This window comes from Qipengyuania polymorpha, assembly GCF_019711435.1.
In the GTDB taxonomy this organism is placed as follows: domain Bacteria; phylum Pseudomonadota; class Alphaproteobacteria; order Sphingomonadales; family Sphingomonadaceae; genus Qipengyuania; species Qipengyuania polymorpha.
On record NZ_JAIGNK010000001.1, the window covers coordinates 504,273 to 557,779 of the forward strand.

A 53,507-nucleotide genomic window follows, 5' to 3' on the forward strand; every position below is an offset into this window, starting at 1 on the left:
CGATTACAAGCAGGCCATCTTCGGTTTCCAGGGCACCAGCCCGGAAAACTTCCGCGAGGCGCGCGACTATTTCCGCGACAAGATGGACCGCGCCGCCAGGGCCGCCGCAGAGGCGCGCGCCAATGCCAATGCCGGGCGGCTGGAGGAATACGACCTCGGCCGCAGCTACCGCACCAATCAGACCGTGCTCGCCTTCGTCGACCGCGCGATGGAGGGCATCGGCTACCAAGGCTTCGGCCTTGAGGAACCGTCCCCGCCGCACAAGGGCGCCGACGCACCCGGCCTCGTCACGCTGTGGAAGGAAATCCGCATCACCGAAGGCGGCGATGACGCGGACGAGGAGAAGGGCTGGCTCGCCCGCCACGACCGGCTGCTGGCCGACCGCATTGCAAGGCAGGCCGCGGAATGGCTCGACCCCACGGGCGACGGCTTCACACTGGTGAAGGGCGACAAGCCCCGCCGCGCCACGGCTGGCGACATCATGGTGCTGGTCCAGAAACGGCGCGAACTCGCCTCGCTCATCGTGGCGCGGCTCTATGCGCATGGCGTGCCTGTGGCGGGTGTCGACCGGCTGCGCCTCGGCAATCCGCTGGCGGTGAAGGACCTCATGGCCGCCATCCGCTTCGCAGCGCAGCCGCTGGACGACCTCACGCTGGCAAACCTGCTCGTCTCGCCGCTCATCGGCTGGAGCCAGGACGATTTGCTCGTCTTCGGCTACCGCGAGAAGGGCATCCGCCTGTGGGAGCACTTGCGCAAATCGGACCAGCCCAAGGTCGCCGCGACCGTCCACACCTTGCGCGAAATCCTGCGCCGCGCCGATTACGATAGCCCGCAGCAATTGCTCCACTGGATACTCGTCGGCCCGATGGACGGACGGCGCAAGCTGGTTGCGCGATTGGGGCGCGAAGCGAACGACCCCGTCGACGAACTGCTCAACGCCGCCAACGCCTATGCCAGCGCGCATGTGGCCAGCCTGCAGGGCTTCATCCGCTGGTTCGATGCAGGCGATGGCGAACTGAAGCGCGAAGCGGGCGAGGGCGGGGACCAGGTCCGCGTGATGACCGTGCATGGCTCGAAAGGTTTGCAGGCACCCATCGTCATCCTTGCCGATGCCGCCATCCGCCCCGATGCCTCGGGCGAACTCACGCTGGAGGAAACGCCGCTCGGCGCGGAGGAAAGCAATATCGTGCCGCTGCCCGCGCTGACCAAGGACGAGAAGGTCGGCCCGGTCCGCGCGGTGGAAGACATCAACGCCGTCCGCTCGATGCAGGAGCATTGGCGGCTGCTCTATGTCGCCATGACCCGCGCGGAAGAGGCGCTGTTCGTCGGCGGCTCGCTGGGTCCGCGCGATGCCAAGAACGGCCCGCACGAGGATAGCTGGTATGCGCGGCTCGCGGCGCTGTTCGATGCGGACGAGGCGCTCGAAGACCCCATCTGGGGCGCGCGCTGGGAGGTGGGCGAGTGCGCCCCTGCCGTGCCCTTCTCGGGCAAGTCCGAACTCGCGCCCGCCATCGACCTACCCGATTGGGCGAAGCAGCCCGTCGGCCCCGAGCCGCGCCCGCCGCGTCCGCTCGCGCCCTCGGGGCTGGGCGAGGTCGAGGGCAGCGACCCGCCTCTGCCGCCCGAAGTCGCCGCAGGCGCTTCGCGTCGCGGTGTCCTGATCCATGCGCTGCTCGAACGCCTGCCCGATGTGGTGGAGGGTGCCCGGGAGGAGCGCGCAAAGGCCTGGCTCGCGCAGCAGGCCCCGGACCTGCCGCAGGAAGACCGTGACGAAATGCTCGCCCGCGCGCTGGCGGTTCTCGCCGAGCCGGGTTTCGCCGACATATTCGGTGCGCAAGCGCTCGCCGAAATCCCGCTCGCCGCCACGGTAGAGGGACAGGTCGTCATGGGCACGGCCGACCGCCTGCTGGTCACACCCGAAAAGGTGACCGTGGTCGATTTCAAGACCGCGCGCCGCCCGCCGACATCGCTGGATGGCATTCCCGACAGCACCTTGCGCCAGATGGCGGCCTATGTCGCTGCCTTGCAGGCCATCTACCCGGGGCGCGAAGTCGAGGCGGCGGTGCTCTATACCCAGACGCCCCAGCTTATCGCCTTGCCGCCAGCTAAACTCGTAACCTACAAGGCCGCGTTTGCGAAAGGGCAGGAAAGCTTTGCCCTGCCGCCGGTTGAGTAATTGGACGCGCCGCCCATATGGGGCGGCAAGAAACACGAATTCAGGAGTTATCCCATGGCCACCATCAACGTCACCGACGAAGGCTTCCAGAAAGACGTTCTCGACAGCGAAAAGCCCGTCCTCGTGGATTTCTGGGCCGAGTGGTGCGGGCCGTGCAAGATGATTGCCCCGGCGCTGGAAGAACTCTCCGACGAGCTCGGCGACAAGGTCACCATCGCCAAGATGGACATCATGGAAAACACCGGCGTCCCCGGCGCGATGGGCGTGCAGTCCATCCCCTATCTCGTGCTGTTCAAGAACGGCGAGCCGGCAGCGCACATGCGCGGCGCTGCGCCCAAGGGCCAGCTCAAGCAGTGGCTCGAAGGCGAGCTTTAACGCAACTTTCGGAAATAATTCGATTGCATGGCTGCGGTAATCTTGTGCTGCGCCGCAGCATTGCCTAGAGGGGCGGGACCATGAAGCGCACGCATCTGCCTTTGAACGCCCTGCGCGTATATGACGCTGCGGCACGTCACCTGAGCTTCACCCGCGCGGCGGACGAGCTTGCGGTGACGCCCGCTGCCGTCGGCCAGCAAATCCGCGCACTGGAAGACCATCTCGGCACCGTCCTGTTCCGCCGCACCAGCAAGGGGCTGGAACTGACGCAGGAAGGCGCGGCCGGTCTCGACGCGCTGCGCGAAGGTTTCCTCAAGTTCGAGGAAAGCGTCTCCGCCATGCAGGCGGGGCAGGCTTCGGACAGCTACACCATCGCCTGCCCGCGCGAATTCTACGCCCAGTGGCTTGCGCCGCGGCTGGCCGAATTTTCCAAGGAGAATCCCGACATCAAGTTCGCCTTCGTGGCGGACGAGAATGCCGATTTCACCGAGGCGAACCTCGATTGCGCCATCAGGCTGGTCGATGGTCCGGGTGATTTGCAAGGTGTCGAACTTGCCGCCGCGCGCCGCGTGACGGTGGCCGCACCCGGCGCTCCCGACCGCTGGATCGACTGGGGTCTGCCGCTGCAGGACGGCGTGCAGGCACATGTGACCGTCAGCAACGCCGGACAGGCGCTGTCGGGCGCAATGGCGGGGCTGGGCAAGGCCATCCTGCCTGAATTGCTTGCCAAGGAAGCCATCGAGGCAGGCCGCCTCGAAGTTCTCGACGGGCCTGAAGCTGGCACACGCGCCTACTGGCTGGTCGCTCCGACGCCGCAATGGCGCACCAAGAAGGTCAAGGCGCTTGTCGCATTCCTGAGCGGTGAGTGAGGTAAGCACCCTTATCACCGACCGCTTCACCTTGCGCCCCATGCGGCGCGAGGATGCCGCCGCGCTGTTTCCGACGCTCTCTGACGAGGCGCAATGCCTCTACCTTTCGCGCCCGGCCTTCGCTTTCGAGGAAGAGCTGTGGGGCTGGCTCGCCGACCCTACCTGGAACGGCCGCACCTGGATTGCCGAAGATGGCGAGGGCAGAGTGGCCGGTCGCTTCGTAGCCGTGCCTGCGCATGAGGATGGCATCGAGGAAGTGGGTTACATTACCTGCAAGGAGCGGCAGGGCGAGGGTGCCGCGCGCGAGTGCACCGCCGCAATGGTCCGCCATTTGTTCGACACCGGCACGCGCAAGATCATCGCCGAGGTGGACATGCGCAACACGCCCTCCATCCGGCTCCTGGAGCGCCTGGGCTTCACCCGCGAGGCGCTGTTTCGCGAACATGAGACCACGCATGCCGGGCTTTGCGATGTCGCCGTGTACGCTCTCCTCAGCAAGCCCATGCACACACCGCCGCCCCCGGCTGCTTGAGCGCTAAATCGTAATCAGCTTCAGCTTGAGTGCCTTCACAGTCGTGCCCACGCGGTCGCTCGTGCCGAGCTTGGCGTAGATGCGCTTTACATAGGTGCTCACTGTCTCGGGGGAAATTTCGAGAATCTGGCCGATGACCGTGTTCGACTTGCCCTGTGCTATAAGCCCGAGCACCTGCCGCTCGCGTTCGGAGAGGGACACCTCGCCATCTTCCAGATTGATCAGTTGGCACACCCGATCATGCCCCGCGCGCGCCACGATGGTGAGCGCCACGACCTGCTCCTCGGTCGGAACATGGTCGGCGGGGAAGCCGAAGGCGCCGTAGGCATCGCGATTGGCGGGGCCGAACAGCGGTACGCCGAAGCCGTTGGTGATGCCGTAGTCGCGCAGGGCGCGGACGAATTCGGCCACCTCCTCGGTCTGCTCGACATCTTCCAGCGCCTCTTCCCAAGAGATGGTGTGGCCTACGCGCATGATGGCGTCGGGTATGGGATCTATCCGGCGGAAATCGGCGCTTTTGTAGAGATCCAGCCACTCGACCGAGAAGCCCTCGGCGCGCACTTCGGTTGCGTCGCTTACTTGCGAGGCGAAGACGGGGGTGACGTGATAGCTGAACTTGTCCGCCCCGAAATGCGCGACCGCCCGCCGCACGTTTTCCCACAGGGAGGACAGGCAGGGGCTGGTGGCAATATCGAGAAAAACCGGCTCCATGCCCCCGGCATATACCCCAATCTGCGCGCTGGCCATTGTAAGTAGTCGCCAGTCACATTTGCGCGAAAGCCGCGAAGACCGCCGCGATGCCGGGCGGGTCGCCCGCCGCCTCCAGCCGCTCCAGCGCGGTCCCGACATCGAGCGAATAGGTCAGCACCGACCCGTCATAGGAAGTCCGCTCGCCCCCCAAAAGCCGGGCAAAGGCAATCGCGGACCTGTTCTCCGACAGTGTGTCCATAGAGAAGCGCGCAATCCCCTCGGCCCGCGCTTCGAGCAGCAGCGTGGCGGTGAGGATCTTGCCCAGCCCCAGCCCGTGCCAGTCGTCGAGGATCCCCACGGAGAACTCCGCGCAGCCCCGGTCCTCGGCATCGCGAAACGCATGGACCGCGCCGATGGCCGGCTCGTCGGGCTGCGAGGTGTCGATGGCCCCCCAGGCGAGGTGCATGTCGCCATCGGCATCGAGGAGCCGGTCGATCACCCAGTCGGGCGGGGTCGCCGCGCCGGAGAAGAAGCGCATGTAGCGCGAGCGCGGGCTCATCCGCGCAATGCCTTCGCGAATGCGTCCCTCGTCCCCGCGCGTCACGCGGCGCAGGCAGACGGGCGTTCCGTTCTCGAGCCGGGTCTCGATATGGGGGGGCGAGGGGGACATGGGGGCGCACCCTATCACCGATTGCGCGGCGCGGCAGCACTTCAATCGCCTGCGTCGTCCTCCTCGTCATCCTCGCTGCAAGCCGCGTCCCGTTCCATTGCCTCGCGCCGGTCGCGCATGAGGGAGAGCTTGCGGTTGATGCTCTCGATGATTTCGTCCTCGTCGGGCCGGTTGGCATGGTAATCCGCCATCACCTCGGCCGCGATGGCCTCGTAGAGCGGATGCCCCTTCTGGATGCGCTGCACGCCATAGCGTTCGGGCAGGCGGTGCTGGAGAAGGAAGCGCAGCAATGTGTTGTCGGGCTTGTCCCACGTGCCCAGCATCTTGCCGGCAGAGACGATGGGGGTGGGCGTGCCCTTCAAGGCGCGTTCGAGCGCGCAATCCTCCAGCCGCTGCACCCCGCGCTCCAGCGCCGCGTCCCAGGCGGCGGCAAACCCTTCCGCCCCGGGCCGCGCCCGCAGCTTGTAGAGCGCCTCCACGCTCTTCCCGATGGAGCGCGCGGCCTAAACGACGATGCCGGTGGCCGCGAGCGTAGCGACAAAGCGCCGCTGGAGCTGCGGCGTGATGGAATTGCGGCGGGGAGCCGTGTGGATGAAGGGCGCAAAGGCGAGCAGCGGATCGTCCTCCTCCGGCTCGGGCGCGACATGCGCGACGACTGAGGTGGCTTGGCGGGGAATGGCGCGGGTGGGGGTGGGATGGTCTGAACTCACAGCCCACCCTAAGATGCACCTTCCCGCCGAGTAGGAAAGCGCTTTCTGTCAGGCACTCATATGGGCGAACTGGTGCAAAGCGAACCTGGGCGAAAAGGGAGGGCGGAACCGCTACGACCTGTGGTGGAGAGACCAATACCGGACGCTACAAAGCGGGCGGACAGCTTGCGACTGCGAAAGCGGACGCATGTAGACTACTCCGGCTGTGGTGATTGAGAAGAATGCTCCGGAGCCGGGCGGCGATGTTCGGTCGTAAGCTAGAGTGTCGCGAAAAGAGGCCCCCACTACCTTGGGGAAGCGGAGGCCTAAAGTTGGAGTCGGTGCCAAAAGAACAGCACCAACCCTCGGGTCGCCTTGTCGCAGGCGCACTGCATTCGGATGTGTCGTTATTCCTTTTCCGGAAATGCTTGCAGATACTCGATCTCTGCGAGTTCCAATTCGACACGTTCGCGCCCTTCTTCACTTTGGATCACAAGATCGATCGGTCTTCCGCCCAACTGATCATTGGGCTCGTTCATAAAGGAAATCGCGGCCTCTCGCCCTAGGACGATCATGGCCAATCGAGTTATATCGCTCTGTCGCTTCGCCGCAGCCGGCGTAAGACGCGTTCCACAATCGCGGTCCGACATCAGGTGTCGACTCCCACGATGAATTCGAATTGATAATATGGAAGATGCACATTGCCCTCCTCGTCAAAGCGGGAGCACAACGTATCTCTCAGTCGCAGTACGCTCAGTGGTACTAACTGCGATAAGACAGTGACTATCAGAGTTGATCGGGCATGTCTTGCAGAAAAAAATTGAGGCCTATGGGGTAGCTCACATCATCCAAATCCGAGAATAACGATAGCGAGACAACAGATAAACCGGCAGCGAGCGTATGGCGGCAAGCGTTTGCAAGCAATTTTTGTACGCATGAATATATGCTATTGTAATTTTTCTGCACGCTGCTATATAGAAATTGCCCAACGTCGTTTGCGACGGATATTGATTGTCTTTGGCTACGCGCAAGCGCGCCACCGGCACCTCTTCCATTTCATGCTTCCTGGCTCCGCAGCGGAACTCGTCCGCGCGGATGATTTTTCGTACGCTAGGATACTTTGTTGGCGAAAGAAGAGCTGATTACGATGGAGGGTGCGATCGACGAGATCCTGCCCGATGGCCGCTTCGGCGTCACCCTCGATAATGAGCACCGCATCATCTGCTATACCGCAGGCAAGATGCGTCGCTACCGCATTCGATCAGTCATTGGAGACCGCGTACACGTCGAACTGACGCCATACGATTTGAGCAAAGGCCGGATCGTCTTCCGCGAACGAACTCCGGGGCCCACGCCCGCCGGTGCTCGCAAGCGCGGATACAGACGCTGAAATTTGAAAAAGGCGGCGGCAAGACCCTGCCGGAAATACACAAAATGAATTCAATGAATGCGCGCGATGCTTCGCGCCCCAAGCTTTCCCTCCGTTTTGGCGCCATCCATGCGCAACGCGGAGGGAGGGAAAATGCAAATCCCGGCCTCATGGCGACTGCTGAGCTACGACGTGTCGTCGCAGCGATGATCGACTGAGCCACAATCATCATTCGCGGCCATGCATTTGCATCCCCGCCACAGCAGGAGAAATGTCATGGACCTTAACCATCAATACGCACAGCACCAACGGGCCCTCATGGGTGCCGACCGTGCCGCAAACGATGACGACCGTCGCGCCAAACTGGTGAAGGCCTCACGCATTGCCGGACGCATAAGCGAATTCCAGCATGGTTTGGGCGCTGCCGCAGCTTGTGCCTGGAGCAAAGCGCAATTTGGCACTCCGACACCACTGGCGACAGACTTCGAAGCCACTTACTAAGAGGCGAGGCATCTGTCGCCCAATATAAGCTCACGTTGAATGTCGTCAGACATCGACGCTTGGCGAGGCAAACGTACATTTGCGGTTCCCGTGCCTTCAAAACGACGGCACGGTCGCTGCTTGCCGGGGCTCAGCAATCCTTTTCGTCGCAAAGAGCGAATGTGGTGTTGTTCTGAACTTCGCAGGCGGTACGCAGGTCAATGTGCATGAAGACTTCGATGAAGTAAGGGCCGTGCGATCGTCAGAAATTTGATCGGTCATAGCTGCGTAAGCTTTCCACCCAACTCGTGATATTTACGGGACGGTTAAGATAGCGCCGAAAGCAGACGTCTGATCGGGCCTCTCGCCCCTGACCCATCGCCCACGCATCCTCCCCTTGTAATCCGCCGTCCTTTCCCCATCTAACACTCAGCTACCAGTCGCGATCGACGGTCCCGAGGGCCAGTTGCCCTCTCTTCTTTCCATTTCGCCTTCTAGCCCGCGTGCACAAGCGGTCGCTAATGAACGCCTGCGCGAAATCGAAGGAATTTTCCCATGACACAGTACGGCCAGATCAAGAGCTACGACAGCGGCAAGGGCCACGGCACCATCGCTCCCGAAAAGGGCGGCGAGGTCCTCGACTTCAGGAAGGCCGACCTGCAACAGGAAGCGGCCGAGCCCCAGTCGGGCCAGCGTTTCGGATACGAAACCAAGAAGGTCGCCGGCAACAAGGACTGCGCCACCAACCTGCGCCAGCAGGAGCAGGGCCAGGAGCACAGCCAGAAGGACGACCAGCGCAATCAGGCCAGCAAACAGCAGGGCTGATCACGCATAACAGTTTCCGGGCGCTTCTTGCCGATGCGCCCGGGATACCGGCCGCCTTGCGTTCCCCTTTACTCGATTTGCGAACGGATTTCCCGATGGACCTCAATGAACTGCTTCACGCACACCAGGTCGCCGTCATGCAGGCCAGCGCCCGCGGCGACGATGCGGACCGGGACGGCCACTTCGCCAAGGTCGCCGAATATGCCCGGCGCGTTCGCGCGCTGAGAAAGATGGATCCGATGATAAGCGACAAAACCACTCCTCCCGAAGGCCCGCCCGAAATCATTTACGGCACTTATGCCGGTGACGCCGGAAAGCCATCCGGCGCGCAGCCGATTGATTCGTGGGAAGACGAGGGCGGGGCGGTTCGCCATCCGCACACCCCCATGCCTGAAGGCGTTGCGATGACAACGGTGCGCCACTATCACGTGGGTCCTTATGTCTACCAGGACCTCGACCTGGCGGTGGCCGAACACCTGCGGCAACTGTCGGCGCGCGATCACGGCCCGGCTTGACCCGATCCCCCTCCCGCACTATGTGCGCGGCCATCCGGCGTAGGATTCGTCCAACACCGGTCAGATAGAGCTGAACATTGCCGGTCATGTCCCGGGAGCCTGTCGCACACGCGGCGAGGCTCTTTTCTATTGCAGCGGAGGTCACTCCGTTCGGGGCATCCGTCAAAGTAACCCGGTGGCCGTGTGGGCCGATGGGTGGAGCGTTTCAGGCTCGTGCGAACAGACCGCCCCGGTGCTTCATGCGCCGCGCGCGTCGCAGGCACGAACCCGATCGCATCACCGATAACCCGCTAGTTGTCACCTTCACACGGTGAAGAGAAAGAACTCACATGCCGACTATTAACCAGCTGGTCCGCAAGGGCCGCGTTCCGCAGAAGGCCAAGAGCAAGGTCCCTGCAATGGAGCAGAACCCGCAGAAGCGCGGCGTTTGCACCCGCGTCTACACGACGACCCCGAAGAAGCCGAACTCGGCTCTGCGTAAAGTTGCCAAGGTCCGCCTGACCAACCAGCGCGAAGTCATCTCCTACATTCCGGGCGAAGGCCACAACCTGCAGGAGCACTCCGTTGTGCTCATCCGCGGCGGCCGTGTTCGCGACCTTCCCGGCGTTCGCTACCACGTCCTTCGCGGCGTGCTCGATACGCAGGGCGTGAAGGACCGCAAGCAGTCGCGCTCGAAGTACGGCGCGAAGCGTCCGAAGTAATCCACGGGACTTAGGAGATAATCAATGAGTCGTCGTCGTCGTCCCGAGAAGCGGGAAATCCTGCCTGATCCGAAGTTCAATGATCAGGTCCTTTCGAAATTCATGAACAACCTGATGTATGACGGCAAGAAGGCCGTCGCCGAAGGTATCGTCTACACCGCGCTTGACACTGTCGAAGCCAAGGCCAAGGCGAACCCGGTCGAGCTGTTTCACGCAGCGCTCGAAAACATCAAGCCGCAGGTCGAAGTCCGCAGCCGCCGTGTCGGTGGTGCGACCTACCAGGTGCCGGTTGAAGTGCGCCCCGAGCGTGCCCAGGCGCTGGCTATCCGCTGGCTCATCGGTGCGGCTCGCGGTCGTCCGGAAACCACCATGGCAGCCCGTCTCTCGGGCGAGCTGATGGATGCGGCCAACAACCGCGGCAACGCCGTCAAGAAGCGCGAAGACACGCACCGCATGGCGGACGCGAACCGCGCCTTCTCGCACTACCGCTGGTAAGGCTCGACTGGTGGACCGTTCCGTGAATGCGCGGAACGGTCGCCAGGCGGTCACATTAGTTTTTCACAGGGGCGGCGAGATTGTCGTCCCAACCCCACGAGGAATTCCACATGGCACGCGAATATCCGCTCGAGCGGTACCGCAATATCGGCATCATGGCCCACATCGATGCCGGCAAGACCACCACGACCGAACGCATCCTCTACTACACCGGCAAGTCCTACAAGATCGGCGAAGTCCACGACGGCGCCGCGACCATGGACTGGATGGAGCAGGAGCAGGAGCGCGGCATCACGATCACCTCGGCTGCCACCACCACCTTCTGGACCGCTGAAGATCCGACCAAGGATCCGATGAGCTCGCCCGAAGCGATGCGTGAAGGCATGCCCAAGCACCGCATCAACATCATCGACACCCCCGGCCACGTCGACTTCACCATCGAAGTCGAACGCTCGCTGCGCGTGCTCGACGGCGCGGTTGCAGTCTTCGACGGCGTTGCCGGCGTTGAACCGCAGTCCGAAACCGTGTGGCGCCAGGCCGACAAGTACGGCGTTCCGCGGATGTGCTTCGTGAATAAGTTGGACCGTACCGGCGCCGACTTCTATTACTGCGTCCAGTCGATCATCGACCGCCTCGGTGCGAACCCGCTGGTTCTCTATCTCCCGATCGGTGCGGAAAGCGACCTCCAGGGTGTTGTCGACCTCGTCAACAATCGCGGCATCGTGTGGCAGAACGAAGATCTCGGCGCGAAGTACGAGTTCACCGAAATCCCTGCCGATCTGGCCGACAAGGCTGCCGAATACCGCGAGAAGCTGATCGAGACCGCCGTCGAACAGGACGACGATGTCATGGAAGCTTACCTCGAAGGTAACGAGCCCGACGCGGCGACGCTCAAGCGTCTCATCCGCAAGGGCACCATGGCGCGCGACTTCGTGCCCGTGCTGTGCGGTTCGGCGTTCAAGAACAAGGGTGTCCAGCCCCTGCTCGACGCGGTCGTCGACTACATGCCGTCGCCGCTCGACGTTCCGGCCATCAAGGGCGTCCTGCCCGACAGCGATGAAGAGCAGTCGCGTCCGTCGTCGGACGACGAGCCCTTCGCCGCTCTCGCCTTCAAGATCATGAACGACCCGTTCGTCGGCTCGCTCACCTTCACCCGCATCTACTCGGGCCAGCTCACCAAGGGCAGCGTCCTGAACTCGGTGAAGGACAAGAAGGAAAAGATCGGCCGCATGCTGCTGATGCACTCGAACAACCGCGAGGACATCGATGAAGCATTCGCAGGCGACATCGTCGCTATCGCAGGCCTCAAGGAAACCACCACCGGCGACACGCTGTGTGCGACCTCCGCTCCGATCATCCTCGAGCGTATGGAATTCCCCGAGCCGGTGATCGAGCTTTCGGTCGAACCGAAGACCAAGGCCGACCAGGAAAAGATGGGCGTTGCCCTCAATCGCCTGGCTGCCGAGGATCCGAGCTTCCGCGTCACCACCGATCACGAGTCGGGCCAGACGATCATCAAGGGCATGGGCGAGCTTCACCTCGACATCCTCGTCGATCGCATGAAGCGCGAGTTCAAGGTCGAAGCCAACGTCGGCGCACCGCAGGTCGCTTATCGCGAATACCTCGGCAAGCCGGTGGACGTCGATTACACCCACAAGAAGCAGTCGGGTGGTTCGGGCCAGTTCGGCCGCGTCAAGGTCAAGGTCACCCCGGGTGAGCGCGGCCAGGGCTTCGTCTTCGAAGACAGCATCAAGGGCGGTAACATTCCGAAGGAATACATCCCGGCCATCGAGAAGGGCTTCAAGGAACAGGCCGAGAGCGGTCACCTTGTCGGCTTCCCGATCATCGACTTCACCGTCGAGCTTTACGACGGTGCGTACCATGACGTCGACTCGAGCGCGATCGCGTTCGAAATCGCCGGTCGCGGTGCCATGCGTGAAGTCGCCGAACGTGCCGGCATCAAGCTGCTCGAGCCGATCATGAAGGTCGAGGTCGTGACGCCCGAGGATTACCTCGGCGACGTCATCGGCGACCTCAACTCGCGTCGTGGCCAGATCCAGGGCACCGACAGCCGCGGCAACGCACAGGCTGTCGAAGCCAACGTGCCGCTCGCGAACATGTTCGGCTACGTGAACGAGCTGCGTTCCTTCACCCAGGGACGTGCTCAGTACTCGATGCAGTTCAGCCACTACGACGAAGTTCCGGCGAACGTGGCACAGGAAGTCAAGGAGAAGCTTGCGTAAGGCAGCTTCACCGTCTAGGGGCGGCGCCTGATTCCGCGGGCGCCGTTTCCAACCCGCAGAAATTCACTTTCAGATTAGAGGTTATTGGAAAATGGCGAAGGAAAAGTTCGAGCGTAATAAGCCGCACGTTAACGTCGGCACCATCGGTCACGTCGACCACGGCAAGACCACGCTTACCGCAGCAATCACCAAGGTTCTCGGCTCGGCCGTCGATTTCGCAAACATCGACAAGGCTCCCGAAGAGCGCGAGCGCGGCATCACCATCTCGACCGCACACGTCGAGTATGAAACCGACGCGCGTCACTACGCACACGTCGACTGCCCGGGTCACGCCGACTACGTGAAGAACATGATCACCGGTGCGGCCCAGATGGACGGCGCCATCCTGGTCGTGAACGCAGCTGACGGCCCGATGCCGCAGACCCGCGAGCACATCCTGCTTGCACGTCAGGTCGGCGTTCCCGCGCTGGTCGTTTACATGAACAAGGTCGACCAGGTCGACGACGAGGAAATTCTCGAGCTCGTCGAGCTGGAAGTCCGTGAACTCCTCAGCGAGTACGGCTTCGACGGCGACGATATTCCGATCGTCAAGGGTTCGGCTCTCGCCGCTCTCGAAGGTCGCGATCCGGAAATCGGCGAAAACTCGATCAAGGAACTGATGGACGCTGTCGACAGCTACATCCCGCAGCCCGACCGTCCGGTCGACAAGGACTTCCTGATGCCGATCGAAGACGTGTTCTCGATCTCGGGTCGTGGTACGGTTGTGACCGGCCGTGTCGAAACCGGCGTTGTGAACGTTGGCGACGAAGTCGAAATCGTCGGCATCAAGGACACCACCAAGACGACCGTCACCGGCGTCGAAATGTTCCGCAAGCTGCTTGACCGTGGTGAAGCAGGTGACAACATCGGTGCCCTGATCCGCGGCGTTGGCCGTGACGAAGTCGAGCGTGGCCAGGTTCTCGCAAAGCCGGGTTCGGTTACGCCGCACACCGAGTTCAGCGCAGAAGTCTACGTCCTGTCGAAGGACGAAGGCGGCCGTCACACGCCGTTCTTCGCGAACTACCGTCCGCAGTTCTACTTCCGCACCACCGACGTCACCGGCGAAGTGATCCTTCCCGAAGGCACCGAAATGGTGATGCCGGGCGACAACGTGACGATCGACGTCAAGCTGATCGCACCGATCGCCATGGACCAGGGCCTGCGCTTCGCAATCCGCGAAGGCGGCCGTACGGTCGGCTCGGGTGTCGTCGGCACCATCAAGAAGTAAGCTTCGATTTTCGAAGTCAGCTTCTGCTGAAATAGCGGGGCCCGCCTTCCTTTAGGGGAGGGCGGGCCCTTCGCTTTTAGTGTGAGCGGTGAAAACGGCAGAAATGCACGGTTCGCCGCGCCCGATGAATGGCTGTTCAGGCAGGCGGAAATCGGGGGTTGTCATCTCGGGGTCTCCCCCGTATATGCGCGCCCACAGCGGAGATTCGTCTCCGGCATAAGAATTCATGGAAGGTCGCCCGCAACCGGGAAACCGGGCTCAAGAGTGGGGCTGACCTTTCTTTTTGTTTGCGGGCCACCCGCTGGTCCGCTTGGCTCTTTCGCATCGGTGTAGGTAATGGAAGCACAGAATATCCGCATTCGCCTCAAGGCGTTCGACCATCGCGTTCTTGACCAGGCAACTGGCGAAATCGCAGACACCGCGCGTCGCACGGGTGCCCTTATTCGTGGTCCCATTCCCATGCCGACGCGCATCGAGAAGTTCACCGTGAACCGCGGCCCGCACATCGACAAGAAGTCGCGCGAGCAGTTCGAGGTGCGCACTTACAAGCGTCTGCTCGACATCGTGCAGCCCAACGCCCAGACCGTCGATGCGCTGATGAAGCTCGACCTCGCTGCCGGCGTGAACGTCGAAATCAAGCTCGCCTAAGCAAGCTCGATTGGTCCTCCTGCCGGACTTGAAACGGCGGGGAAGTTTCCGGGGCGCTCGATAGCCCCGCCGGTTCGCAAGAACAGGCAAGACATCGGGATACCGCCGGGCAATCGCCCGGGACTGCGTCCCCCGTCTGCTTCCTTCGGGAAGCAATCAGCCCGGACGGGGGCACGCATCGCACAATCGGGCTGGCACGCACCCTGGGGATGAGCCTCTTGGTGCCTCTGTTGAGGAGTTTGACGATGCGCACAGGCGTTATCGCAAAGAAAGTCGGGATGACCCGCCTCTTCCAGGAGGATGGACGGCACGTTCCCGTGACCGTTCTTTCGCTGGAAGATTGCCAGGTTACCGCACATCGCACGGAAGACCGTGACGGCTATTACGGCGTCCAGGTCGGTTCGGGCGAAGCGAAACAAAAGAATGTGAACAAGCCGCAGCGCGAAGCTTTTGCCAAGGCAGAAGTCGCGCTGAAGATGAAGGTCGGTGAATTCCGCGTGGACAGCGAGGAAGCCCTGCTTCCGGTCGGCGCCCGCATTTCGGCCGAACACTTCGTCGCCGGCCAGAAGGTCGACATCACCGGCCACACCCAGGGTAAGGGCTTTGCCGGCGCCATGAAGCGCTGGGGCTTCGGCGGTCTTCGCGCCACCCACGGTGTTTCGATCTCGCACCGCTCGCACGGTTCGACGGGTAACCGTCAGGACCCGGGTCGCGTGTTCAAGGGCAAGAAGATGGCTGGTCACATGGGTGACCGCCAGCGCACGCAGCAGAACCTCGAAATCGTGCGCACCGACGCCGATCGCGGCCTGCTCTTCGTCAAGGGCTCGGTCCCGGGTGCGAAGAATGGCTGGCTGATGGTTCGCGATGCCGTGAAGGTTCGCATGCCCGACGATCTGCCGTTCCCCGGCGTGATGCGTCGCAACGAAGACCAGTTCAAATCGGAAGAAGCCGATGCGGGTCTCGTCGAGAGCGCAGCCGAGCACGAAGTCGGCACCGAAGTGTCCGCTGAGCAGCAGGAAAAGCTGATGCAGCAGCAGGACGCAGGTGCTGATGCCGAAACCACCACCGACGGCGATGCCGGCGGTGAAAGCAAGGAGTCCTGATCGTGAAGGTCAAGGTCCAGAAAATCGACGGTAAGGCGTCGGGCGATATCGAGCTGAACGATGATGTGTTCGGCGTCGAGCCGCGCGCCGACATCCTTCACCGCGTTGTCACCTGGCAGCTCGAAAACCGTCGCGCCACCGCACGCCCCACGCGCGAGCGTTCGGACGTTGCCCGCACGGGCAAGAAGTTCGGCCGCCAGAAGGGTTCGGGCGGCGCACGTCACGGTGACCGTGGCGCCCCGATCTTCATCGGCGGCGGCAAGGCTCACGGTGCGCGCAAGCGTGACTTCGAGCAGTCGCTGAACAAGAAGATCCGCGCTCTCGGTCTCAAGATGGCTCTTTCGAGCAAGGCGAAGGACGGCCTCGTCGTCGTCGACAGCCTCGAACTGAAGGATGCCAAGACCAAGGCTCTGAAGGGTCACTTCGACAAGAATGGCTGGGCCGGCAAGGTCCTGATCATCGACGGCGAAAGCGTGAACGACGGCTTCAAGAAAGCCGCCGGCAACCTGCCGGGCGTGAACGTCCTCCCCGCGATGGGCGCCAATGTCTACGACATCCTGAAGCACGACACGCTGGTCCTCACCAAGGACGCTGTCGAAAAGCTGGAGGGCCGTTTCAATGGCTAAGAAGCAGGAAATCGCAGCCCGTCACTACGACGTGATCCTCGCTCCGCACATCACCGAAAAGTCGACCATGGCTTCGGAGAACAACGCGGTCGTTTTCAAGGTCGCTGGCACGGCTACCAAGCCGCAGATCAAGGAAGCGGTTGAAGCGATCTATGCTGACCAGAAGGCGAAAGTCGTCTCGGTCAACACGATCAACGTGAAGGGCAAGACCAAGCGCTGGAAGGGCAAGCCCTACAAGCGCAACGACGTGAAGAAGGCGATCGTCACCCTCGCTGAAGGTGCCATGATCGACATCACGGAAGGTGTAGGCTGATGGCACTCAAGAATTACAAACCGACGAGCCCCGCGCGCCGCGGTCTCATCCTCGTCGACAAGTCGGGCCTGTACAAAGGCAAGCCCGTCAAGTCGCTGACGGAAGGCAAGCGCAAGACCGGTGGCCGTAACAACAAGGGCCATGTCACCTCGCGTGGCATCGGCGGCGGTCACAAGCAGAAGTACCGCTTCATCGACTTCAAGCGTCGCAAGTGGGACGTCGAAGGCACCGTGGAACGGATCGAATACGATCCCAACCGCACCGCTTTCATCGCACTCGTGAAGTATGACGACGGTGAGCAGGCCTACATCATCGCTCCGCAGCGTCTCGCTGTCGGCGACAAGGTCATTGCTGCTGAAAAGACCGACACCAAGCCCGGCAACGCCATGCTGCTCGGCCAGATGCCGGTCGGCACCATCTGCCACAACGTCGAAATGAAGCCCGGCAAGGGCGGTCAGATCGCACGTTCGGCAGGTGCCTATGTCCAGCTGGTCGGTCGTGACCGCGGCATGGTCATCGTGCGTCTCAACAGCGGCGAGCAGCGTTACCTGCGCGCCGACTGCATGGGCACCGTTGGCGCCGTATCGAACCCGGACAACCAGAACCAGAACCTGGGCAAGGCCGGTCGTCGTCGCTGGATGGGCATCAAGCCGCTGACCCGCGGTGTCGCCAAGAACCCGGTCGACCACCCGCACGGTGGTGGTGAAGGCCGCACGAGCGGTGGCCGTCATCCGGTTACCCCGTGGGGCAAGCCGACCAAGGGCGCCCGTACCCGCAAGAACAAGCAGACGGACAAGATGATTATCCGTTCGCGCCACGCCAAGAAGAAGAGGTAATCCGACATGGCTCGTTCCGTCTGGAAAGGTCCGTTCGTCGAACTCAGCCTTCTCAAGAAGGCAGAAGAGGCGCAGGACGCAAGCAACGCGAAGCCGATCAAGACCTGGTCGCGTCGCAGCACCATCCTGCCCCAGTTCGTCGGTCTCACGTTCAACGTGTACAACGGCCACAAGTTCATCCCGGTTGCCGTCTCGGAAGAGATGGTTGGCCACAAGCTCGGTGAATTCGCGCCCACGCGCACGTTCCCCGGTCACGCTGCCGACAAGAAGGGTAAGCGCTGATGAGCAAGCAGAAAGCACCCCGTCGCGTCGCCGACAACGAGGCTCTGGCCGTAGGCACCACCATCCGTGGTTCCGCGCAGAAGCTGAACCTCGTTGCCGAGCTCATCCGCGGCAAGAAGGCCGAAGAGGCCCTCAACATCCTGGCCTTCTCGAAGAAGTCGATGGCCAAGGATGCCACGAAGGTTCTCGCCTCGGCGATCGCCAACGCGGAAAACAACCACAACCTCGATGTCGACTCGCTGGTCGTCGCTGAGGCTTCGGTGGGCAAGTCGATCACGATGAAGCGCTTCCACACCCGTGGTCGCGGCAAGTCGACGCGCATCCTGAAGCCGTTCAGCCGCCTTCGTATCGTCGTCCGCGAGCAGGAAGAGGCGTAAGATGGGCCATAAGAGCAATCCGATCGGTCTGCGCCTGCAGATCAACCGCACCTGGGACAGCCGCTGGTACGCCGAAGGGCGTGACTATGCCAAGCTGCTGGCCGAGGACATCGAGATCCGCAAGTACATCCTCGAGAACGCTGCCCAGGCCGCTATCTCGAAGGTTGTGATCGAGCGTCCGGCAAAGCTTTGCCGCGTGTCGATCTATGCTGCGCGTCCCGGCGTCATCATCGGCAAGAAGGGCGCGGACATCGCCAAGCTTACCGAAAAGCTGTCGTCGATGACCGAAAGCGAAGTGAAGCTGAACATCGTCGAAATCCGCAAGCCGGAAGTCGACGCCAAGCTCATCGCACAGGGCATCGCAGACCAGCTCATTCGCCGCGTGGCATTCCGCCGTGCGATGAAGCGCGCCATGCAGTCGGCCATGCGCCTTGGTGCCGAAGGCATCAAGATCATGTGTGGTGGCCGTCTCGGCGGTGCGGAAATCGCCCGCGTCGAACAGTATCGTGAAGGCCGCGTGCCGCTGCACACGCTGCGCGCCAACATCGACTATGCCGAAGCCGAAGCACTGACCGCTTACGGCATCATCGGCATCAAGGTGTGGGTCTTCAAGGGCGAAATCCTCGGCCACGACCCGACCGCGCAGGACCGTCTCATGATGGAATCGCAGACGTCCGGCGTCCGTCCGGCTCGCTGATTGCAGGTATAGGAAAGAACCATGCTGCAACCGAAGAAAACCAAGTACCGCAAGGCGTTCAAGGGCAAGATCCACGGCAACGCCAAGGGCGGCACCACGCTCAATTTCGGCTCTTACGGCCTCAAGGCCCTCGAGCCCGAGCGTATCACCGCACGCCAGATCGAAGCGGCTCGCCGCGCGATCACGCGTCACATCAAGCGCCAGGGTCGTCTCTGGATCCGCGTCTTCCCCGACGTGCCGGTTTCGAAGAAGCCTGCCGAAGTCCGTCAGGGTAAGGGCAAGGGTTCGGTCGAATACTGGGCAGCTCGTGTGAAGCCGGGCCGTATCCTGTTCGAACTCGACGGCGTTGCCGGCCCGCTGGCCGCCGAAGCGTTCAGCCGCGCAGCCATGAAGCTGCCGGTCAAGACCAAGGTCGTGGCCCGCCTGGGCGACACCTCGCACCTCGGAGGCGAATAATGAGCAAGATCGAAGATCTGCGCCAGAAGAGCGACGATCAGCTGGACGAAGAACTGACGAGCCTCAAGCGCGAGCAGTTCAACCTTCGCTTCCAGGCTGCGACCAACCAGCTCGAAGGCCCGGCGCGCATCCGCGAAGTCCGTCGCACGATCGCCAAGATCAAGACGCTGCAGACCGAGCGTGCCCGCGCGGCCGCAGCCAAGGCTTAAGGAGTAGACCATGCCCAAGCGTATTCTGATCGGGACCGTCACCTCCGACAAGACCGACAAGACCGTTACCGTACTGGTCGAGCGTAAGGTGAAGCACCCCCTCTACGGGAAGATCATCCGCCGCTCGAAGAAGTACCACGCTCACGACGAGAAGAACGAGTATGCACTCGGCGACATCGTGCGCATCGAAGAAACCAAGCCGATCTCGAAGACCAAGACCTGGATGGTCAAGGACCGCGTGACGGCAGGCGGAACCCAGGCTGTCGAGGCCGACCTCGAAGTCGAAGCCGCAGGCAACTGACGTATTAGGAACTGCCGGGCAAATGTCCCGGCAAGCCAAGAGAAGGAACCGGATCAATGATCCAGATGCAATCCAATCTCGACGTCGCGGACAACAGCGGCGCCAAGCGCGTCCAGTGCATCAAGGTACTGGGCGGCTCGAAGCGTCGTACTGCATCCGTTGGCGACGTGATCGTGGTTTCCGTCAAGGAAGCCCAGCCGCGCACCAAGGTGAAGAAGGGCGATGTCCATCGCGCTGTCATCGTGCGCACGAAGAAGGACGTCCGCCGCCCCGATGGCAGCGTCATCCGCTTCGACAGCAACGCCGCAGTTCTCGTGAACAAGAGCGAAGAACCGATCGGCACCCGTATCTTCGGCCCGGTGGTTCGCGAACTTCGCGGCCGTGGCTTCATGAAGATCATCTCGCTTGCTCCGGAGGTGCTGTAATGGCTTCTGCAAAGATCAAGAAAGGTGACACCGTCGTCGTCCTGTCCGGCAAGGACAAGGGCAAGACCGGTACCGTGTCGAAAGTCAGCCCCAAGGACGACAAGATCGTCGTCGAGGGCGTGAACATCGCCGCGCGTCACCGCAAGCCGACCCAGCAGAACCCGCAGGGTGGCATCGACCGCTTCGAAGCGCCGATGCCCATCAGCAAGGTTGCTGTGGCCGATCCCAAGGATGGCAAGCCCACCCGCGTCCGTTTCGAAGAAAAGGACGGCAAGAAGGTGCGCGTTGCCGTGAAGAGTGGGGAGACCATCGATGGCTGATTACACCCCCCGTATGAAGCAGCGCTACGACGACCAGATCGTCAAGGCGATGACTGAAAAGTTCGGTTACAAGAACCGTCTCGAAGTCCCCAAGCTGGAAAAGATCACGCTCAACATGGGCGTTGGCGAAGCCAGCCAGGACAAGAAGAAGGTCCAGACCGCAGCTGAAGAAATGGCCAAGATTGCCGGTCAGAAGCCGGTCATCACCAAGGCGAAGAAGTCGATCGCGCAGTTCAAGCTGCGTGAAGGCATGCCGATCGGTGCGAAGGTAACCCTCCGCCGCGAGCGCATGTACGAATTCCTCGACCGCCTGGTCACCATTGCAATGCCCCGCATCCGCGACTTCCGTGGCCTCAACGCCAAGTCGTTCGACGGTCGTGGCAACTACGCAATGGGCCTCAAAGAGCAGATCATCTTCCCCGAAATCTCCTACGACCAGATCGAGAAGGTTCGGGGCATGGATATCATCGTAACCACCACGGCGAAGACCGACGAGGAAGCTCGCGAGCTCCTCAAGCTGTTCGGTTTCCCGTTCCCGGCTGAAAAGTCGGAAGAGAAGGAGGCGGCGTGAGCCGCTTCCGGATCGCAGGATAAGGAAGGAACTTAAGTCCAATGGCGAAACTGAGTTCGATCAACAAGAACGAGCGTCGCAAGAAGCTCGTGAAGCAGTATGCGGACAAGTTTGCGAAGCTGAAAGCTATCGCGGACGACGAAAGCCTCGACGAAGGTGAGCGCCTGATCGCTCGCCTCAAGATGGCGGAACTCCCGCGTAATGCGAATCCCACCCGCGTGCGCAATCGTTGCGCCACCACCGGCCGCCCCCGCGGCTACTATCGCAAGTTCGGCCTCAACCGTATCGAACTGCGCGACCTCGGCAACAAGGGCCTGATTCCGGGCCTGACCAAGTCGAGCTGGTGAGGTAGAGACAGATGGCTATGACCGATCCCCTGGGTGATATGCTCACCCGTATCCGCAACGGCCAGCAGGCGAAGAAGGACAGCGTCCTTTCGCCCGCCAGCAAGCTGCGTGCAAACGTTCTCGAAGTGCTTCAGCGCGAAGGCTACATCCGTGGCTACAGCGACGATGCTTCGGGCAAGCACCCGCAGCTGCGGATCGAACTGAAGTATTTCGAGGGCGAACCTGCAATCAAGCACGTCGCTCGTGTCTCCAAGCCCGGCCGCCGCGTCTATGCGGGTTCGAAAGAACTCCCCGTCGTGCGCAACGGCCTTGGCATCACCATCGTCTCGACGCCCAAGGGTGTGCTTTCCGACGCGGAAGCACGCGCTGACAACGTCGGCGGCGAAGTGCTGGCGGAGGTGTTCTGATGAGCCGCATCGGCAAGAAGCCGGTAGCGATCCCCAGCGGGGTCACTGCCAACATCGAGGGCGACACGCTTTCGGTCAAGGGTCCCAAGGGCACCCTGACCATGGGCCTGTCGGATCTCGTGACCTACAAGCTCGAGAATGACGAAATCACCGTCACTCCGGCCAACGACACGCGCGCCGCTCGCAACCACTGGGGTATGCAGCGCACGCTCGTTTCGAACCTGGTCGAAGGCGTGACCGAAGGTTTCACCAAGGTTCTCGAAATCAATGGTGTCGGCTACCGTGCACAGGCGCAGGGCAAGAAGCTCAAGCTTCAGCTCGGCTACTCGCACGACGTCGATCTCGACGTTCCCGAAGGTATCGAGGTGAAGACCCCGGACCAGACGACCGTCGAAATCAGCGGTTCCGACAAGCAGGCCGTGGGCCAGTTCGCGGCGAATGTCCGCAAGTGGCGCAAGCCCGAACCCTACAAGGGCAAGGGTATCAAGTATCGCGGCGAGTATATCTTCCGCAAGGAAGGGAAGAAGAAGTAAGATGGCAAAGCTTTCTCTTTTCGAACGTCGCCGTCGCCGTGTCCGCACCGCTCTCAAGAGCCGTGCCGGTGGCAAGCCCCGCCTGTCGGTGCACCGCACCGGCAAGCACATCTACGCACAGGTCATCGACGATGCGGCCGGCAAGACCGTCGCTTCGGCTTCGACGCTGGGCGTGAAGGGCTCGGGCGCGAATGTCGATGCGGCCAAGCAGGTCGGCACCGATATCGCTGCTGCTGCCAAGAAGGCCGGCGTAACCACCGTCGTGTTCGACCGCGGTGGCTTCCTGTTCCATGGCCGCGTGAAAGCGCTGGCCGACGCCGCCCGTGAAGGCGGGCTGGAGTTCTGATCATGGCTGACGAAAACAAGACCGAAAACACCGAAGAAAAGGTCGTGACGGCCGAGACCGAACACGCTGTGACCAAGGAAGAGCCGGCAATCGCCGACACTCCGAGCGAAGCAGCCGCCAACCAGGACCCTGCACAGGGTGCCGAAGGCCAGCCGCGCGAGCGTGGTGGTCGTGGCGGTCGCGGTGGCAACCGTGATGGTGGCCGTGGCCGTGGTGGTCGCGACAACCGTCGCAACAACCGCCGCGAAGAAGAAGACGACGGCATCATCGAGAAGCTCGTCCACATCAACCGCGTCAGCAAGACGGTGAAGGGCGGTAAGCGCTTCGGTTTCGCTGCACTGGTTGTCGTAGGCGACGGCTCGGGCCGTGTCGGCTTCGGCAAGGGCAAGGCCCGCGAAGTGCCTGAAGCGATCCAGAAGGCTTCGGCCGCTGCGCGCAAGAAGATGATCCGTGTCCCGCTGAAGGAAGGTCGTACCCTCCATCATGACGGCAACGGCCGCTTCGGCGCCGGCAAGGTCACCGTGCGTACGGCGCCTCCGGGTACCGGTATCATCGCCGGTGGTCCGATGCGTGCCGTCTTCGAGAGCCTCGGCGTTGCCGACGTGGTGACCAAGTCGGTCGGCACCTCGAACCCCTACAACATGATCCGCGCCACCTTCGCCGCGCTGACCGACCAGACTTCGCCGAAGTCGGTTGCCCAGCGTCGTGGCAAGAAGGTTGCCGACCTGCTCGGCCGCGGTGGTGCTTCCGAGGCAGAGGCTGAAGCCGACGCCGCGGCAGTCGTGGAGTAATAACGATGGCCAAAGCTAAAACCATCAAGATCAAGCAGATCGGTTCGCCGATCCGCCGTCCCGAAGGCCAGCGCAAGATCCTCATCGGTCTTGGCCTCAACAAGATGCACAAGGTCGTCGAACGCCAGGACACTCCTGAAGTTCGCGGCGCTGTCGCCAAGGTCCCGCACCTGGTGGCCATCGTCGAAGACTAAGCTGCCTTTCCGGTTCGCGCCGGATTGGGACAGACAGAAACAAGGGCGCGTCTCCTGCTTGCAGGGGGCGCGCCTTTGCTTATGAATCCATGGCGTCAGGGGGAGGCGACATGGGCGACAGGCTGCGTATCGGCGCGGGGGTGGCGGCTTTGCTGCTGCTGGCATCCTGCGGCGATGAAACGGCGCCGAGTGCGAATGCAGCGGAGGCCCCATCTTCCGACGCGCCGCAACTCGAAAATCCGCAGCATACCATGCCGCCCGAAGACCCCCGTGGTCTCGTGGTGCTCCGCCGCTGGCTGCCCTACGGGGCCGAGCCGGGTTTCCGCTACGTGCCGATCGCCATCCAGTCGGCCAACGAGAGCTTTTATCTCAACCCCGAGATCATCAATTACGACGATCCGCGCATCCGTCACCTGGGCGGCAGGCATTCGCAACCTTCGACCTGGCCGCGTTATTTGATGTGGTGGCCGCAGGCGGTCTCCAAAGTCGCAGATCCGGCTTACGAACCCAACGGCTTTTCGCATGACCGCACCAGCGTGTTCGATGGATTCCAGTTCGTCCTTCCGGCCGGTCAGCGCCAGTTCGAACTCTTCAGCCTCGACGACGGCTTCATCGGCGGGGTCTATATCGAAATCGACGGGGTGAGGGCGTCGAAGGTGCCCATGTCTCTTGGCCACGGGAACCAGGGTGCGCGCCGCTGGAGCCATGTGACGCTTCCGGCTTCGGACCGCGACAGGGATATCCGCATCGTCACAACGCGGGCCTCTATTGGCGAACTTCGCCTACCCGTGGGCGAGACGCTTGGAGCGCGAAAGCCGGAATGGGACGAGCGGCCCAAGGTCGTCATCGTCGGCGACTCTATAAGCGAAGGGCAGGGGGCAGGGCATGCTGGCGACAGCTGGGTCATAGACCTCGCCTATCGCCTCGGCATCGACGACCCGGTCAATGTCTCGCTTGGCGGGACGGGCTACCTCAGACGAGCAGGAAGCCGCCCGAATTTCCGCGAACATATCGCCGATGTGTCGGAGGCCTTCGGGGGAGTGGTGCCCGATGCCGTCTTCGTGGCGGGCGGGATAAATGACTGTGCGCTGTACTCTGCCGCTGAACTGGAAGCGGAAGCGGCACTCTATTTCAACGCCTTGCGCGCCATTTCACCCGACATGGGCATTGTCGTATTTGGTCCCTTCGCAGGGCCCTCGGGATACGACCCGGCACTGCAGGTCTGCGCCGACGCGATCGTCGCAGCCGCCAACACGGTGGAGGGCGTGCAGACAATCGATGTGTCGGGCTGGGTGACGGCGGAAAACGCAGGGCATATTTTCAGTGGTATACCCGGTGACCCGCACCCCGTGCTACAGGGGCACCGGACTTACGCCAAAAAGGCGGAAATCGCCGTGCGCCAGCTGCTGGCCGAGCTTGTCCCGGACGACAGGCAATAGGGCTCGAATCGACTGGACATGGGGTGCGCCATCGGTTAGGGGGCGCGCCTTCCATAACTGGCAGTACCAGTTGGGCTTCGAGGCATCACGCTTCGCGGCCATTTCTCAAAAGCGCGAACCAAAGCGAAAGCGAGTGCAGACTATGAAACTTACAGATCTCCGCGACAATCCCGGCGCCCGTAAAGAGCGCATCCGTGTCGGCCGTGGCATCGGCTCGGGCAAGGGCAAGACCGGCGGCCGTGGCCAGAAGGGCCAGAAGAGCCGTTCGGGCGTCGCCATCAAGGGCTTCGAAGGCGGCCAGATGCCGCTTCACATGCGCCTGCCGAAGCGCGGCTTCAACAATCCGTTCGGCAAGGACTACGCCGAAGTGAACCTGGGCATGATCCAGAAGTTCATCGACGCGAAGAAGCTCGACGCCAAGAAGGACATCGACCACGCAGCGCTGAAGGCCGCCGGCCTCGCACGCGGCGGCAAGGACGGCGTCCGCCTGCTCGGCAAGGGTGAAATCAAGGCCAAGGCCAAGTTCATCGTCGCCGGTGCCTCGAAGGGCGCCATCGAGGCGGTCGAGAAGGCTGGCGGTTCGGTTGAAGTGATCGCCAAGGGCGAAAGCGAAGCCGAAAAGAAGGCCAAGCGCACCGAAGCCAACAAGGCCAAGAAGTCCAAATAACCGAAAATATGGGGGGCGGGGTTCGACATTCGTCGCTCCGCTCCCTATCTGTCCGGTCAACGCCGGGACGGGCCGGCGACAAGCTAGGATCGAAGACGACCAATGGCATCAAGCGCCGATAATTTCGCGAGCAACATCAGTCTCGCCAATTTCTCCAAGGCCACCGAGCTGAAGCAGCGTATCTGGTTCACGATCGGTGCGCTGATTGTCTTCCGTTTCCTGAGCTTCGTGCCGCTGCCCGGCATCAACGCCAGCGCCCTCGAGCAGCTGGCCGACCAGACCCGTGGCGGCGTGGTCGACATGTTCAACATGTTCACCGGCGGCAGCCTAGAGCGCATGAGCCTCATCGCGCTTGGTGTGATGCCCTACATCACCGCCTCGATCGTGGTGCAGATGGCTTCGGCCCTGCATCCCACGCTTGCCGCGATGAAGAAGGAAGGCACCGTCGGGCGCCAGAAGCTCAACCAGTACACGCGCTACGGCACGGTCTTCCTCTGCACCATCCAGGGCTGGTTCCTTGCAGCCGGTCTCGAAAGCTTCAGCTCCTCCAGCGGTATCGCTGCCGTGGTCGACCCGGGCTACATGTTCCGCGTCGGCGCGGTCATCAGCCTCGTCGGCGGCACCATGTTCCTTCTGTGGCTGGGCGAGCAGATCACCAGCCGCGGTATCGGCAACGGTGTTTCGCTCATCATCATGGCCGGCATCGTCGCGCAGTTCCCGACCTTCGTTTCCAACATGACGAGCGGGTATAGCGAAGGCTCGATCTCGACCGTCATCCTGCTCGGTTTCATCTTCATGGTGGTCGGCCTGATCCTGCTCATCAGCTTCTTCGAGCGCGCCCAGCGCCGACTACTGGTGCAGTATCCCAAGCGCGCGACGCAGCGCGGCATGATGCAGGCGGACCGCTCGCACCTTCCGCTCAAGCTCAACACTGCAGGCGTTATCCCGCCCATCTTCGCCAGCTCGCTGCTGCTGCTGCCGCTGACCATCACGCAGTTTGCCGGTAACTCGCTCGACACCGAGAGCAACACGGGCGGCTTCATCACCACCGTCCTGCAGTACCTGCAGCATGGCCAGCCGCTCTACATGACGCTCTATGCGGTCGGCATCATCTTCTTCTGCTTCTTCTACACTGCGGTTGTGTTCAACCCGGAGGAGACGGCGGACAACCTCAAGAAGAACGGCGGCTTCATTCCGGGCATCCGTCCGGGCAAGCGGACCGAGGAATATCTCGACTACGTCCTGACCCGCATCACCGTGATCGGTGCCATCTACCTGACCTTCGTCTGCGTGGTGCCCGAATACATGATCGCGCAGACCGGCGTTCCGCTGTTCCTCGGCGGCACCAGCCTGCTGATCGTCGTCAACGTCACCGTCGACACCATCAGCCAGATCCAGTCGCACCTGCTGGCGCACCAGTATGGCGACCTCATCAAGAAGGCGAAGCTCAAGGGCCGCCTGCGTTAAATCCCGAGACGAAGGGGACACCTCTCGATGGACATCATTCTTCTCGGCCCTCCGGGCGCTGGCAAGGGAACGCAGGCACACCGCCTGGTCGAGCATCACGGCATGATGCAGCTGTCGACCGGCGACATGCTGCGCGAAACGCGCAAGGCCGATACCGAGCTTGGCCGCAAGGTTGCGGACATCATGGATTCGGGCGGCCTCGTGTCCGACGACATCGTCTCGGCAATGATCGACGCCAAGCTGGCCGACATGGGTCCCGAAGTGGGCGCCATCTTCGACGGTTACCCGCGCACCGAGCACCAGGCCGCACAACTCGACGAAATCCTCGCCAAGCACGGTCGCAGCCTCGACCATGTCATCGAGCTCGAAGTGAATGAAGACGCGCTGGTCGAACGGATCACCGGCCGCTTCACCTGCGCCAACTGCGGTGCAGGCTATCACGACACCTTCAAGCAGCCGAAGGTCGAAGGCGTGTGCGACGAATGCGGCTCGACCGAATTCAAGCGCCGCCCTGACGATAACGAGGAAACGGTGCGTCACCGCATGTCGGTCTATCGCAACGAGACGGCTCCCATCCTTCCGGGTTACGAGAAGCGCGGCATCGTGAAGCGCGTCAACGGCATGGGCGGTATCGACGAAGTCACGCACGCCATCGACGCCATCCTCTCCTGAGGGTTTCCAAAGCGCAGTTCTGTCCATAGACACTCGCCTGATGAAGGAGAGGGTCATGAAGACATTCGTATATCTGGCTGGCGCGATGGCGCTTGGCCTCGCTTCGCCCGTGTCGGCCAAGGTCGAGGCGATGAGCGAGCAGGGTTTCGTTACCGAGGACACCGCGCTCATCGCCGCGACGCCGCGCCAGGTGTGGCTGGCGCTCATCAAGCCCGGCGAATGGTGGAATGATGCCCACACTTGGTCGGGTGACGCTTCCAACATGACGCTGGTGCCAAGCGCGGGCGGCTGCTTCTGCGAAAAAGTACCGGGCGAGGGCGATATACCGCTCGACGGCAGCGTGCAGCATGCCGTCGTAGTCCAGGCCGTTCCTGACAAGGCGCTTCGACTGCGCGGCGGCCTCGGCCCGCTCCAGGCAGTTCCCGCGACCGGCGTTCTCACCATCACGCTCACCCCTGTCGATGGCGGAACCGAAGTGAAGTGGGAGTACAATGTCGGCGGCGCGATGAACTTCCCGATGGAAGCCGTCTCGCTGGCGGTCGATGGTGTGATGAGCGAGCAATTGAATGGCCTGCGCGATCATCTCGGTGGCCTTGATACCGAAATTCAGGACGACGAGGTCGAGGCACCGGCAGTGCCCATCGACGAGGAAGAGTGAACTTCGCGGGCTTTCGGGCGTAGGTGTCGCAAGACAAGGGAGCCCGAATGCCGCAAGACACACCCGATCTCGAAACCTTCATCGCAGGCGTCCGCAAGCGCAATCCCGGTCAGGACGAATTCGTCCAGGCGGTGGAAGATGTCGCGCAGGACATCCTTCCCTTCGTTGCCGACCACCCCGAATATCACGAGGCGGAAATCCTCCGCCGTATCGCCGAACCCGACCGCATCGTCTCCTTCCGCGTCTGCTGGGAGGATGATGATGGCAATGTGCGCGTCGAGCGCGGGTGGCGGGTGCAGAACAACAACGCCGTCGGCCCGTACAAGGGCGGCCTGCGCTTTTCCGACAGCGTTACCGAAAGCGTGCTCAAGTTCCTCGCTTTTGAGCAGACATTCAAAAACTCGCTGACCGGTCTGCCGATGGGCGGGGGCAAGGGAGGCTCGAACTTCAACCCCAAGGGCAAGTCCGATCGCGAGGTGATGCGGTTCTGCCAGAGCTTCATGTCCGAACTCTTCCGCCATATCGGCCCCGATACCGATGTGCCTGCAGGCGATATCGGCGTCGGTGCGCGAGAAATCGGCTATCTCTTCGGCCAGTACAAGAAGCTGACCGGGCGTTGGGAGGGCGTTCTGACCGGCAAGGCGAGCGAATATGGCGGCTCCAAGCTGCGCACCGAGGCGACCGGTTATGGCGTGGTCTATTTCCTGCGCGAGATGCTGGGGGCCAGGGACGAAGGGCTGGAGGGCAAGAGCGCGGTCGTCTCCGGCTCGGGCAATGTGGCCCTGCATGCTGCCGAGAAGCTGATTGCCGAGGGTGCGAAGGTTCTGACCCTGTCCGACAGCGACGGGTTCATCCACGACAAGGATGGCATCGACGAGGAAAAGCTTGAGTGGGTCAAGACGCTCAAGCTGGAGAAACGCGGGCGCATTGCCGATTATGCCGACGAATTCGATGCCGAGTTTCATGAGGGCAAGGCGCCGTGGGATGTCGACTGCGACATCGCTTTGCCCTGCGCCACCCAGAACGAGCTGGACGAGGACGGGGCCAAGGCGCTGCTGGACAATGACGTGCTGGCCGTAGTCGAGGGCGCCAACATGCCGAGCACGGCCGACGCTTCGAAGGCGTTCCGCAAGGCCGGCATCCTCTTCGGGCCGGCCAAGGCCGCCAACGCAGGCGGGGTGGCCGTATCGGGCCTCGAGATGAGTCAGAACTCGTCCCGCGTAAGCTGGGAGCATGACAAGCTCGACCGCATGCTGACCGAACTGATGCAGGACATCCACGGCAAGTGCGTCGAGGAGGGCGAGGGCGAGGATGGCCATGTCGATTACGTGCGCGGCGCCAATATCGCGGGCTTTCGCAAGGTTGCCGATGCCATGCTCGCATTCGGCGTGGTTTAACCCGATTTTGACGAGTTGCCGCGCACGCTCTATACCGGCTCTTGAAAGCACGAGGTGACCGCCCATATCGGCGGCCTCGGCTGTTTGCGCGCGCTGGAGGTTGACGCTCCGGGCGAATCCTACTAAGCGCCCAACCATTCGACACTTGCAGTGAGTCCGGCAGGCGGCAGCCTAGTGCGCGCCATCCGGGCTTTTTGCGTTACCAAGCGTCTGCAAGTGCTAGCGAATACAAAGCGTTGAGATGGGGTCCCGCTTATAAAGGACCCTGTGGAGCATGGAGATTTAAGTGGCTCGTATTGCCGGGGTAAACATCCCCACCAACAAGCGCGTTATCATCGCGCTCACCTATATTCACGGTATCGGCCGCACCAAGGCCGTTGAAATCGCCGACAAGCTCGGCATCGATCACGCGCGCCGCGTGCAGGACCTTTCCGACGAGGAAATCCTCCGCGTTCGCGAAACCATCGATGAAGAGCACATGGTCGAAGGTGACCTTCGTCGCAACACCGCGATGAACATCAAGCGCCTGATGGACCTGCGTTCCTATCGCGGCCTTCGTCACCGTGCCGGCCTGCCCGTTCGCGGCCAGCGCACCCACACCAACGCCCGCACCCGCAAGGGTAAGGCCAAGCCGATCGCCGGCAAGAAGAAGTAAGCTCGGGCCTCCCGGTAAGCTTTTCCCTTCTTGAGAATATAGAGGAATACACATCATGGCACGCGAACCAGGCCGCGTAAGGCGCCGCGACAAGAAGAACATCTCTTCGGGCGTCGCGCACATCAACGCCAGCTTCAACAACACGATGATCACCATCACCGACGCACAGGGCAATGCCATCAGCTGGTCCAGCGCCGGCATGATGGGCTTCAAGGGCAGCCGCAAGTCGACTCCCTATGCCGCACAGGTTGCCGCCGACGACGCAGGCCGCAAGGCTGCCGAGCACGGCGTTCGCACCCTCGAAGTGGAAGTGAAGGGCCCGGGCTCGGGCCGCGAGAGCGCTCTTCGCGGTCTCGCCGCAGTGGGCTTCACGATCACTTCGATTCGCGACGTGACGCCGATCCCGCACAACGGGGTCCGTCCTTCCAAGCGTCGCCGCGTCTGATCCGTACCTGCCCGGTGGGCTGGGTCCTCCAGCCTTCCGACACCTACATCGGACCGGACGCTCGATAGAAAGAGCTCCGGTCCTGCCCGCATCCACACCAGGGGAAATCCATGTCCGTCAACATCAAGAACTGGCAGGAACTCAAGAAACCCAACACCCTCGACATCAAGGACAGCGGTGACAAGGCTCGCAAGGCGACCTTCGTTGCAGAACCGCTCGAGCGCGGCTTCGGCCTGACGCTCGGCAACGCGCTGCGCCGCGTCCTGCTGTCCTCGCTGCAGGGTGCAGCCATCACCTCGATCAAGATCGAGAACGTGCTGCATGAATTCTCCTCGCTCGCAGGCGTGCGCGAGGACGTCACCGACATCGTCCTGAACGTGAAGCAGATCGCGCTCAAGATGGAAGGCGAAGGCATGAAGCGCCTCCAGCTCTCGGCCACCGGCCCGGGCGAAGTGAAGGCTGGCGACATCGCCGTTTCGGGTGACATCGAGGTCATGAACAAGGACCTCGTCATCTGCCACCTCGACGAAGGTGCGACGCTGAACATGGAACTGACCGCGGACACCGGCAAGGGCTACCGCCCCGCCGTGATGAACCGTCCGGTCGACGCTCCGATCGGCCTCATCCCCGTCGACAGCCTGTACTCGCCGGTCCGCCAGGTGAGCTACAAGGTCGAGAACGCCCGTGTCGGCCAGGAACTGGACTACGACAAGCTCAGCCTCACCGTCGAAACCGACGGTACGGTCGCTCCGGAAGACGCCGTGGCCTATGCCGCGCGCATCCTCCAGGACCAGCTGACGCTGTTTGTCCACTTCGAAGACGGCATCCCGCAGCCCAGCTCGGCCATGATCGGCCAGGCTGCAGAGCCGCAGGAAAGCGACACCAACCAGCTCAACCGTTACCTCCTCAAGAAGGTCGACGAGCTGGAACTGTCGGTCCGTTCGGCAAACTGCCTCAAGAACGACAACATCATCTACATCGGCGACCTGGTCCAGAAGACCGAGGCCGAGATGCTCCGTACGCCGAACTTCGGCCGCAAGAGCCTCAACGAGATCAAGGAAGTCCTGAGCTCGATGGGCCTGCGCCTCGGCATGGACATCCCTGGCTGGCCGCCGGAGAACATCGAGGAAATGGCCAAGAAGCTCGAACAGGAGCTGCTGGGCTAATCCAGATATACGGGAGTGGGCCGGACCCGTTAATCCGGCCCGTATCGGGCTACCTAGAACGGGCCCCCTACGAACGTAGAAGGAAATACAATGCGTCATAAAATTGCAGGCCGTAAGCTTCAGCGTAAGACTGGCCACCGCAAGGCCCTGTTCCGCAACATGAGCGCCGCGCTCATCAAGCACGAACAGATCCTCACCACGCAGGCGAAAGCCAAGGAACTGCGTCCCTACATCGAAAAGCTGATCACGCTCGCAAAGCGTGGTGGTCTTTCGAACCGCCGCCTTGCGATGAGCAAGCTGCAGGACGAAACGCAGCTCAAGAAGCTCTTTGAAGTTCTCGCCGAGCGTTATTCGGACCGTGACGGTGGCTACACCCGCGTTATCAAGGCCGGCTACCGCGGCAGCGACGCGGCTGCCATGGCCGTCATCGAATTCGTCGATCGCGACGTCGATGCCAAGGGCCAGGACAGCGGCCCGGTAATGGCCGACGAAGAGGAAATGGCGGAAGCCTGAGCCTCTCAATCAGAGACACATGAGGGCCGGGGGGAAATCCTCCGGCCTTTTTGTTTGCGCGCTTGACTCCGGAACGGCTTTGACAGATATTTCTGTCATGACAGAAAAAAATGACAGGATCGAATTGTCGCCTTCCATCGCACGCTTCGTGCTCCATTGGGGGGATCTGGGCAACCAGTGGGGCGTGAATCGCTCGGTCGCGCAAATCCACGCGCTGCTTTTCATTTCGGACGAGCCGCTCAATGCAGAACAGGTTGCCGCCACGCTGGGGCTGGCGCGCTCGAATGTGTCGAACTCGATCCGCGAACTGTTGTCCTGGAAGCTCATCGAGCGCGTTCCGGTGCTGGGCGAACGGCGCGACCATTTCACGGCCGAAGCCGATATCTGGGAAATGGCAACGCGCATCGCCCGCGGGCGCAAGGAGCGCGAAATCGATCCGGCGGAAGCGGCGCTCAAACTTTGCAACGAAGAAGCTGCCCGCGACCCCGAAATCAGCCCGCAGGCGCGTCAGAAGCTGGCCGACATGCTCGAGTTCGTTTCGACCATGTCGCGCTGGCACGACGAGATGCTCAACGTGCCCAAGTCCGCGCTGATGACCCTCATCACCATGGGCTCCGGTATCGTGAAGGTTATCGGATGGCGCCCCGGCAAGGGCCAGAAGAAGTAAGAGAAACAAGCCAGAATCGCGAAAGGGGAAAAGCGATGCAGGCACTACCCAGAGAGCAAATTCCGCAAGAAGCACCGCAAGGGAGCGAGGCCTATGACGCGCGCTTCCGTGCGCTGGTGGGCGAGGCGGGCTGGCGGCGGCTTCCCGACGCGGTCCGTGCGCGGTTCTCGAAGCGGCTCGCGAGCGCGCGGGTCGCTATCTATCCCGGCATCATCGAGGAAGTCCGCTTCAGCCGCGCCGGATGGGTGCTGGCACAGTTCTGCCGCCTGATCGGCGCACCTTTGCCATTGCACCGCGACACGGGTGTCCCGGCCACGGTGTCGGTCAGCGAGGACGTGAACAGCGGCGGCCAATGCTGGACGCGCATATATGGGCGCAAGCATGGCTTCCCGCAGGTCATCCACAGCGCCAAGCGCTTTGCCGGCAAGTCGGGGCTGGAGGAATATCTCGGCCGCGGCATCGGCATGGCGCTGAAGGTCGTCGCGCTCGAAGACGGACTCGAATTCCGCAGCGACCACTATTTCCTCGACATCGGCCCCGTGCGCCTGCGCCTGCCGCACTGGATGGGACCGGGGCGAACGGTCGTGCGCCACCGCGATTTGGGCGAGGGACGCTTCGAATTCTCGCTCGAGCTGGTGCATCCGCTGCTGGGTGAGCTTGTCTACCAGTCGGGAGTGTTTCGCGATGCCTAGCGCGCTGAAAGTCCTCATCATCGGTGCCAGCGGCGTGTTCGGCTCGCGTCTCGCGGAACTGGCCTCGCGCGAGGAAGGCATCGAACTGACGCTGGCGGCGCGCAACCTGCGCAAGCTGGAGGCGGTGGCAAGGGCGCTGCCGCGCCAACCGGGCCTCGCGCGCATCGACCGAGACGCAGTGAAATCGATCGATCTCGTCGGCTACGACCTCGTCATAGATGCGGCGGGCCCGTTCCAGTCCTCGCACACGAAATTGATCGATGCAGCGATCGGCGCGCGGGTGGACTACCTCGACCTTGCCGACGGGCGCGAGTTCGTCGCTGGCTTTCCGCGCTTCGACAAGGCCGCGCAGGACGCGGGCGTGGCGTTGGTGACGGGGGCAAGCTCCATTCCCGCACTCAGCCATGCGGTTGTCGACGAACTGACGGCGGGCTGGCAGGCCATCGATGCCCTGCGCATCGGCATATATCCCGGCAACCGCGCGCCGCGGGGCCGGTCGGTGGTCGAGGCCATCCTTTCCTATGTCGGCAAGCCTGTCCGGGTTTTCCGCGAGGGCGAATGGCAGCAGGTGCCGGGCTGGGGCGGCCTCCACCGCGAGGACATTCCGCGCATCGGCAAGCGCTGGGCCTCGGTCTGCGATACGCCCGAACAGGATTTGCTGGTCGAACGCTACAAGCCGCGCCAGTCGGCAGAGTTCTTCGCGGGTCTCGAGCTCGGATTGCTGCACGTCGGCCTGTGGCTGTGCTCGCTGCCGGTGCGCTGGGGCTGGCTGAAGAGCCTGCGTCCTTTTGCCCTGCCGATGCTCAAGCTTGCCGAGCTGGTTCGCCTGGTCGGATCGGACCGGGGGGCGATGACGGTGCGGGCAAATGGCATCGGACGCTCCGGGCAGCGCGCCGAGGCCGCATGGGTCCTGCGCGCCGATGCGAACCGAGGTCCCTATGTCCCGGTCCTCGCAGCGCTGGCAATGATCCGGAGGTTCCGTGAAGGCAGTGGTCCGCTGCCCGGAGCCTATGTTTGTTCCGGTTTGCTCGACTTTTGCGATTTCGAAGGGGACATGAGCCGACTGGGGATGGAGCATTGGTGGGAGAGTGATGAAGTGCCGGCCAATGCAGAATCGGGTCTGGCAGCCTGATATTCATATTTTAGGACCGTTAAATGAACGAAAACCGTTCAGCTAAGGGCGGCTGCGGGCCGGATTTTGGCGAGACCTATTCGCTCGCTCAATCCTAAACCTGCGAAAAATCAATCGATTGGCCGTTAATAAAACTCCACATATTCCTGAACAAAGTCTGCACTCGCGATTCAGCGTCACCTCACAGCGACTCGCCTAGAACGTCATTCAACCGAGGCAATCCCGCCACGGTATGACTTTGAGGAGAGCCTCTATGATCAAGAACATCAAGACATTCGCGAAGGGTGGGATCGCGACTGCTACGGTCGGTGCGATGGCACTCGCCGGAGCTACCCCCGCCCAGGCCCGTGACCGCGACGACGACGGCATTTCCGCTGGCGAAATCATCGCCGGTGCCGTCATCCTCGGCGGTATCGCCGCCATTGCCAGCTCGTCCAAGCGCGACCGCGATTATTACCGCGATGGCCGTTATTACCGTGATGGCCGCTATTACCGCGACGGACGCGACTATCGCCGCGATGCCTATCGCTACCGCGGAAGCCCGCGCAAGGCCGTTAGCCAGTGTGTGAATGCCGCCCAGTGGGATGCGCGCAGCCACGGTAACTACCGTCATGCCCGCGTCACCGATATCCGCAGCGTCGAAGATACGCGTTACGGCTGGAAGGTGAAGGGTCGCATCGACGTGGCCGGCGCCTATGGCCGCCATGGCAATCGGTATGACCGCTACGACCGCTACGACCGTTATGACGACCGTCGTTACCGCGACCGCCGCAGCCGCGGCCGGGATAGCGGCAAGTTCACCTGCTACATCGAACGCGGCGTCGTCCGTCATGTAGACTTCAAGGGCGTTCGCGGTCTCCGCTAAGCCCTGACGAAAAACACCAACAGCGGCCCGGGTCCCTCTCACACCCGGGCCGCTTTTTCGTGCGCGGTTCAGGCAGAATAAAGGGTTCTGCGCGCATCAATTCCGACATCGTCAGACGAATCGCACCAGGTGGGGGTGCGAGAACAACAGGGATCGGCCCATGCCGTATTTGAACAAACTCGCCGCCGCGCCTGCCATGCTTGCGGCGCTCTCGCTCACCGCCACCCCGGCTTCTGCCGCCGATATGGCGATTGCCTCGCCCGCCAAGAGCGGCATCGCTCAGGTCCTCGATGTCGAGGCCTCGCAGACGGCGGAGCATCACCGCTACCATCGCTATCGTTATCGCCGCGGCCCCGGCCTCGGCGACGTCCTTGCGGGCGTGCTGATCGTCGGCGCGATTGCCCATGTCGCCAAGAGCGCGAGCGAAGACCGCCGCTATCGCGACCGCCGCGACCGCGACCGCGATTACCGCCGCGACGTGCGCTGGAATGACGAGCGCGGGCTCGACCGTGCCGTCGGCATGTGCATCGACGCGGTGGAGCGCCGTGCACGGGTCGAAACGGTCGATCGCGCCAATCGCACTGCGCGTGGCTGGAGCGTCGAGGGCACGCTCTCGCGCGGTGGGGACTTCGATTGTGAAATCGACAATGACGGTCGCGGTGTGGAGGTCAACCTCGGCCGCGGTGGCGCTCGCTATGAACGCGATGGCCGCGACTATGACGAGCGCTACGAAGACATCTATTATGATCGCCGTGACCGTGACCGCGATTACGAGGACGAGCAGGACGACGATCAGTGGGACGACGACCGCTACTCTTCGGAATGGAGCAAGGTCGACCGTGGTGAGGTCGCTGCGGAGACCGCGCAGGCCCCGACGGCCTCCTATCCGGGCGGACCGGTCGACGGGGACGACGACGAGATCGACGACGATCTCGAAATCGGCACCGGCTACCCCGGCGCGGGAGCCTAATCCCCGCCCGGTCCCCGCTCATCGTAAGAGGGCAGGGCCAAATTCATCAGGATGGCGGCGAGGCGCAGGGCGAAACCCGCCAGCGCCGCCGCTATCCATGTCCACCAATTGGTGAGATCCAGCAGCGACCCCAAGGCGGTGAGGCTCGCCGACAGCGCGGCTGCCGTCACATAGAGTTCGGGCCGCATCAGGATCGACGGGCGGCCTGCCAGCACGTCGCGGATGATGCCGCCTGCCGTGCCCGTGATGACACCCATCAGCACCGCCGGAATGGGCGGTACGCCATATTCGATGGCCTTGGCCGTGCCGAGCACCGCATAGGCCGCCAGCCCCGCGCCATCGGCGATGGAGAGGAACTTGCCCTCCCACCAGCGCGTCGGCGTGAACCAGGCAAACAGTGCGATGCCGAGGCAGATTGCCGCCACCCACGGGTCCGCAATCCAGAATACCGGTGCGCCAATGAGGAGGTCGCGGATGGTGCCGCCTCCGACACCGGTAATCAGTGCGAAGAACGACAGTGTCACCAGCGTCTGCTTCTCCTTCGCCGCCACCAGCGCGCCGGTCAGCGCGAAAATGGCGACGCCAAGCAGGTCGAGCCAGTCGAGGACCGGGGTGAGGACTTCTTCGGGGTTCACTTGGGCACTTTCACCCGCGACTTGCGGCGGCGGAACATCAGGATGCAGCCGAGCAGCGCGCCGAGGATGGAAAGGATGGCGAAGATGATGAGGATGGGGTGGCTAGTATCCTCGCGGGTCTTCAAGTCCATGATGTGGAGGCCGAACATCAGGTCGAAGGTGCGCCACCACTCGGTGCGCACGGCCTCGATACGGCCACTCTCGATACCGACATAGATATTGGTCTCGTCTGCGAGCGTGACCTGCCACACGTCGAGCGGGCGTCGGAAATCGAAGGGTACGTTGTCCGCTTCGTAGCGGGCGGTGCTGACCACCTGGTCGCCGCCCTTGATGCCTTCGCGCACGATGAGCCGCGCCTCGACCTCCGACAGCGGCGACATCTTCTTGCCATCGGGGCGGTACCGCTCGGTCGTGCCGTCCATATAGGTGATGCGCGTGATGGTCTCGCCGCGCTCGACTTGCGTCGTGACCGAGCGAACCGGCTGGGTGCTGGCAGAAGGGAGCGAGACCGAGATATTCGTATCGCGGGGAAGGGCGCGCTCGGTGCCTTCGATGCGCAAATGGTTGCCGCGCACCTCTTCGATGGGGGTGAGCACCATCACGAGGCCCGTCACGGTCCACATGAGTACCGGCACGCCGACCAGCCAGCCGAGCCAGATGTGCCACTTCGCAAACAGCCGCATTACGCGCTGGTGTCCCATAAATTCGTAACTCCCGTCGTCCGCGCGGAGCCTTGGGCTTGTGCGCTCAGGAGTGCAAGACCCGGCCGATTTCTTCCGCAGCCTCGATGCAGGCGAGGTCCGACCAGCGCGGGCCGATGACCTGCATGCCGCAGGGCAGGCCATCGCTGCCCCCAATAGGGAGGACGGTGGCGGGCAGGTTGGGGAAGGTTGCAAGGCCCGCCCAGCACAGGCCCGCCGCGCCCGGCACGTCCTTGCCGTCGATGTCGAGCATGCTGTCGAAAACACGCTCCTTGCGGTTGGGCACGGCGAGAACAGGGGCAGGGGGCGCGAGAACGAAGTCGTAGGTCTCGAACAGCTTCGCCCAGGCCATCTCGTTGCGCGCCTGGATGTCGAGCAGGTCGAACCAGTCGGTCGCGCTCGCCCGCTTTCCGTCCTTGTTCGGCGCGCCGCGCGCCATCGCGATGTTGAGCATGCGCATGTAATCGCCGTGCTGGCGCGCAAGGTCCGGCACGAGGTCGCACTTGCGGTCGACCGAGACGCCCGCCTTCTCGAGCGCGCTTGCCGTCTGCTCCATCAGGCGGAGGACAGCACTGCCGGTGGGGCAGGAAGGATGCTCGGCCAGCACCAGCACGCGGCAGTTGCGCAGCGAAGTGGTCTTTTCCGACAAGGGGATGCTGGCGGTAATGCGCATCAGCGCGGCGAGGTCGGCAGCGTTGCGGGCGAGGGGGCCGGCAATTGACAGCGCCCCGTCATGCTGGCCGCGACCCGCCATCAGCGGGTGGTCGTGGCCTTCCTTGCTGATGAGGCCCCAGCTCGACTTGTGTCCCCAGACCCCGCAGAAATGCGCGGGCACGCGGACCGAGCCGCCAATGTCTGTGCCAAATTCGCATGGCACCATCCCGCTCGCCACGGCAGCTGCCGAGCCTCCCGAAGAGCCACCGGGCGAACGTTCATGGTCATGCGGATTGTGTGTGCGGCCATAGACCGGATTGACCGATTGCCAGTCGGCAAGGTCAGGCGGGACGTTGGTCTTGCCGAGGAAGATGACGCCTGCATCCTTGAGCAGCTTCACCACGCGAGAATCCGCCTTGGCGACGGCATCCCGGTGCGCCTCGTGGCCCCAGCAGGTGGGAAGCCCAGCGATGTCGAAGCTTTCCTTGATGGTCATCGGTACGCCGAAGAGCTGCGCATTCGAGCTATCTGAACCGCTCATGCCCTTGGCGGTATCGCGCGCGCGGTCGAAATCGCAGACCACCACCGCGTTGATATGCGCATCGAGCTGCTCGATGCGGGCAATCGCCGCATCCACCGCCTCCAGCGGCGATATGTCCCCGCGCGCAACCATGGCGGCGGTTTCGATGGCGCCGGGTTCCTCGGTCAGGACCGGATAGGACATGAAAGCTCTCCCTCGCGATACAGACTAGGCGTATCGCGAGGGAAGGCAAACGAATGGTTACGGCGCGCTATTCGCGCGAGGCCTCGACCGTACCGCCGCCCTGGTTGAGCGTGACCGAGTTCACCGCACCGTCCTCGCCGCGATTGAACTTCAGGCGGGCGTCGACGACCTTGAGGAAGAACTCGTCCTCTCCGCTGGCGAAGACGGGGTGGGCTGCCTGGCCGGTCGCCTGCGTCATGAACTGCCCGTCCTCGACGAAGAATTTCAGCGCGAATTGCGGGCTGACGCGGTAGGTCCCGGCATATTGTTCGAGGTCGATATCGTTAGTCGAGACTTCGACCAGTTCGCTTGCCAGCTGCACTTCGCCGCCCTGTGCGAGCGTCATCAGCGAACGGCCGAGCTGGTTGGCGCTCCCGCCATTGAGATTGGCAAGCACCACGACGGTGATGTCCTTCGCCGGGTCGTGACCGAGCCAGGTGTTGAAGCCCTCGATGCCGCCGCCGTGCCAGTAGACTGTCTGCCCCTCGATTTCCTCGACCAGCACGCCGCTCGCATATTTCGCCTCGCCGAAGGCCTCGAAATCGACCGGCGCAAGATAGGTCTGTAGCGTTTCGGGCTTGAGGAGCTTTCCGCCGAACAGGCCCTGTTGCCATTTGAGCAAATCGCCGGTGGTCGAATACATGTCGCCGCCGCCCGTGGGGATGGTCATGCTGACATAGTCGGCATTTATGACGCCATCCTCCGAAGGCGAATAGCCCGAGGCGCGCTTAGGGAGGATTTTGTCGGTGTCGTCGACGCCCGTACTCGCCATTCCCAGCGGGTCGAAGATATTGGCCTGCATGAAGGCGCCGAGCGGCTCGCCGGTGACCTTGCCGACGATGGCCGAGAGGAGGAGGTAGCCGGAATTGGAATATTTCCACTGGCTGCCAGGCTCGAATTCGAGCTCGCGCTCGGCGAATTTGCCGACCAGCGTTTCCAGCTTCCACGGCTGGTACTTCCAGCGCGGGAAATCTTCGAAGGACGTGATGCTGGGAATGCCCGAGGTGTGGTGGACGAGATGCGCGACGGTGATGTCGTCCCACGAGGCGGGGGCATCCGGCCAGTAGGTCTTCACCGGAGCGTTGATGTCGAGCTCGCCGCGTTCGTGAAGGAGCAGGATCGAGACAGCGGTGAACTGCTTGGTGATCGAGCCGAGGCGGAACTTGGTGTCGGGGCTGTTGGCGATGTCCCATTCGAGATTGGCCGAGCCATAGCCCTTGTCGAGCAGCACTTCGTCGCCAATCGCAACCAGCGCCGTGCCCATGTATTTCTTGTCGTCGGCATGCTCGGTGACCGCCTTGTCCATCCGACCCGCATCCTGTGCGGAGAGCGCGGTGCCGGAAAGCAGCAGGGCGAGCGGGGCAAGCGCGCCGGTGGCGCGGCGAAGAGTAAACATTAAAAAACCTCCCTGAGTGATTTGCTGAACTAATACACTGCAATGGTCTTAGCGCAACTGCCAAGTCAGGTTTCCGGTCGTTCCTTGTCGAGCGTTTGTCGACGCGCGGCGGCGATGGCCAGCATGAAGCCGAGTATCGACGACGCGCCATAGCCTGCCAGCGGTGTCGGGTAGTCCGCGAGAAGCGAGACGGCGGTAAAGGCGATGAACACCAGCGCGAGGACAGACCCGTCGCGCTGTGACAATTCGCATTCACGCAGCAGGAATATCGGGGGCGTGAGGAGGAGGGCGACCAGACCGGCCGCGAGGAATGGAGACTGCTCCCACAACATGGGGACGAGCCCTTCCACGAAAGCCACTGGCGGCGGTCCGCCCGAGCGCAGGGCATGGATGAAAGCAGCCACTCCAAGCATTGCTGGGAGAAGGCCCTTCCAGTCTTTCCAATGGTAGGACCACCCCAATGCGGCGAGGGTGAAGGCCAGCGCGAGGGCGGCATCGACTTGCAGGGCCGCAATGGCCGCACCCGCGACAAGGTACAGCCAGCCCCACGCCCTGTCGTATATCGCCAGTAACGAGAGCAGCGGCGCAATGAGCAGGCCTGAATTGAGCGTCAGCGGACCGAGTGGGAGCCACCTGCGGGCGCCGTCAAGTTCAGGTCCCGTGACGAGGGGGAGCGCAAGGATTGCGAGCAGGACGAGAGCCATAGCCCTCTGCGCTGAGGCGGCTTCCGGTAACCGGAAAAAGTGTAGACCCGCCAGCCCGAGCAGGAATGCACCCGCATTGACGGCGGCGTAGTGCATTGGTGCGCCAAAACCCGCAAAGACAGCCAGCCCGCCGATGACGGGAAGGGCAACCGTTCGTGCGAGCCTTAGTGTCCGCTTGAACGATTGCCCTGCCATGTCGGTCAGATGTGGATCGGCTTGCCCTGGACCGCCATCGCCGCTTCCTTGATGGCTTCCGAATGCGTCGGGTGCGCGTGGCAGGTGTAGGCAATGTCTTCGGATGTAGCGCCGAATTCCATCGCCTGCGCGGCCTGTGCGATCATCGTGCCAGCGACGCTGGCGATTGCCCAGACGCCGAGCACGCGGTCGGTGTCTGCTTCGGCGATGACTTTCACGAAACCGTCGGGCTCGTGATTGGTCTTGGCACGGCTGTTGGCCATCATCGGGAACTTGCCGACCTTCACCTTGGCCTTGTCGCCGCCCATTTTCTCGATGGCCTCTTCCTGCGTCAGGCCGACACCGGCGAATTCGGGCCACGTGTAGACCACGCCCGGAATGATGTCGTGGTTCACGATGCCGGTCTGGCCCGCGATGTTTTCAGCACAAGCGATGCCTTCGTCTTCGGCCTTATGCGCGAGCATGGGGCCGGGGACGACGTCGCCGATGGCCCAGACGCCGTCGACCGCGGTGCGGAAATCGTGATCGGTTTCGATCTGGCCGCGCTTGTTCACCTCGAGGCCGATGTTTTCGAGGCCGAGGCCGTCGGTGTTCGGGCGGCGGCCGATCGAGACCAGCACGCAATCGGCTTCGAGCGTCTCTTCGTCGCCGCCAGCGGCCGGTTCGAGTGTCAGCGTGGCTTTCTTGCCCTTGACGGTGCAGCCGGTGACCTTGGTCGACAGGCGCAGTTCCATGCCCTGCTTCTTGAAGATCTTGGCCGCTTCCTTGCGGACATCGTCGTCCATGCCGGGCAGCAGCTTGTCGAGATATTCGACCACGATGACTTCTGCGCCAAGACGACGCCAGACCGAGCCCAGTTCGAGGCCGATAACGCCGCCACCGATGACGACCATCTTCTTCGGCACGGAGGCAAGCTCGAGCGCACCGGTGGAATCGACGACGACCTGCTTGTCATTGTCGACCTCGACGCCCGGCAGCGGGGTGACCGAGGAGCCGGTGGCGATGATGATGTTCTTGGCAGTGACGGTCTCGTCGCCGACCTTGACGGTATGCGCGTCCTGGAAGGTGGCGTGGCCCTTCTTCCAGTCGACCTTGTTCTTCTTGAACAGGAACTCGATGCCGCCGGTCAGGCCCTTGACCGCATCGCGGCGCTGGGCGTGCATTTTGTCGAGGTTGAGCTTGGGCGCGACCTCGATTCCCATGTCGGCCATCGCACCATTGGCGGCAGCGTCGAAGAATTCGGACGCGTGCAGCATCGCCTTGGAAGGAATGCAGCCCACGTTGAGGCAGGTCCCGCCCAGCGTCTCGCGGCTTTCCGCACAAGCGGTCTTCAGCCCCAGCTGCGCAGCGCGGATTGCAGCGACATAGCCACCCGGGCCAGCGCCGATAACAAGAACGTCGTAGTCGTAATCTGCCATGATCAACTCGGTTTTTCGCATGCCGTGGCGGCACAATTCGATTGCTGTGCGCGACATAGACATTCGCACTGCGAAGGCAACACTTGCCCGCATCATTCGCGATATATATAAGGCCTTATGGATTCGATGAATGACGCTCCGCCGATCGGCTTGGGAACCGTGCTGCGCGCGCTTCTCGCCCAGCTCGAACCGGCGGTCGAGAATGCCTATTCGACCTGCGACCCGCTGATGCGCTCGCGATATTATCCGGTGATGCGCGAATTGCTTGTTCGCCAGCAAGCGACCGTAGGGGAAATCGCCGAAGCAGCGGGAGTCAGCCAGCCTGCCATGACACAGACCATCCGGCAGATGTCGGAAGACGGACTGCTCGAAATCGGCATCGGCGACGACCGGCGCGCGCGGCTCGTCAAGCTTTCCGCGCGGGGCGAGCTAGCGGTTGCAAGCCTCCAACCGGCCTGGCGTGCTGTCGCCGAGGCGGCGCGGGGATTGGGCGATGATGCAGGGCTGGACCTCATCGCGAGTTTGCAAGGCGTGTTGGATGCGTTGGACGAAAAGGATTTCTCTACACGGATCGCCGAAGCCCGGGGAGCAGGAGCATGAGATGGCTTGGAACCTTGGGCGTCGTACTCCTTGCGCTACCGTCGCTCTCACAGGCAGCAGATGTCGATGCAGCCGAGCAGCGGGCCGCGCTGGAGCACTCCATCGAGTTGATCGAGACGCGTTATGTCGGCACACAGCATATCGATAGGCTCACGGCGGTTCTTCGCGCGCTCGCTCTCGAGCTTGACCAAGAGCGGGACGGTGAGGAATTTGCCGCAATGGTGACGCAGCGCCTGCGCGAAGCATCCGGCGACGGCCATCTGGGCCTCTCCTACAGCGAGCAGCCGATCGCGGACCCCGTCGAAGGCGGCGAGCAGCTGACGCTGAATGATGACTTCGAGGAGTGGTACGGTGCCGGGGTCAACAACGGCGTGCAAAAAATCGAGCGGCTGGAAGATAATGTAATGCTGCTCGACCTGCGGGTTTTCCCTCCGCCCTCTATGGGCGCGGAGACGATTGCGGCAGCCATGAATACCGTGGCACAGGGCGATGCGCTCATCATCGATTTGCGCAAGAACGGGGGCGGGGCCGAGACGGTGTTGCTGGTGATGGGCTATCTCGTCGAGCCCGGCAGCCCGTTTATGTCTACCTACAACCGCCCGCGCGACGAGTGGACGCACGAATCGGTACCCGCATGGGTGCCGGGAAAGCGGTTCGGGTCGGACAAACCGCTTTATATCCTGACCTCGCGGCGGACCTTTTCGGCGGCCGAAGCGCTCGCCTACAGCCTGCAGGCAATGGGCCGCGCGACCATTGTCGGCGAAGTGACAGGCGGCGGCGCGCATCCGTTCGAATACCGCAAGGTCAGCACGCATTTCGCGCTCGACCTGCCCGAAGCCATGTCACGCCATCCGCTGACGGGGACCAACTGGCAGGATGTCGGCGTGAAGCCCGATGTCGAGGTGCCGCGCGAGGAGGCGCTGGAGGTTGCCCTGCGCCTCGCCCGCGAAGAGATCAGAGGTCGATCAGCATCCGGGTCGGATCTTCGATCGCTTCCTTGATGATCTTGAGTGCGGTGACCGCCTCGCGGCCGTCGATGAGGCGGTGGTCGTAGGACAGAGCGATATACATCATCGGGCGGATGACGATTTCGCCGTCGACGACGACCGGGCGGTCCTCGATGCGGTGGAGGCCGAGGACGGCGCTCTGCGGCGGGTTGATGATCGGGGTCGACATCAGGCTGCCGAAGACGCCGCCGTTGGAGATGGTGAAAGTGCCGCCCTTCATGTCTTCCATCGTCAGCGTGCCTTCCTTGGCGCGCTTGCCGAAGTCGGCAATGTCCTTCTCGATGCGGGCAAAGCCCTTGTCCTGCGCGTCGCGGATGACCGGGACCACGAGGCCGTTCGGGGCCGAGACGGCGACCGAAATGTCGACATAGTCGTGATAGACGATTTCATCGCCCTCGATATAGGCGTTCACCGCGGGCACGTCCTTCAGCGCGAGGCAGGCGGCCTTCGCGAAGAAGCCCATGAAGCCAAGACGGATGTCGTGCTTCTTGGCAAAGAGGTCCTTGTACTTCGCGCGCGCTTCCATGACGGCGCTCATGTCGACATCGTTGAACGTGGTCAGCAGCGCGGCGTTGTCCTGCGCGCCCTTCAACCGCTTGGCGATGGTCTGGCGCATGCGCGTCATCTTGACGCGTTCCTCGCGGCGCTCTCCGGTGGCGGTAGGCGCGGGCGAGGGAGCCGAAGCAGCCGGGGCCGGGGCAGGGCTGTCGCCCTTGGCCTTGGCGGCTGCAATCACGTCTTCCTTGGTCAGGCGGCCGTCCTTGCCGGTGCCCTTGATAGTCGAGGGGTCCACCCCGTGTTCGAGCACTGCACGGCGCACGGCAGGCGAAAGCGTCTGCGATGCGTCGGAGGAGGCTGTATCCGAGCGCTGCTCCTGGCCTTCTTCGCGTTCCTTTGCTGCACGCCCGGCTTCCTCACCGGAGGCGGCGCCCGTGGCGCCTTCCTCGACGATGGCGAGGACTGCGCCGACTTCGACCGTGTCACCCACGGCGACCTTGAATTCCTTGATCACGCCGGCAACGGGCGAGGGGGCCTCGACCGCGACCTTGTCGGTTTCGAGGCTGACGATGGGCTCGTCTACCGCGACAGCGTCGCCGACATTCTTCAGCAGTTCGCCGATGGAGGCTTCGGTAACGCTCTCGCCGAGCGTGGGGACTTTGACTTCAGTGGCCATGGTCGTTGGTTTCCTTTTCAGGCCTCAAATCAATTGCAATTGCTGGTGGCAGCGGAAGTGTCTCCGCCGTTCAGGCCGAGCGCGATGTTGACCAGCGCTTCCTGCTGGACCTGGTGGCGGCTGGCAAAGCCGGTGGCAGGCGATGCGGCGACTTCGCGGCCCGCATAGCAGGGGCGCATGCCATCCTTGCCCGCCTTGGTCGCAGCTTCCTCGATCAGGCGATCGACGAAGAACCACGCGCCGTTGTTCTTGGGCTCTTCCTGGCACCAGACGATGGTCTCGAGATTGGTCATGCGCTCAAGGCGCACGGCCAGCGGCTCGCCCGGGAAGGGGTAGAGCTGTTCGATGCGGACGATGGAGACGTCGTCGAGGCCCGCTTCGTCGCGGCGCTGCATCAGGTCGTAGGCGACCTTGCCGCTGCACAGCACGAGGCGCCTGACCTTCTTGTCGTCGATTTCCGTCATGTCCGACTTGATGCGCATGAAGTGATGGTCGCCCATAAACTCCTCCGCGCTCGACTTCGCCAGCGGATGGCGGAGCAGCGACTTGGGCGTCATGATGACCATCGGCTTGCGGAAGGACCGCTTCATCTGGCGGCGCAGCACGTGGAAGTAGTTCGCCGGGGTGGTGATGTTCATCACCTGGATGTTGTCGTTGGCGCACAGCTGCAGGAAGCGTTCGAGACGCGCCGAGCTGTGTTCCGGCCCCTGACCTTCATAGCCATGCGGCAGCAGCATCACGAGGCCGTTGGCGCGCAGCCACTTCACCTCGCCTGCAGCAATGAACTGGTCGATCATGATCTGCGCGCCGTTGGCGAAATCGCCGAATTGCGCTTCCCACATCACCAGGCTTTTCGGGTCGGCCATGGCGAAACCGTATTCGAAGCCGAGCACGCCATATTCGGACAGCGGGCTATCGTAGACCTCGAACTTGCCATGCGGCAGCGTGCAGAGCGGGATGTATTTGCGCTCGTCCTTCTGGTCGATCCAGACTGCGTGGCGCTGGCTGAACGTACCGCGTCCCGAATCCTGGCCCGACAGGCGCACGCCGTAGCCCTCGGTCACGAGGCTGCCGAATGCCAGCGCTTCGCCGGTTGCCCAGTCGAAGCCTTCGCCGGTCTCGAACATCTGGCGCTTGGCATCGAGCACGCGGCCCAGCGTCTTGTGGATGGTTACATCCTCGGGGACGGTGGTGAGTGTGCGGCCAAGGCTGTCGAACAGCTTCTTGTCGAGCGCGGTTTCCACGTTGCGGCGCGCGGTTTCCGGGTCGGCAGGCTTGTTCATGCCCGCCCAGCGGCCGCCAAACCAGTCGGCCTCGTTGGGCTTGTAATCCTTGGCGGCGGCGAATTCTTCTTCGAGGTGCTCGTTGAATTCGTTGCACAGACCGTCGGCATAGCCCTGGTCGATGACGCCTTCGTCGATCAGGCGCTTGGTATAAAGTTCGCTCACCTTGGGGTGCTTGCGAATTTCGTCATACATCAGCGGCTGGGTGAATTTCGGCTCGTCGCCCTCGTTGTGGCCGAAGCGGCGATAGCACCACATGTCGATGACGATGTCGCGGCCGAATTTCTGGCGGTATTCGATGGCGAGCTTGCAGGCGAAGGTCACTGCCTCCGGATCGTCACCATTGACGTGGAGGATCGGCGCCTGGACGCCCTTGGCCACATCGCTGGGGTAGGGGCTGGACCGCGCAAATTGCGGGCTCGTCGTGAAGCCGATCTGGTTGTTGATGACGAAGTGCAGGCAGCCGCCGGTGTTGTAACCGCGCACGCCCGAGAAGCCGAGGCACTCCCACACGATGCCCTGGCCGGCAAAGGCCGCGTCGCCGTGGAGGAGGACTGGCAGGACCTGCTCGTGCTTCTTCAAATCATCGCGAATGGCCTGCTGCGCTCTGGATTTGCCGAGCACGACGGGGTTCACCGCTTCGAGATGCGAAGGGTTGGGGACGAGGCTCATGTGCACGTCGATACCGTCGAAGGTGCGGTCGGTGCTGGTGCCGAGGTGGTATTTCACATCGCCCGAACCGCCAACATCGTCGGGGTTGGCGCTGCCGCCCGAGAATTCGTGGAAGATGACCTTGTAGGGCTTGCCCATGACGTTCGCGAGCACGTTCAACCGGCCGCGGTGGGCCATGCCGTAGATGATTTCGCGCACGCCGAGCTGGCCGCCATACTTGATGACGGCTTCGAGCGCCGGAATCATGGACTCGCCGCCATCCAGGCCGAAACGCTTCGTGCCGACGTATTTCTTGCCGAGGAATTTCTCGTACTGCTCGCCGCGTATCACGGCAGCGAGGATGGCGCGCTTGCCTTCCTCGGTGAACTGGATCGTGTCTTCGGGCGTCTCGAACTGGTCCTGGAGGAAGCGGCGCTCCTCCGTGTCCGAGATGTGCATGTATTCGAGGCCGACCTTGCCGCAATAGGTCTCGCGCAGCACGCGGTAGAGCTCGCCCACCGTGACCCATTCGAAACCGAACACGCCGCCTACATAGACCTCGCGGTCTTCCTGTCCGGCAAGCTTGTGCCATTCCAGCGTCAGGTCTTCGGGTATGTCCCGGTGCGAGAGGCCCAGTGGGTCGAGATCGGCAGCCAGGTGCCCGCGCACGCGATAGAGGCGCACGAGCAGCATCGCGCGGATGCTGTCGTCGGCCGCCTGCTCGATGGCCTTGGGGTCGGCAGGCTTGCCCGCCTTTTCGGCGGCCTGCTTTACCGCAAGGCGCATCTGCGTGGGGTCGAGCGCGGCGGTCAGGTCCGCCTCGCTGTCGACCACTTGCTGCAGCCAGTTCGGATTGCCCCAGCTGGGACCGGCTTGCGGGCCCTCCTGGTCGCCCATTTCAGGCAGGAAGTTCTGGCTCTCGTTACCCATTTTCAATCCTCATGGAGAGGGAGCGTTCGGCGGTTACGCCAGTTCCTTCAACATCGCATCGAGCGTCGTGCCGAGCTCGGAAGGCGACGGGCTGACGCGGATGCCCGCATCTTCCATCGCAGCAATCTTGTCGTCCGCGCCGCCCTGGCCGCCCGAGACGATGGCGCCGGCATGGCCCATGCGGCGGCCCGGAGGCGCCGTGCGGCCGGCGATGAAGCCGACCATGGGCTTCTGACGGCCCTTGGCAGCCTGTTCCTTGATGAAAGCTGCGGCTTCTTCTTCCGCGCTGCCGCCAATTTCACCGATCATGATGATCGACTTGGTGTCGTCGTCGTCGAGGAAGAGGTCGAGCACGTCGATGAAGTTGGTGCCGTTGACCGGATCGCCGCCGATGCCGACTGCGGTGGTCTGGCCAAGGCCGACCATGGTGGTCTGGTGGACGGCCTCATAAGTCAGCGTGCCCGAGCGCGAGACCACGCCGACGCTGCCCTTCTTGAAGATGGAGCCGGGCATGATGCCGATCTTGCATTCGCCGGGCGTCAACACGCCGGGGCAGTTCGGGCCGATGAGGCGGCTGTTCGAGCCGCGCAGGGCAGCCTTCACCTTGACCATGTCGAGCACCGGAATACCTTCGGTGATGGCGACGATCAGTTCCATCTCGGCATCGATCGCCTCGAGGATGGCGTCGGCCGCGAACGGCGGCGGCACGTAGATGCACGAAGCCGTCGCGCCGGTTTCGGCCTTGGCTTCCTTGACGGTGTTGAACTGCGGCAGGCCGATGTGGTCGGTGCCGCCCTTGCCCGGGGTCACACCCGCAACCATCTGCGTCCCGTAATCGAGCGCCTGCTGGGTGTGGAAGGTACCGGTGTTGCCGGTCATCCCTTGCGTGATGACCTTGGTGTTCTTGTCGACGAGAATGCTCATTTCGCCTCTCCTGTTCGAATGGTTTGTGGGTTAGGCGAGCGAGCTGTCGAGGCCCTTGCAGGCTTCGAGCAGTTCTTCGACCGCGTCGGTCGAGACCTTGAGGTTGCTCTTTTCCTCGTCCGACAGTTCGATCTCGATCACTTCCTCGGTGCCGCCTGCGCCGATCATGGTGGGCACGCCGACATAGAGGCCGTCGAGGCCGTACTTGCCTTCGACATAGCTGGCGCAGGGCAGGATGCGCTTGCTGTCGCCGAGATAGGCTTCGGCCATCGCGATCGCGCTGGTGGCGGGGGCATAATAGGCCGAGCCATTGCCGAGCAGGCCGACGATCTCGCCGCCGCCCTTGCGGGTGCGGTCGACGATTTCGTCGATGCGGCTTTCCGACACGCCCTTGATCTTGGCGAAGTCGTTGACCGGGATCCCGTTGATCGTGGTGTAGCTGGTGACCGGGACCATGGTGTCGCCGTGGCCGCCGAGGACGAAGGCGTTCACGTCCTTCACCGAAACGTCGAATTCCCACGCGAGGAAGGTAGCGAAACGCGCGCTGTCGAGCACGCCGGCCATGCCGACGACCTTGTTGTGCGGCAGGCCGGAAAATTCGCGCAGCGCCCAGACCATCGCGTCGAGCGGGTTGGTGATGCAGATCACGAAAGCGTCGGGGCAGTTGTTCTTGATGCCTTCACCGACCGACTTCATCACCTTGAGGTTGATGCCGAGCAGGTCGTCGCGGCTCATGCCGGGCTTGCGCGGCACGCCGGCGGTGACGATCACCACGTCTGCGCCTGCGATGTCGGCATAATCGTTCGAGCCGGTGATCTTGGCGTCGAAGCCTTCGATCGGGCCGCACTGCGACAGGTCCAGCGCCTTGCCCTGCGGCATGCCTTCCGCGATGTCGAACAGGACGATGTCGCCCATTTCCTTCTTCGCGGCGAGGTGGGCGAGGGTGCCGCCGATCATGCCGGAGCCGATGAGCGCGATCTTCTTGCGTGCCATAGGGGGTGTGCGTCCTTCGAACAGCGCGGGACGAATTGTCTGCCCGTTGGTGGCGCGCGGCTAGTCCCGCGTGGGTACGCGCGCCCGGTGTTTCGGGGTGCGGCCTAGGCCTCGTCAGGAGCGATTGCAACCGCTAACAGGGCCTGTCGGGAAACTATCTTTGCAAATGGTTTGCAATAGCAATAAGTGGTCGGGGAGATGGTTTCACCCGCTAGACGCGCAGACGCACGAAGGCGTTCCCGCCTCTCGGCAGGCTATGCGGTGCAATCGAATAGAAATTGTCAGCCGATGAGGCGTTCGTCTTCGGTCATGAGGCTTGCCTCGACCCGCTGGGCGGCCTGCCGGTCGAGCGCGCGGCAGATGCCGAGCCAGTGACGGTAATCTTCCGTCTCGTGCGCTGCGGCTGCGACTTGCGCGTTGTGGGCCGCGACTTCGACCGCACGAAGGCCGAATTCACCGAAATGGCGGAGGGCAGCTACCGTGGTTTCGCTCATGAAGCCCTCGAGCTCGTCGTGGTCGTTGGCTGCCAGCTCGATTTCCCCTCGGTTCAGGACACGGGCGATGGGCGAACGCGCAATATCGCGGGCGGCGGCGAAACGTACGGACATGGGCTTGATGCTCCCCTGGGTGGTGCTGGTTTTCCAGCTCTCCGGCTCTGTGCCTTAAGTTATACCCGCGGCTCGCTAAACATCTGTTCCGCAGCATGCTTGCTACAAAGTTAAAATGTTGCGCAGGGGTATGCGAAAGCGTCCCGCGCGCGCATGAGGTGCCAAGCGGGCAATCGCTTGCGATAGGAGGAATCCGGCGCTAGGGGCGGATTCATTGGTACGGGTCAAGGGAACGCGTGTGTAACGCCGCGGCTGCCCCCGCAACTGTAACCGGTGAGGCGCGCTCCAACACGCCACTGTCCATCGCGGGCGGGAAGGCGGGGCGAGGCCGATGAACCGGGAGCCAGGAGACCTGCCTGTACCGGTCGTTCAGCCGCGGGCGGGGTGTACCGATGGCAGCGGGGATGGGGCGTGTTGCGCCTCCTCCCGTCATGAGCGGCATATACGTTCATGATAGGAGTTCCCGTGTACAAATACCTGTTACTGCTTACCGTTTCGGCGCTGCCGGTTGCTGCCCATGCGCAGGATTCGACCGAGGATGCGCTGGCGGAAATCATCGCCGCGCAGGACGAGGCTGTCGGCGAGACGGATTACTACGATAATCCGGAAGTTTTTATCCATGAACGCCGCGTCCCGATTACGGTGACCGCGGACGGTCTGGGCACTTCGATTACCGATACTGGCCAGGCCGTTACTGTCATCGACCGCGAGGAAATCGAGACGGTACAAGGCGCCGACCCGCTCCGCGTCCTCCGCCGCGTTCCGGGAGTTACCGCCTCGCGCAGCGGCGGGACGGGCTCGCTGACCGGGCTTTCCGTTCGCGGGTCCTCGCCCGAGCAGGTGCTGGTGCTGGTCGACGGCGTGCGCGTGGCAGACCCGTCTTCTCCTTCGGGCGGGTTCGATTTCGGCAACCTGCTCACCGGCACCTCGAGCAAGTTCGACATATTGCGCGGCTCGAACAGCACCATTTTCGGCAGCGACGCGCTGGGCGGCGTCATCGACATTTCCACCCGCGCGGAGACCGGGCTTGAAGGCAGCGTCGAATTCGGCGCGCGCGACACGCTTTTCGCCACCAGCGCAGCCGGTATCGATGAGGGCGGGGTCTATTTCGGCCTCACTGGCTCGTGGTACGACACCAAGGGCTTCTCCGCCGCGAAGGACGGTGAGGAAGCGGACGGTTTTGAGCAATTCGCTCTCGGCGCCGTGACCTTCGTCGACATCACCGACAGCATCGAGGCCTTCGCCCACGCCAATTTCAGCGAGGGCTATCTCGACATCGACGGCTTCTCCTTCTCGCCGCCCTATGGCCTCGTCGATAGCGCCGACACGCAAAAGACGACCCGCCACTGGGGCGATGTCGGGCTCGCCTATCAGGGCAACGACCTGACCCTGCGCGGCAGTTACTCATTGTCCGACACCGAACGGCAGAACCGTACCGGCGATGGCATCGAGAGCTTTGCCAGCGACGGCACAATCGAGCGGCTGGCCCTGCGCGGCGATTACCTCCTTATCGGCGGGCTCGCGTTGGCTTTCGGCGCAGAGCACGAGTGGAGCCGCTTCGACACCAGTTTCGACGCCCCTCAAAAAACGAGCACCACGGGCGGCTACGCACAGCTCGGTTGGGAACTCGGCGACCTCGCCGTGCATCTCGGCGCACGGCACGATGCGCCAGAGGATTTTGCAAGCGAAACGAGTTTCGGCGGCGACATCAGCTACGGCTTCGGCGAAGGTTGGCGCTTCCGCGCCAGCGTGGGCGAGGGCTACAAGGCACCTACGCTGTTCCAGCTG

Annotated in this window: 67 protein-coding genes and 1 riboswitch (2 of these 68 cut by a window edge); of the genes, 50 read left to right on the top strand and 17 right to left on the bottom strand. The window is 62.8% G+C overall.

Going from position 1 to position 53,507, the window contains the following annotated elements; translation table 11 throughout:
- The 4 genes from addA to K3152_RS02520 form a co-directional block, all read left to right on the top strand.
- Positions 1–2,176: the 3' portion of a double-strand break repair helicase AddA gene (gene addA, locus K3152_RS02505; RefSeq protein WP_221572455.1), read on the top strand. 1,301 nt of this gene lie to the left of the window's left edge; 2,176 of the gene's 3,477 nt are visible here — the last part of the coding sequence; the start codon falls outside the window, past its left edge; it ends in the stop codon at positions 2,174–2,176.
- 54 nt (positions 2,177–2,230) lie between these two features.
- Complete coding sequence (trxA, locus tag K3152_RS02510; RefSeq protein WP_221572456.1) at positions 2,231–2,551, top strand: thioredoxin; 321 nt, start codon at positions 2,231–2,233, stop codon at positions 2,549–2,551.
- An 80-nt stretch (positions 2,552–2,631) separates the two neighbouring features.
- The gene (locus tag K3152_RS02515) at positions 2,632–3,420 is read left to right on the top strand and encodes a LysR substrate-binding domain-containing protein (RefSeq protein ID WP_221572457.1); all 789 of its coding nucleotides are present in this window, start codon (positions 2,632–2,634) and stop codon (positions 3,418–3,420) included.
- Positions 3,413–3,952, top strand: coding sequence for a GNAT family N-acetyltransferase (locus tag K3152_RS02520; protein WP_221572458.1), 540 nt, complete (start codon positions 3,413–3,415; stop codon positions 3,950–3,952). The genes K3152_RS02515 and K3152_RS02520 overlap by 8 nt, the downstream gene beginning before the upstream one ends.
- Positions 3,953–3,955: 3 nt before the next feature.
- On the opposite strand, the gene K3152_RS02525 is transcribed toward K3152_RS02520, so the two are convergent.
- The 6 genes from K3152_RS02525 to K3152_RS02550 all read right to left on the bottom strand — a co-directional run bounded on the left by K3152_RS02525 (position 3,956) and on the right by K3152_RS02550 (position 7,056).
- Complete coding sequence (locus K3152_RS02525) at positions 3,956–4,699, bottom strand: helix-turn-helix transcriptional regulator (RefSeq protein ID WP_221572459.1); 744 nt, start codon at positions 4,697–4,699, stop codon at positions 3,956–3,958.
- A 16-nt stretch (positions 4,700–4,715) separates the two neighbouring features.
- Positions 4,716–5,312, bottom strand: a complete 597-nt coding sequence (locus K3152_RS02530) for a GNAT family N-acetyltransferase (RefSeq protein ID WP_247713118.1) — start codon at positions 5,310–5,312, stop codon at positions 4,716–4,718.
- A gap of 41 nt (positions 5,313–5,353) precedes the next feature.
- Positions 5,354–5,791 carry a hypothetical protein gene (locus tag K3152_RS02535; RefSeq protein ID WP_221572460.1) on the bottom strand — a complete coding sequence of 146 codons (438 nt, stop codon included), beginning with the start codon at positions 5,789–5,791 and terminating at the stop codon, positions 5,354–5,356.
- 24 nt (positions 5,792–5,815) lie between these two features.
- Positions 5,816–6,022 (bottom strand): hypothetical protein, encoded by a 207-nt coding sequence (locus K3152_RS02540; RefSeq protein WP_221572461.1) that lies wholly within the window; start codon positions 6,020–6,022, stop codon positions 5,816–5,818.
- A gap of 386 nt (positions 6,023–6,408) precedes the next feature.
- A complete protein-coding gene (locus tag K3152_RS02545) occupies positions 6,409–6,651 on the bottom strand; it encodes an MbcA/ParS/Xre antitoxin family protein (RefSeq protein WP_221572462.1) in 243 nt (80 codons plus the stop codon).
- A gap of 189 nt (positions 6,652–6,840) precedes the next feature.
- Positions 6,841–7,056 carry a hypothetical protein gene (locus K3152_RS02550; RefSeq protein WP_221572463.1) on the bottom strand — a complete coding sequence of 72 codons (216 nt, stop codon included), beginning with the start codon at positions 7,054–7,056 and terminating at the stop codon, positions 6,841–6,843.
- Positions 7,057–7,124: 68 nt separating this feature from the next.
- Here K3152_RS02550 and infA point away from each other — a divergent pair, with 68 nt between their 5' ends.
- From infA to K3152_RS02765, 43 genes are all read left to right on the top strand, one after another.
- Positions 7,125–7,391: a translation initiation factor IF-1 gene (infA, locus tag K3152_RS02555; protein WP_221572464.1), complete on the top strand. Its 267-nt coding sequence runs from the start codon at positions 7,125–7,127 to the stop codon at positions 7,389–7,391.
- 255 nt (positions 7,392–7,646) lie between these two features.
- Positions 7,647–7,871 carry a hypothetical protein gene (locus K3152_RS02560; RefSeq protein ID WP_221572465.1) on the top strand — a complete coding sequence of 75 codons (225 nt, stop codon included), beginning with the start codon at positions 7,647–7,649 and terminating at the stop codon, positions 7,869–7,871.
- Between the two features lie 534 nt (positions 7,872–8,405).
- Complete coding sequence (locus tag K3152_RS02565) at positions 8,406–8,675, top strand: cold-shock protein (protein WP_221572466.1); 270 nt, start codon at positions 8,406–8,408, stop codon at positions 8,673–8,675.
- Between the two features lie 95 nt (positions 8,676–8,770).
- Positions 8,771–9,190 (top strand): hypothetical protein, encoded by a 420-nt coding sequence (locus K3152_RS02570; RefSeq protein ID WP_221572467.1) that lies wholly within the window; start codon positions 8,771–8,773, stop codon positions 9,188–9,190.
- A gap of 329 nt (positions 9,191–9,519) precedes the next feature.
- Positions 9,520–9,891 carry a 30S ribosomal protein S12 gene (gene rpsL / locus K3152_RS02575; RefSeq protein ID WP_006831873.1) on the top strand — a complete coding sequence of 124 codons (372 nt, stop codon included), beginning with the start codon at positions 9,520–9,522 and terminating at the stop codon, positions 9,889–9,891.
- A 24-nt stretch (positions 9,892–9,915) separates the two neighbouring features.
- Positions 9,916–10,386 carry a 30S ribosomal protein S7 gene (rpsG, locus tag K3152_RS02580; protein WP_221572468.1) on the top strand — a complete coding sequence of 157 codons (471 nt, stop codon included), beginning with the start codon at positions 9,916–9,918 and terminating at the stop codon, positions 10,384–10,386.
- 110 nt (positions 10,387–10,496) lie between these two features.
- The gene (gene fusA / locus K3152_RS02585; RefSeq protein WP_221572469.1) at positions 10,497–12,629 is read left to right on the top strand and encodes an elongation factor G; all 2,133 of its coding nucleotides are present in this window, start codon (positions 10,497–10,499) and stop codon (positions 12,627–12,629) included.
- Positions 12,630–12,720: 91 nt separating this feature from the next.
- Complete coding sequence (tuf, locus tag K3152_RS02590; protein WP_221572470.1) at positions 12,721–13,896, top strand: elongation factor Tu; 1,176 nt, start codon at positions 12,721–12,723, stop codon at positions 13,894–13,896.
- A 336-nt stretch (positions 13,897–14,232) separates the two neighbouring features.
- On the top strand, positions 14,233–14,544 hold the full coding sequence (rpsJ, locus tag K3152_RS02595; RefSeq protein WP_006831877.1) for a 30S ribosomal protein S10: 312 nt from the start codon (positions 14,233–14,235) through the stop codon (positions 14,542–14,544).
- Between the two features lie 245 nt (positions 14,545–14,789).
- Positions 14,790–15,647, top strand: a complete 858-nt coding sequence (gene rplC / locus K3152_RS02600; protein WP_221572471.1) for a 50S ribosomal protein L3 — start codon at positions 14,790–14,792, stop codon at positions 15,645–15,647.
- 2 nt (positions 15,648–15,649) lie between these two features.
- Positions 15,650–16,273 carry a 50S ribosomal protein L4 gene (gene rplD / locus K3152_RS02605; protein WP_040963563.1) on the top strand — a complete coding sequence of 208 codons (624 nt, stop codon included), beginning with the start codon at positions 15,650–15,652 and terminating at the stop codon, positions 16,271–16,273.
- Positions 16,266–16,586 carry a 50S ribosomal protein L23 gene (locus K3152_RS02610; protein WP_040963564.1) on the top strand — a complete coding sequence of 107 codons (321 nt, stop codon included), beginning with the start codon at positions 16,266–16,268 and terminating at the stop codon, positions 16,584–16,586. Before rplD ends, K3152_RS02610 begins: the two co-directional genes overlap by 8 nt.
- A complete protein-coding gene (rplB, locus tag K3152_RS02615; protein WP_040963565.1) occupies positions 16,586–17,422 on the top strand; it encodes a 50S ribosomal protein L2 in 837 nt (278 codons plus the stop codon). Before K3152_RS02610 ends, rplB begins: the two co-directional genes overlap by 1 nt.
- A gap of 6 nt (positions 17,423–17,428) precedes the next feature.
- On the top strand, positions 17,429–17,704 hold the full coding sequence (gene rpsS / locus K3152_RS02620; protein WP_040963566.1) for a 30S ribosomal protein S19: 276 nt from the start codon (positions 17,429–17,431) through the stop codon (positions 17,702–17,704).
- Positions 17,704–18,081 (top strand): 50S ribosomal protein L22, encoded by a 378-nt coding sequence (gene rplV, locus K3152_RS02625; RefSeq protein ID WP_006831883.1) that lies wholly within the window; start codon positions 17,704–17,706, stop codon positions 18,079–18,081. Before rpsS ends, rplV begins: the two co-directional genes overlap by 1 nt.
- Position 18,082: 1 nt before the next feature.
- Entirely contained in the window at positions 18,083–18,778 is a 696-nt protein-coding gene (gene rpsC, locus K3152_RS02630) for a 30S ribosomal protein S3 (RefSeq protein ID WP_221572472.1), read from the top strand.
- Positions 18,779–18,799: 21 nt separating this feature from the next.
- Positions 18,800–19,234, top strand: a complete 435-nt coding sequence (rplP, locus tag K3152_RS02635; protein WP_040963569.1) for a 50S ribosomal protein L16 — start codon at positions 18,800–18,802, stop codon at positions 19,232–19,234.
- Positions 19,234–19,443 carry a 50S ribosomal protein L29 gene (gene rpmC / locus K3152_RS02640; protein WP_040963570.1) on the top strand — a complete coding sequence of 70 codons (210 nt, stop codon included), beginning with the start codon at positions 19,234–19,236 and terminating at the stop codon, positions 19,441–19,443. The genes rplP and rpmC overlap by 1 nt, the downstream gene beginning before the upstream one ends.
- A gap of 10 nt (positions 19,444–19,453) precedes the next feature.
- Positions 19,454–19,744: a 30S ribosomal protein S17 gene (gene rpsQ, locus K3152_RS02645; RefSeq protein WP_221572473.1), complete on the top strand. Its 291-nt coding sequence runs from the start codon at positions 19,454–19,456 to the stop codon at positions 19,742–19,744.
- A 56-nt stretch (positions 19,745–19,800) separates the two neighbouring features.
- Positions 19,801–20,169 carry a 50S ribosomal protein L14 gene (rplN, locus tag K3152_RS02650; protein WP_067464754.1) on the top strand — a complete coding sequence of 123 codons (369 nt, stop codon included), beginning with the start codon at positions 19,801–19,803 and terminating at the stop codon, positions 20,167–20,169.
- Positions 20,169–20,489 (top strand): 50S ribosomal protein L24, encoded by a 321-nt coding sequence (rplX, locus tag K3152_RS02655; protein WP_221572474.1) that lies wholly within the window; start codon positions 20,169–20,171, stop codon positions 20,487–20,489. The genes rplN and rplX overlap by 1 nt, the downstream gene beginning before the upstream one ends.
- On the top strand, positions 20,482–21,060 hold the full coding sequence (gene rplE / locus K3152_RS02660) for a 50S ribosomal protein L5 (RefSeq protein ID WP_221431376.1): 579 nt from the start codon (positions 20,482–20,484) through the stop codon (positions 21,058–21,060). Before rplX ends, rplE begins: the two co-directional genes overlap by 8 nt.
- Before the next feature lie 41 nt (positions 21,061–21,101).
- Positions 21,102–21,407 (top strand): 30S ribosomal protein S14, encoded by a 306-nt coding sequence (gene rpsN, locus K3152_RS02665; RefSeq protein WP_040963574.1) that lies wholly within the window; start codon positions 21,102–21,104, stop codon positions 21,405–21,407.
- An 11-nt stretch (positions 21,408–21,418) separates the two neighbouring features.
- Positions 21,419–21,814: a 30S ribosomal protein S8 gene (gene rpsH / locus K3152_RS02670; protein ID WP_006831892.1), complete on the top strand. Its 396-nt coding sequence runs from the start codon at positions 21,419–21,421 to the stop codon at positions 21,812–21,814.
- The gene (gene rplF / locus K3152_RS02675; RefSeq protein WP_221572475.1) at positions 21,814–22,347 is read left to right on the top strand and encodes a 50S ribosomal protein L6; all 534 of its coding nucleotides are present in this window, start codon (positions 21,814–21,816) and stop codon (positions 22,345–22,347) included. Before rpsH ends, rplF begins: the two co-directional genes overlap by 1 nt.
- A gap of 1 nt (position 22,348) precedes the next feature.
- On the top strand, positions 22,349–22,693 hold the full coding sequence (rplR, locus tag K3152_RS02680; protein ID WP_006831894.1) for a 50S ribosomal protein L18: 345 nt from the start codon (positions 22,349–22,351) through the stop codon (positions 22,691–22,693).
- Entirely contained in the window at positions 22,693–23,484 is a 792-nt protein-coding gene (gene rpsE, locus K3152_RS02685; RefSeq protein WP_345719764.1) for a 30S ribosomal protein S5, read from the top strand. Before rplR ends, rpsE begins: the two co-directional genes overlap by 1 nt.
- A 5-nt stretch (positions 23,485–23,489) precedes the next feature.
- Entirely contained in the window at positions 23,490–23,678 is a 189-nt protein-coding gene (gene rpmD, locus K3152_RS02690) for a 50S ribosomal protein L30 (RefSeq protein WP_221572476.1), read from the top strand.
- 110 nt (positions 23,679–23,788) lie between these two features.
- The gene (locus K3152_RS02695; RefSeq protein ID WP_221572477.1) at positions 23,789–25,117 is read left to right on the top strand and encodes an SGNH/GDSL hydrolase family protein; all 1,329 of its coding nucleotides are present in this window, start codon (positions 23,789–23,791) and stop codon (positions 25,115–25,117) included.
- 142 nt (positions 25,118–25,259) lie between these two features.
- On the top strand, positions 25,260–25,784 hold the full coding sequence (rplO, locus tag K3152_RS02700) for a 50S ribosomal protein L15 (RefSeq protein ID WP_221572478.1): 525 nt from the start codon (positions 25,260–25,262) through the stop codon (positions 25,782–25,784).
- 102 nt (positions 25,785–25,886) lie between these two features.
- Entirely contained in the window at positions 25,887–27,251 is a 1,365-nt protein-coding gene (secY, locus tag K3152_RS02705; protein ID WP_221572479.1) for a preprotein translocase subunit SecY, read from the top strand.
- A gap of 27 nt (positions 27,252–27,278) precedes the next feature.
- Positions 27,279–27,923, top strand: coding sequence for an adenylate kinase (locus tag K3152_RS02710; RefSeq protein WP_221572480.1), 645 nt, complete (start codon positions 27,279–27,281; stop codon positions 27,921–27,923).
- A 55-nt stretch (positions 27,924–27,978) separates the two neighbouring features.
- Positions 27,979–28,581 (top strand): SRPBCC family protein, encoded by a 603-nt coding sequence (locus K3152_RS02715; protein ID WP_247713120.1) that lies wholly within the window; start codon positions 27,979–27,981, stop codon positions 28,579–28,581.
- Positions 28,582–28,628: 47 nt separating this feature from the next.
- The gene (gene gdhA, locus K3152_RS02720; RefSeq protein ID WP_221572482.1) at positions 28,629–29,978 is read left to right on the top strand and encodes an NADP-specific glutamate dehydrogenase; all 1,350 of its coding nucleotides are present in this window, start codon (positions 28,629–28,631) and stop codon (positions 29,976–29,978) included.
- A 286-nt stretch (positions 29,979–30,264) separates the two neighbouring features.
- Positions 30,265–30,633, top strand: a complete 369-nt coding sequence (gene rpsM / locus K3152_RS02725; RefSeq protein ID WP_040963583.1) for a 30S ribosomal protein S13 — start codon at positions 30,265–30,267, stop codon at positions 30,631–30,633.
- 55 nt (positions 30,634–30,688) lie between these two features.
- Positions 30,689–31,078: a 30S ribosomal protein S11 gene (gene rpsK, locus K3152_RS02730; protein ID WP_006831904.1), complete on the top strand. Its 390-nt coding sequence runs from the start codon at positions 30,689–30,691 to the stop codon at positions 31,076–31,078.
- Positions 31,079–31,188: 110 nt separating this feature from the next.
- A complete protein-coding gene (locus K3152_RS02735) occupies positions 31,189–32,244 on the top strand; it encodes a DNA-directed RNA polymerase subunit alpha (protein ID WP_221572483.1) in 1,056 nt (351 codons plus the stop codon).
- Between the two features lie 90 nt (positions 32,245–32,334).
- Positions 32,335–32,757 carry a 50S ribosomal protein L17 gene (rplQ, locus tag K3152_RS02740; protein WP_221572484.1) on the top strand — a complete coding sequence of 141 codons (423 nt, stop codon included), beginning with the start codon at positions 32,335–32,337 and terminating at the stop codon, positions 32,755–32,757.
- Between the two features lie 97 nt (positions 32,758–32,854).
- On the top strand, positions 32,855–33,424 hold the full coding sequence (locus K3152_RS02745) for a GbsR/MarR family transcriptional regulator (RefSeq protein ID WP_221572485.1): 570 nt from the start codon (positions 32,855–32,857) through the stop codon (positions 33,422–33,424).
- Positions 33,425–33,459: 35 nt separating this feature from the next.
- Positions 33,460–34,116 (top strand): DUF4166 domain-containing protein, encoded by a 657-nt coding sequence (locus K3152_RS02750; protein ID WP_221572486.1) that lies wholly within the window; start codon positions 33,460–33,462, stop codon positions 34,114–34,116.
- The gene (locus K3152_RS02755) at positions 34,109–35,248 is read left to right on the top strand and encodes a saccharopine dehydrogenase family protein (protein ID WP_221572487.1); all 1,140 of its coding nucleotides are present in this window, start codon (positions 34,109–34,111) and stop codon (positions 35,246–35,248) included. Before K3152_RS02750 ends, K3152_RS02755 begins: the two co-directional genes overlap by 8 nt.
- Positions 35,249–35,501: 253 nt before the next feature.
- Complete coding sequence (locus tag K3152_RS02760) at positions 35,502–36,113, top strand: hypothetical protein (RefSeq protein ID WP_221572488.1); 612 nt, start codon at positions 35,502–35,504, stop codon at positions 36,111–36,113.
- 160 nt (positions 36,114–36,273) lie between these two features.
- Positions 36,274–37,083: a hypothetical protein gene (locus K3152_RS02765; RefSeq protein ID WP_221572489.1), complete on the top strand. Its 810-nt coding sequence runs from the start codon at positions 36,274–36,276 to the stop codon at positions 37,081–37,083.
- On the opposite strand, the gene K3152_RS02770 is transcribed toward K3152_RS02765, so the two are convergent.
- From K3152_RS02770 to lpdA, 6 genes are all read right to left on the bottom strand, one after another.
- Positions 37,080–37,718 carry a trimeric intracellular cation channel family protein gene (locus tag K3152_RS02770; RefSeq protein WP_221572490.1) on the bottom strand — a complete coding sequence of 213 codons (639 nt, stop codon included), beginning with the start codon at positions 37,716–37,718 and terminating at the stop codon, positions 37,080–37,082. The genes K3152_RS02765 and K3152_RS02770 overlap by 4 nt on opposite strands.
- Positions 37,715–38,419 carry a PepSY domain-containing protein gene (locus K3152_RS02775; protein WP_221572491.1) on the bottom strand — a complete coding sequence of 235 codons (705 nt, stop codon included), beginning with the start codon at positions 38,417–38,419 and terminating at the stop codon, positions 37,715–37,717. Before K3152_RS02775 ends, K3152_RS02770 begins: the two co-directional genes overlap by 4 nt.
- A gap of 46 nt (positions 38,420–38,465) precedes the next feature.
- Entirely contained in the window at positions 38,466–39,797 is a 1,332-nt protein-coding gene (locus tag K3152_RS02780; protein ID WP_221572492.1) for an amidase family protein, read from the bottom strand.
- 67 nt (positions 39,798–39,864) lie between these two features.
- Positions 39,865–41,232, bottom strand: coding sequence for a serine hydrolase (locus K3152_RS02785; protein ID WP_221572493.1), 1,368 nt, complete (start codon positions 41,230–41,232; stop codon positions 39,865–39,867).
- Between the two features lie 65 nt (positions 41,233–41,297).
- A complete protein-coding gene (locus K3152_RS02790; protein WP_221572494.1) occupies positions 41,298–42,032 on the bottom strand; it encodes a hypothetical protein in 735 nt (244 codons plus the stop codon).
- A gap of 104 nt (positions 42,033–42,136) precedes the next feature.
- Complete coding sequence (gene lpdA, locus K3152_RS02795; RefSeq protein WP_221572495.1) at positions 42,137–43,549, bottom strand: dihydrolipoyl dehydrogenase; 1,413 nt, start codon at positions 43,547–43,549, stop codon at positions 42,137–42,139.
- Positions 43,550–43,666: 117 nt separating this feature from the next.
- Between lpdA and K3152_RS02800 the strand changes: the two genes are divergently transcribed.
- Positions 43,667–44,149, top strand: coding sequence for a MarR family winged helix-turn-helix transcriptional regulator (locus K3152_RS02800; RefSeq protein WP_221572496.1), 483 nt, complete (start codon positions 43,667–43,669; stop codon positions 44,147–44,149).
- Complete coding sequence (locus tag K3152_RS02805) at positions 44,146–45,150, top strand: S41 family peptidase (RefSeq protein WP_221572497.1); 1,005 nt, start codon at positions 44,146–44,148, stop codon at positions 45,148–45,150. The genes K3152_RS02800 and K3152_RS02805 overlap by 4 nt, the downstream gene beginning before the upstream one ends.
- On the opposite strand, the gene odhB is transcribed toward K3152_RS02805, so the two are convergent.
- The 5 genes from odhB to K3152_RS02830 form a co-directional block, all read right to left on the bottom strand.
- Entirely contained in the window at positions 45,104–46,330 is a 1,227-nt protein-coding gene (gene odhB, locus K3152_RS02810; RefSeq protein WP_221572498.1) for a 2-oxoglutarate dehydrogenase complex dihydrolipoyllysine-residue succinyltransferase, read from the bottom strand. The two genes, K3152_RS02805 and odhB, sit on opposite strands and share 47 nt — an antisense overlap.
- Before the next feature lie 29 nt (positions 46,331–46,359).
- Positions 46,360–49,194, bottom strand: coding sequence for a 2-oxoglutarate dehydrogenase E1 component (locus K3152_RS02815; RefSeq protein ID WP_221572499.1), 2,835 nt, complete (start codon positions 49,192–49,194; stop codon positions 46,360–46,362).
- Positions 49,195–49,227: 33 nt separating this feature from the next.
- Entirely contained in the window at positions 49,228–50,118 is an 891-nt protein-coding gene (sucD, locus tag K3152_RS02820; protein WP_221572500.1) for a succinate--CoA ligase subunit alpha, read from the bottom strand.
- 30 nt (positions 50,119–50,148) lie between these two features.
- Entirely contained in the window at positions 50,149–51,111 is a 963-nt protein-coding gene (mdh, locus tag K3152_RS02825; protein WP_221572501.1) for a malate dehydrogenase, read from the bottom strand.
- Between the two features lie 281 nt (positions 51,112–51,392).
- Positions 51,393–51,719, bottom strand: coding sequence for a hypothetical protein (locus tag K3152_RS02830; RefSeq protein ID WP_221572502.1), 327 nt, complete (start codon positions 51,717–51,719; stop codon positions 51,393–51,395).
- A 204-nt stretch (positions 51,720–51,923) separates the two neighbouring features.
- Positions 51,924–52,093: riboswitch (cobalamin riboswitch) on the top strand.
- A gap of 91 nt (positions 52,094–52,184) precedes the next feature.
- On the opposite strand from K3152_RS02830, the gene K3152_RS02835 reads away from it, so the two are divergent.
- On the top strand, positions 52,185–53,507 hold the 5' portion of the coding sequence (locus K3152_RS02835) for a TonB-dependent receptor plug domain-containing protein (protein ID WP_221572503.1). 618 nt of this gene lie beyond the right edge of the window; the window shows 1,323 of its 1,941 coding nt (coding positions 1–1,323); its start codon is at positions 52,185–52,187; its stop codon lies off the right edge, out of view.

What these genes read in the sequence shown, in the direction of transcription:
- trxA (WP_221572456.1), top strand. Translation starts at nt 2,231, where the DNA reads ATGGCCACCATCAACGTCACCGACGAAGGCTTCCAGAAAGACGTTCTC.
- K3152_RS02515 (WP_221572457.1), top strand. Translation starts at nt 2,632, where the DNA reads ATGAAGCGCACGCATCTGCCTTTGAACGCCCTGCGCGTATATGACGCT.
- K3152_RS02525 (WP_221572459.1), bottom strand. Translation starts at nt 4,699, where the DNA reads ATGGCCAGCGCGCAGATTGGGGTATATGCCGGGGGCATGGAGCCGGTT.
- K3152_RS02530 (WP_247713118.1), bottom strand. Translation starts at nt 5,312, where the DNA reads ATGTCCCCCTCGCCCCCCCATATCGAGACCCGGCTCGAGAACGGAACG.
- K3152_RS02545 (WP_221572462.1), bottom strand. Translation starts at nt 6,651, where the DNA reads ATGTCGGACCGCGATTGTGGAACGCGTCTTACGCCGGCTGCGGCGAAG.
- K3152_RS02550 (WP_221572463.1), bottom strand. Translation starts at nt 7,056, where the DNA reads ATGGAAGAGGTGCCGGTGGCGCGCTTGCGCGTAGCCAAAGACAATCAA.
- K3152_RS02560 (WP_221572465.1), top strand. Translation starts at nt 7,647, where the DNA reads ATGGACCTTAACCATCAATACGCACAGCACCAACGGGCCCTCATGGGT.
- K3152_RS02565 (WP_221572466.1), top strand. Translation starts at nt 8,406, where the DNA reads ATGACACAGTACGGCCAGATCAAGAGCTACGACAGCGGCAAGGGCCAC.
- K3152_RS02570 (WP_221572467.1), top strand. Translation starts at nt 8,771, where the DNA reads ATGGACCTCAATGAACTGCTTCACGCACACCAGGTCGCCGTCATGCAG.
- rpsL (WP_006831873.1), top strand. Translation starts at nt 9,520, where the DNA reads ATGCCGACTATTAACCAGCTGGTCCGCAAGGGCCGCGTTCCGCAGAAG.
- rpsG (WP_221572468.1), top strand. Translation starts at nt 9,916, where the DNA reads ATGAGTCGTCGTCGTCGTCCCGAGAAGCGGGAAATCCTGCCTGATCCG.
- fusA (WP_221572469.1), top strand. Translation starts at nt 10,497, where the DNA reads ATGGCACGCGAATATCCGCTCGAGCGGTACCGCAATATCGGCATCATG.
- tuf (WP_221572470.1), top strand. Translation starts at nt 12,721, where the DNA reads ATGGCGAAGGAAAAGTTCGAGCGTAATAAGCCGCACGTTAACGTCGGC.
- rpsJ (WP_006831877.1), top strand. Translation starts at nt 14,233, where the DNA reads ATGGAAGCACAGAATATCCGCATTCGCCTCAAGGCGTTCGACCATCGC.
- rplC (WP_221572471.1), top strand. Translation starts at nt 14,790, where the DNA reads ATGCGCACAGGCGTTATCGCAAAGAAAGTCGGGATGACCCGCCTCTTC.
- K3152_RS02610 (WP_040963564.1), top strand. Translation starts at nt 16,266, where the DNA reads ATGGCTAAGAAGCAGGAAATCGCAGCCCGTCACTACGACGTGATCCTC.
- rplB (WP_040963565.1), top strand. Translation starts at nt 16,586, where the DNA reads ATGGCACTCAAGAATTACAAACCGACGAGCCCCGCGCGCCGCGGTCTC.
- rpsS (WP_040963566.1), top strand. Translation starts at nt 17,429, where the DNA reads ATGGCTCGTTCCGTCTGGAAAGGTCCGTTCGTCGAACTCAGCCTTCTC.
- rplV (WP_006831883.1), top strand. Translation starts at nt 17,704, where the DNA reads ATGAGCAAGCAGAAAGCACCCCGTCGCGTCGCCGACAACGAGGCTCTG.
- rpsC (WP_221572472.1), top strand. Translation starts at nt 18,083, where the DNA reads ATGGGCCATAAGAGCAATCCGATCGGTCTGCGCCTGCAGATCAACCGC.
- rplP (WP_040963569.1), top strand. Translation starts at nt 18,800, where the DNA reads ATGCTGCAACCGAAGAAAACCAAGTACCGCAAGGCGTTCAAGGGCAAG.
- rpmC (WP_040963570.1), top strand. Translation starts at nt 19,234, where the DNA reads ATGAGCAAGATCGAAGATCTGCGCCAGAAGAGCGACGATCAGCTGGAC.
- rpsQ (WP_221572473.1), top strand. Translation starts at nt 19,454, where the DNA reads ATGCCCAAGCGTATTCTGATCGGGACCGTCACCTCCGACAAGACCGAC.
- rplN (WP_067464754.1), top strand. Translation starts at nt 19,801, where the DNA reads ATGATCCAGATGCAATCCAATCTCGACGTCGCGGACAACAGCGGCGCC.
- rplX (WP_221572474.1), top strand. Translation starts at nt 20,169, where the DNA reads ATGGCTTCTGCAAAGATCAAGAAAGGTGACACCGTCGTCGTCCTGTCC.
- rplE (WP_221431376.1), top strand. Translation starts at nt 20,482, where the DNA reads ATGGCTGATTACACCCCCCGTATGAAGCAGCGCTACGACGACCAGATC.
- rpsN (WP_040963574.1), top strand. Translation starts at nt 21,102, where the DNA reads ATGGCGAAACTGAGTTCGATCAACAAGAACGAGCGTCGCAAGAAGCTC.
- rpsH (WP_006831892.1), top strand. Translation starts at nt 21,419, where the DNA reads ATGGCTATGACCGATCCCCTGGGTGATATGCTCACCCGTATCCGCAAC.
- rplF (WP_221572475.1), top strand. Translation starts at nt 21,814, where the DNA reads ATGAGCCGCATCGGCAAGAAGCCGGTAGCGATCCCCAGCGGGGTCACT.
- rplR (WP_006831894.1), top strand. Translation starts at nt 22,349, where the DNA reads ATGGCAAAGCTTTCTCTTTTCGAACGTCGCCGTCGCCGTGTCCGCACC.
- rpmD (WP_221572476.1), top strand. Translation starts at nt 23,490, where the DNA reads ATGGCCAAAGCTAAAACCATCAAGATCAAGCAGATCGGTTCGCCGATC.
- K3152_RS02695 (WP_221572477.1), top strand. Translation starts at nt 23,789, where the DNA reads ATGGGCGACAGGCTGCGTATCGGCGCGGGGGTGGCGGCTTTGCTGCTG.
- rplO (WP_221572478.1), top strand. Translation starts at nt 25,260, where the DNA reads ATGAAACTTACAGATCTCCGCGACAATCCCGGCGCCCGTAAAGAGCGC.
- secY (WP_221572479.1), top strand. Translation starts at nt 25,887, where the DNA reads ATGGCATCAAGCGCCGATAATTTCGCGAGCAACATCAGTCTCGCCAAT.
- K3152_RS02710 (WP_221572480.1), top strand. Translation starts at nt 27,279, where the DNA reads ATGGACATCATTCTTCTCGGCCCTCCGGGCGCTGGCAAGGGAACGCAG.
- K3152_RS02715 (WP_247713120.1), top strand. Translation starts at nt 27,979, where the DNA reads ATGAAGACATTCGTATATCTGGCTGGCGCGATGGCGCTTGGCCTCGCT.
- gdhA (WP_221572482.1), top strand. Translation starts at nt 28,629, where the DNA reads ATGCCGCAAGACACACCCGATCTCGAAACCTTCATCGCAGGCGTCCGC.
- rpsK (WP_006831904.1), top strand. Translation starts at nt 30,689, where the DNA reads ATGGCACGCGAACCAGGCCGCGTAAGGCGCCGCGACAAGAAGAACATC.
- K3152_RS02735 (WP_221572483.1), top strand. Translation starts at nt 31,189, where the DNA reads ATGTCCGTCAACATCAAGAACTGGCAGGAACTCAAGAAACCCAACACC.
- rplQ (WP_221572484.1), top strand. Translation starts at nt 32,335, where the DNA reads ATGCGTCATAAAATTGCAGGCCGTAAGCTTCAGCGTAAGACTGGCCAC.
- K3152_RS02745 (WP_221572485.1), top strand. Translation starts at nt 32,855, where the DNA reads ATGACAGAAAAAAATGACAGGATCGAATTGTCGCCTTCCATCGCACGC.
- K3152_RS02750 (WP_221572486.1), top strand. Translation starts at nt 33,460, where the DNA reads ATGCAGGCACTACCCAGAGAGCAAATTCCGCAAGAAGCACCGCAAGGG.
- K3152_RS02755 (WP_221572487.1), top strand. Translation starts at nt 34,109, where the DNA reads ATGCCTAGCGCGCTGAAAGTCCTCATCATCGGTGCCAGCGGCGTGTTC.
- K3152_RS02760 (WP_221572488.1), top strand. Translation starts at nt 35,502, where the DNA reads ATGATCAAGAACATCAAGACATTCGCGAAGGGTGGGATCGCGACTGCT.
- K3152_RS02765 (WP_221572489.1), top strand. Translation starts at nt 36,274, where the DNA reads ATGCCGTATTTGAACAAACTCGCCGCCGCGCCTGCCATGCTTGCGGCG.
- K3152_RS02775 (WP_221572491.1), bottom strand. Translation starts at nt 38,419, where the DNA reads ATGGGACACCAGCGCGTAATGCGGCTGTTTGCGAAGTGGCACATCTGG.
- K3152_RS02780 (WP_221572492.1), bottom strand. Translation starts at nt 39,797, where the DNA reads ATGTCCTATCCGGTCCTGACCGAGGAACCCGGCGCCATCGAAACCGCC.
- K3152_RS02785 (WP_221572493.1), bottom strand. Translation starts at nt 41,232, where the DNA reads ATGTTTACTCTTCGCCGCGCCACCGGCGCGCTTGCCCCGCTCGCCCTG.
- K3152_RS02790 (WP_221572494.1), bottom strand. Translation starts at nt 42,032, where the DNA reads ATGCACTACGCCGCCGTCAATGCGGGTGCATTCCTGCTCGGGCTGGCG.
- lpdA (WP_221572495.1), bottom strand. Translation starts at nt 43,549, where the DNA reads ATGGCAGATTACGACTACGACGTTCTTGTTATCGGCGCTGGCCCGGGT.
- K3152_RS02800 (WP_221572496.1), top strand. Translation starts at nt 43,667, where the DNA reads ATGGATTCGATGAATGACGCTCCGCCGATCGGCTTGGGAACCGTGCTG.
- K3152_RS02805 (WP_221572497.1), top strand. Translation starts at nt 44,146, where the DNA reads ATGAGATGGCTTGGAACCTTGGGCGTCGTACTCCTTGCGCTACCGTCG.
- odhB (WP_221572498.1), bottom strand. Translation starts at nt 46,330, where the DNA reads ATGGCCACTGAAGTCAAAGTCCCCACGCTCGGCGAGAGCGTTACCGAA.
- K3152_RS02815 (WP_221572499.1), bottom strand. Translation starts at nt 49,194, where the DNA reads ATGGGTAACGAGAGCCAGAACTTCCTGCCTGAAATGGGCGACCAGGAG.
- sucD (WP_221572500.1), bottom strand. Translation starts at nt 50,118, where the DNA reads ATGAGCATTCTCGTCGACAAGAACACCAAGGTCATCACGCAAGGGATG.
- mdh (WP_221572501.1), bottom strand. Translation starts at nt 51,111, where the DNA reads ATGGCACGCAAGAAGATCGCGCTCATCGGCTCCGGCATGATCGGCGGC.
- K3152_RS02830 (WP_221572502.1), bottom strand. Translation starts at nt 51,719, where the DNA reads ATGTCCGTACGTTTCGCCGCCGCCCGCGATATTGCGCGTTCGCCCATC.